The sequence below is a fragment of the Streptomyces olivochromogenes genome, from assembly GCF_021538895.1.
Classification (GTDB): domain Bacteria; phylum Actinomycetota; class Actinomycetes; order Streptomycetales; family Streptomycetaceae; genus Streptomyces; species Streptomyces olivochromogenes_A.
Genome location: NZ_JADDRL010000022.1, coordinates 1 through 56,069 on the forward strand (window position 1 = coordinate 1; position 56,069 = coordinate 56,069).

At 72.6% G+C, this 56,069-nt stretch carries 51 protein-coding genes and 1 pseudogene (1 of these 52 running past the window's edge); 27 read left to right on the top strand and 25 right to left on the bottom strand.

The features are described 5' to 3' along the window. Both IPZ69_RS13690 and IPZ69_RS13695 read left to right on the top strand, forming a co-directional pair. Positions 1–985: ATP-binding protein (locus tag IPZ69_RS13690; protein WP_235454377.1), on the top strand; the 985-nt coding region annotated here is incomplete at its 5' end. A gap of 105 nt (positions 986–1,090) precedes the next feature. Then, positions 1,091–2,047 (top strand): helix-turn-helix domain-containing protein, encoded by a 957-nt coding sequence (locus IPZ69_RS13695; protein ID WP_235454378.1) that lies wholly within the window; start codon positions 1,091–1,093, stop codon positions 2,045–2,047. A gap of 77 nt (positions 2,048–2,124) precedes the next feature. Here the strand turns inward: IPZ69_RS13695 and IPZ69_RS13700 are convergent, their stop codons facing one another. Then, positions 2,125–2,673, bottom strand: a complete 549-nt coding sequence (locus tag IPZ69_RS13700) for a DUF1275 family protein (protein ID WP_308407458.1) — start codon at positions 2,671–2,673, stop codon at positions 2,125–2,127. Continuing rightward, a pseudogene (locus IPZ69_RS13705) lies at positions 2,670–4,067 on the bottom strand (amidohydrolase); the annotation flags it as partial. The pseudogene IPZ69_RS13705 and the gene IPZ69_RS13700, both read right to left, overlap by 4 nt. Before the next feature lie 253 nt (positions 4,068–4,320). Between IPZ69_RS13705 and IPZ69_RS13710 the strand changes: the two are divergent. The 5 genes from IPZ69_RS13710 to IPZ69_RS13730 all read left to right on the top strand — a co-directional run bounded on the left by IPZ69_RS13710 (position 4,321) and on the right by IPZ69_RS13730 (position 7,810). Further along, positions 4,321–5,292, top strand: a complete 972-nt coding sequence (locus IPZ69_RS13710; protein WP_235454379.1) for an alpha/beta hydrolase — start codon at positions 4,321–4,323, stop codon at positions 5,290–5,292. Positions 5,293–5,312: 20 nt separating this feature from the next. Next, on the top strand, positions 5,313–6,032 hold the full coding sequence (locus IPZ69_RS13715; protein WP_235454380.1) for an alpha/beta fold hydrolase: 720 nt from the start codon (positions 5,313–5,315) through the stop codon (positions 6,030–6,032). Between the two features lie 167 nt (positions 6,033–6,199). Then, positions 6,200–6,799 (top strand): sulfite oxidase-like oxidoreductase, encoded by a 600-nt coding sequence (locus IPZ69_RS13720; RefSeq protein WP_235454381.1) that lies wholly within the window; start codon positions 6,200–6,202, stop codon positions 6,797–6,799. A 2-nt stretch (positions 6,800–6,801) separates the two neighbouring features. Then, positions 6,802–7,518 (top strand): ferredoxin reductase, encoded by a 717-nt coding sequence (locus tag IPZ69_RS13725; RefSeq protein ID WP_235454382.1) that lies wholly within the window; start codon positions 6,802–6,804, stop codon positions 7,516–7,518. Positions 7,519–7,537: 19 nt separating this feature from the next. Continuing rightward, positions 7,538–7,810 carry a DUF6510 family protein gene (locus tag IPZ69_RS13730; protein WP_235454383.1) on the top strand — a complete coding sequence of 91 codons (273 nt, stop codon included), beginning with the start codon at positions 7,538–7,540 and terminating at the stop codon, positions 7,808–7,810. Here the strand turns inward: IPZ69_RS13730 and IPZ69_RS13735 are convergent. Continuing rightward, positions 7,807–8,418, bottom strand: a complete 612-nt coding sequence (locus IPZ69_RS13735) for a TetR/AcrR family transcriptional regulator (RefSeq protein ID WP_235454384.1) — start codon at positions 8,416–8,418, stop codon at positions 7,807–7,809. The genes IPZ69_RS13730 and IPZ69_RS13735 overlap by 4 nt on opposite strands. 105 nt (positions 8,419–8,523) lie before the next feature. Between IPZ69_RS13735 and IPZ69_RS13740 the strand changes: the two genes are divergently transcribed. The 4 genes from IPZ69_RS13740 (at position 8,524) to IPZ69_RS13755 (ending at position 12,801) form a co-directional block, all read left to right on the top strand. Then, positions 8,524–9,717 (top strand): M20 family metallopeptidase, encoded by a 1,194-nt coding sequence (locus IPZ69_RS13740; RefSeq protein ID WP_235454385.1) that lies wholly within the window; start codon positions 8,524–8,526, stop codon positions 9,715–9,717. Next, the gene (locus tag IPZ69_RS13745; RefSeq protein WP_235454386.1) at positions 9,714–10,268 is read left to right on the top strand and encodes an amidohydrolase family protein; all 555 of its coding nucleotides are present in this window, start codon (positions 9,714–9,716) and stop codon (positions 10,266–10,268) included. Before IPZ69_RS13740 ends, IPZ69_RS13745 begins: the two co-directional genes overlap by 4 nt. Beyond that, a complete protein-coding gene (locus IPZ69_RS13750; RefSeq protein WP_235454387.1) occupies positions 10,157–11,095 on the top strand; it encodes an amidohydrolase family protein in 939 nt (312 codons plus the stop codon). The genes IPZ69_RS13745 and IPZ69_RS13750 overlap by 112 nt, the downstream gene beginning before the upstream one ends. A 122-nt stretch (positions 11,096–11,217) precedes the next feature. After that, positions 11,218–12,801, top strand: a complete 1,584-nt coding sequence (locus IPZ69_RS13755; protein ID WP_235454388.1) for an FAD-dependent monooxygenase — start codon at positions 11,218–11,220, stop codon at positions 12,799–12,801. Here IPZ69_RS13755 and IPZ69_RS13760 read toward each other — a convergent pair. Next, positions 12,782–14,398, bottom strand: coding sequence for an amidohydrolase (locus IPZ69_RS13760; RefSeq protein ID WP_235454389.1), 1,617 nt, complete (start codon positions 14,396–14,398; stop codon positions 12,782–12,784). The two genes, IPZ69_RS13755 and IPZ69_RS13760, sit on opposite strands and share 20 nt — an antisense overlap. Before the next feature lie 196 nt (positions 14,399–14,594). Between IPZ69_RS13760 and IPZ69_RS13765 the strand changes: the two genes are divergently transcribed. Then, a complete protein-coding gene (locus IPZ69_RS13765; RefSeq protein WP_308407456.1) occupies positions 14,595–15,560 on the top strand; it encodes an Lrp/AsnC family transcriptional regulator in 966 nt (321 codons plus the stop codon). Positions 15,561–15,634: 74 nt separating this feature from the next. Here IPZ69_RS13765 and IPZ69_RS13770 read toward each other — a convergent pair whose 3' ends face one another. Continuing rightward, on the bottom strand, positions 15,635–16,432 hold the full coding sequence (locus IPZ69_RS13770) for a carbon-nitrogen family hydrolase (protein WP_235454391.1): 798 nt from the start codon (positions 16,430–16,432) through the stop codon (positions 15,635–15,637). A 294-nt stretch (positions 16,433–16,726) separates the two neighbouring features. Between IPZ69_RS13770 and IPZ69_RS13775 the strand changes: the two genes are divergently transcribed. Then, positions 16,727–17,767 (top strand): Gfo/Idh/MocA family protein, encoded by a 1,041-nt coding sequence (locus tag IPZ69_RS13775; protein ID WP_235454392.1) that lies wholly within the window; start codon positions 16,727–16,729, stop codon positions 17,765–17,767. A 23-nt stretch (positions 17,768–17,790) separates the two neighbouring features. Here IPZ69_RS13775 and IPZ69_RS13780 read toward each other — a convergent pair whose 3' ends face one another. The 9 genes from IPZ69_RS13780 to IPZ69_RS13820 form a co-directional block, all read right to left on the bottom strand. Beyond that, positions 17,791–19,674 carry an ABC transporter ATP-binding protein gene (locus IPZ69_RS13780; protein WP_235454393.1) on the bottom strand — a complete coding sequence of 628 codons (1,884 nt, stop codon included), beginning with the start codon at positions 19,672–19,674 and terminating at the stop codon, positions 17,791–17,793. Further along, positions 19,671–20,108, bottom strand: a complete 438-nt coding sequence (locus IPZ69_RS13785) for a lasso peptide biosynthesis B2 protein (RefSeq protein ID WP_235454394.1) — start codon at positions 20,106–20,108, stop codon at positions 19,671–19,673. The genes IPZ69_RS13780 and IPZ69_RS13785 overlap by 4 nt, the downstream gene beginning before the upstream one ends. Then, on the bottom strand, positions 20,105–20,359 hold the full coding sequence (locus IPZ69_RS13790; protein WP_235454395.1) for a lasso peptide biosynthesis PqqD family chaperone: 255 nt from the start codon (positions 20,357–20,359) through the stop codon (positions 20,105–20,107). The genes IPZ69_RS13785 and IPZ69_RS13790 overlap by 4 nt, the downstream gene beginning before the upstream one ends. Positions 20,360–20,396: 37 nt before the next feature. Next, positions 20,397–22,247, bottom strand: a complete 1,851-nt coding sequence (locus IPZ69_RS13795) for a lasso peptide isopeptide bond-forming cyclase (RefSeq protein WP_235454396.1) — start codon at positions 22,245–22,247, stop codon at positions 20,397–20,399. A 25-nt stretch (positions 22,248–22,272) separates the two neighbouring features. After that, positions 22,273–22,383, bottom strand: a complete 111-nt coding sequence (locus tag IPZ69_RS13800; RefSeq protein ID WP_106434143.1) for a keywimysin-related RiPP — start codon at positions 22,381–22,383, stop codon at positions 22,273–22,275. 973 nt (positions 22,384–23,356) lie between these two features. Then, positions 23,357–24,880 (bottom strand): acetaldehyde dehydrogenase ExaC, encoded by a 1,524-nt coding sequence (exaC, locus tag IPZ69_RS13805; protein WP_235454397.1) that lies wholly within the window; start codon positions 24,878–24,880, stop codon positions 23,357–23,359. Positions 24,881–24,974: 94 nt separating this feature from the next. After that, entirely contained in the window at positions 24,975–26,243 is a 1,269-nt protein-coding gene (locus IPZ69_RS13810; protein ID WP_235454398.1) for a GAF domain-containing protein, read from the bottom strand. A gap of 125 nt (positions 26,244–26,368) precedes the next feature. Next, positions 26,369–26,968: an N-acetylmuramoyl-L-alanine amidase gene (locus IPZ69_RS13815; protein ID WP_235454399.1), complete on the bottom strand. Its 600-nt coding sequence runs from the start codon at positions 26,966–26,968 to the stop codon at positions 26,369–26,371. A 43-nt stretch (positions 26,969–27,011) separates the two neighbouring features. After that, on the bottom strand, positions 27,012–28,025 hold the full coding sequence (locus IPZ69_RS13820; RefSeq protein WP_235454400.1) for an acetamidase/formamidase family protein: 1,014 nt from the start codon (positions 28,023–28,025) through the stop codon (positions 27,012–27,014). Positions 28,026–28,444: 419 nt separating this feature from the next. On the opposite strand from IPZ69_RS13820, the gene IPZ69_RS13825 reads away from it, so the two are divergent. Continuing rightward, positions 28,445–29,377, top strand: coding sequence for a DUF4232 domain-containing protein (locus tag IPZ69_RS13825; RefSeq protein WP_235454401.1), 933 nt, complete (start codon positions 28,445–28,447; stop codon positions 29,375–29,377). 153 nt (positions 29,378–29,530) lie between these two features. Here IPZ69_RS13825 and IPZ69_RS13830 read toward each other — a convergent pair whose 3' ends face one another. Next, on the bottom strand, positions 29,531–30,022 hold the full coding sequence (locus IPZ69_RS13830; protein ID WP_235454402.1) for an NUDIX hydrolase: 492 nt from the start codon (positions 30,020–30,022) through the stop codon (positions 29,531–29,533). A gap of 93 nt (positions 30,023–30,115) precedes the next feature. Between IPZ69_RS13830 and IPZ69_RS13835 the strand changes: the two genes are divergently transcribed. Further along, positions 30,116–30,955, top strand: coding sequence for an alpha/beta fold hydrolase (locus tag IPZ69_RS13835; protein WP_235454403.1), 840 nt, complete (start codon positions 30,116–30,118; stop codon positions 30,953–30,955). Between the two features lie 27 nt (positions 30,956–30,982). Here IPZ69_RS13835 and IPZ69_RS13840 read toward each other — a convergent pair whose 3' ends face one another. Both IPZ69_RS13840 and xylB read right to left on the bottom strand, forming a co-directional pair. After that, positions 30,983–32,191 carry an ROK family transcriptional regulator gene (locus tag IPZ69_RS13840; protein WP_235454404.1) on the bottom strand — a complete coding sequence of 403 codons (1,209 nt, stop codon included), beginning with the start codon at positions 32,189–32,191 and terminating at the stop codon, positions 30,983–30,985. A gap of 55 nt (positions 32,192–32,246) precedes the next feature. Next, a complete protein-coding gene (xylB, locus tag IPZ69_RS13845; RefSeq protein ID WP_235454405.1) occupies positions 32,247–33,692 on the bottom strand; it encodes a xylulokinase in 1,446 nt (481 codons plus the stop codon). A 201-nt stretch (positions 33,693–33,893) separates the two neighbouring features. Between xylB and xylA the strand changes: the two genes are divergently transcribed. Further along, the gene (xylA, locus tag IPZ69_RS13850) at positions 33,894–35,060 is read left to right on the top strand and encodes a xylose isomerase (RefSeq protein ID WP_235454406.1); all 1,167 of its coding nucleotides are present in this window, start codon (positions 33,894–33,896) and stop codon (positions 35,058–35,060) included. A 154-nt stretch (positions 35,061–35,214) separates the two neighbouring features. Then, positions 35,215–35,655: a hypothetical protein gene (locus IPZ69_RS13855; protein ID WP_235454407.1), complete on the top strand. Its 441-nt coding sequence runs from the start codon at positions 35,215–35,217 to the stop codon at positions 35,653–35,655. A gap of 9 nt (positions 35,656–35,664) precedes the next feature. Here IPZ69_RS13855 and IPZ69_RS13860 read toward each other — a convergent pair whose 3' ends face one another. The 3 genes from IPZ69_RS13860 to IPZ69_RS13870 form a co-directional block, all read right to left on the bottom strand. Then, the gene (locus tag IPZ69_RS13860; protein ID WP_235454408.1) at positions 35,665–37,008 is read right to left on the bottom strand and encodes an esterase-like activity of phytase family protein; all 1,344 of its coding nucleotides are present in this window, start codon (positions 37,006–37,008) and stop codon (positions 35,665–35,667) included. Positions 37,009–37,191: 183 nt separating this feature from the next. Beyond that, a complete protein-coding gene (locus IPZ69_RS13865; RefSeq protein ID WP_235454409.1) occupies positions 37,192–38,493 on the bottom strand; it encodes an SWF or SNF family helicase in 1,302 nt (433 codons plus the stop codon). Continuing rightward, positions 38,490–41,411, bottom strand: coding sequence for a DEAD/DEAH box helicase (locus IPZ69_RS13870; RefSeq protein WP_235454410.1), 2,922 nt, complete (start codon positions 41,409–41,411; stop codon positions 38,490–38,492). The genes IPZ69_RS13865 and IPZ69_RS13870 overlap by 4 nt, the downstream gene beginning before the upstream one ends. A gap of 259 nt (positions 41,412–41,670) precedes the next feature. Here IPZ69_RS13870 and IPZ69_RS13875 point away from each other — a divergent pair, with 259 nt between their 5' ends. Both IPZ69_RS13875 and IPZ69_RS13880 read left to right on the top strand, forming a co-directional pair. Next, positions 41,671–41,853, top strand: coding sequence for a hypothetical protein (locus IPZ69_RS13875; protein ID WP_054228918.1), 183 nt, complete (start codon positions 41,671–41,673; stop codon positions 41,851–41,853). Positions 41,854–42,199: 346 nt separating this feature from the next. After that, entirely contained in the window at positions 42,200–45,616 is a 3,417-nt protein-coding gene (locus tag IPZ69_RS13880) for a hypothetical protein (RefSeq protein WP_235454411.1), read from the top strand. A 21-nt stretch (positions 45,617–45,637) separates the two neighbouring features. Here the strand turns inward: IPZ69_RS13880 and IPZ69_RS13885 are convergent, their stop codons facing one another. From IPZ69_RS13885 to IPZ69_RS13895, 3 genes are all read right to left on the bottom strand, one after another. Next, positions 45,638–46,516: a hypothetical protein gene (locus IPZ69_RS13885; protein WP_235454412.1), complete on the bottom strand. Its 879-nt coding sequence runs from the start codon at positions 46,514–46,516 to the stop codon at positions 45,638–45,640. Positions 46,517–46,658: 142 nt separating this feature from the next. Beyond that, positions 46,659–46,955 (bottom strand): hypothetical protein, encoded by a 297-nt coding sequence (locus IPZ69_RS13890; RefSeq protein WP_235454413.1) that lies wholly within the window; start codon positions 46,953–46,955, stop codon positions 46,659–46,661. Between the two features lie 139 nt (positions 46,956–47,094). Then, entirely contained in the window at positions 47,095–47,628 is a 534-nt protein-coding gene (locus IPZ69_RS13895) for a PadR family transcriptional regulator (protein WP_235454414.1), read from the bottom strand. 126 nt (positions 47,629–47,754) lie between these two features. Here IPZ69_RS13895 and IPZ69_RS13900 point away from each other — a divergent pair, with 126 nt between their 5' ends. Continuing rightward, on the top strand, positions 47,755–48,510 hold the full coding sequence (locus IPZ69_RS13900; RefSeq protein WP_235454415.1) for an alpha/beta fold hydrolase: 756 nt from the start codon (positions 47,755–47,757) through the stop codon (positions 48,508–48,510). Between the two features lie 135 nt (positions 48,511–48,645). Here IPZ69_RS13900 and IPZ69_RS13905 read toward each other — a convergent pair whose 3' ends face one another. Then, complete coding sequence (locus IPZ69_RS13905; RefSeq protein ID WP_235454416.1) at positions 48,646–49,245, bottom strand: class I SAM-dependent methyltransferase; 600 nt, start codon at positions 49,243–49,245, stop codon at positions 48,646–48,648. Between the two features lie 152 nt (positions 49,246–49,397). Here IPZ69_RS13905 and IPZ69_RS13910 point away from each other — a divergent pair, with 152 nt between their 5' ends. From IPZ69_RS13910 to IPZ69_RS13930, 5 genes are all read left to right on the top strand, one after another. Further along, a complete protein-coding gene (locus IPZ69_RS13910) occupies positions 49,398–50,174 on the top strand; it encodes an MHYT domain-containing protein (protein ID WP_235454417.1) in 777 nt (258 codons plus the stop codon). 51 nt (positions 50,175–50,225) lie between these two features. Beyond that, the gene (locus tag IPZ69_RS13915; protein ID WP_235454418.1) at positions 50,226–52,733 is read left to right on the top strand and encodes a sensor histidine kinase; all 2,508 of its coding nucleotides are present in this window, start codon (positions 50,226–50,228) and stop codon (positions 52,731–52,733) included. Beyond that, on the top strand, positions 52,730–53,167 hold the full coding sequence (locus IPZ69_RS13920; protein ID WP_235454419.1) for a roadblock/LC7 domain-containing protein: 438 nt from the start codon (positions 52,730–52,732) through the stop codon (positions 53,165–53,167). Before IPZ69_RS13915 ends, IPZ69_RS13920 begins: the two co-directional genes overlap by 4 nt. Before the next feature lie 22 nt (positions 53,168–53,189). After that, the gene (locus tag IPZ69_RS13925) at positions 53,190–53,603 is read left to right on the top strand and encodes a DUF742 domain-containing protein (protein ID WP_235454420.1); all 414 of its coding nucleotides are present in this window, start codon (positions 53,190–53,192) and stop codon (positions 53,601–53,603) included. Positions 53,604–53,801: 198 nt separating this feature from the next. After that, positions 53,802–54,407, top strand: a complete 606-nt coding sequence (locus tag IPZ69_RS13930) for a GTP-binding protein (protein ID WP_235454421.1) — start codon at positions 53,802–53,804, stop codon at positions 54,405–54,407. 13 nt (positions 54,408–54,420) lie between these two features. On the opposite strand, the gene IPZ69_RS13935 is transcribed toward IPZ69_RS13930, so the two are convergent. Further along, a complete protein-coding gene (locus IPZ69_RS13935) occupies positions 54,421–54,849 on the bottom strand; it encodes a PPOX class F420-dependent oxidoreductase (protein WP_235454422.1) in 429 nt (142 codons plus the stop codon). A 93-nt stretch (positions 54,850–54,942) separates the two neighbouring features. On the opposite strand from IPZ69_RS13935, the gene IPZ69_RS13940 reads away from it, so the two are divergent. Both IPZ69_RS13940 and IPZ69_RS13945 read left to right on the top strand, forming a co-directional pair. After that, positions 54,943–55,356: a roadblock/LC7 domain-containing protein gene (locus IPZ69_RS13940; protein ID WP_235454423.1), complete on the top strand. Its 414-nt coding sequence runs from the start codon at positions 54,943–54,945 to the stop codon at positions 55,354–55,356. A 125-nt stretch (positions 55,357–55,481) separates the two neighbouring features. Then, positions 55,482–56,069, top strand: the 5' portion of a protein-coding gene (locus tag IPZ69_RS13945) for a DUF6397 family protein (protein WP_235454424.1). Its footprint extends 390 nt past the window's final position; the window shows 588 of its 978 coding nt (coding positions 1–588); it begins with the start codon at positions 55,482–55,484; its stop codon lies off the right edge, out of view.

Genomic DNA, 56,069 nt, shown 5'->3' on the forward strand with positions numbered 1-56,069 from the left:
GCCGGACCTCGCTGTCTTCGCGGGTAGACGGGCCGAGCTGGCCGAGCTGACGGAACTGGCCGGGACGGCCGGGACGATCCTGATCACCGGTATGCCGGGCATCGGGAAGACCGCGCTCGCCGTGCGCTGGGCGCATGCGGCCGCCCCGCGCTTCCCGGACGGCCAACTCCACATCGAGCTGCGGGGCTTCGACCCCGAGGGGCGGCCACCGGCGGCGGTGGACGTCCTGCGCTGCGTGCTCGCCGCCCTCGGCGTACCGCCCGACCGCGTGCCGGACGGCCTGGACGCCCGGACGCGGCTGTACCGCACCCTGCTGGCGAAGCGGCGATTCCTGGTCCTCCTCGACGACGCCGCCGACGCCGAGCAGGTACGTCCGCTGCTGCCCGCGTCGCCGGGCTGCCTGGCGCTGGTCACCAGCCGGGTCCGGCTGCCCGAACTCGTCGCCTCCGGGGCCCGTCCGCTGCGCCTGGACCTGCCCTCCACGGCGGACGCCCTCGCCTCGCTGGCCCTCCGGGTGGGTGCAGAGCGCCTGGCCGCCGAGCCGGGGGCCGCCGACGAACTCGTCGCCCGCAGCGGCCGGCTGCCCCTGGCCCTCGCCGTCGTCGCCGCCCGGGCCGTCGCGCGCCCGGACTTCCCCCTCGCGGCCATCGCCACCGAACTGCGCCACCACGCCGACACCCTCGACGCCTTCGCCTCCGCCGCGGGCTGCGCCGACCCCCGCGTCGCCTTCACCGGCTCCTACCGGCGCCTGTCGCCGCGGGCCGCCGATCTGTTCCGGCTGCTGCCCCGGCACCCCGGCCCCGACCTCACGGTGGCGGGGGCCGCGGCCCTCGCCGGCCTGCCACCGGACGAAGTCGGTCCGGCCCTGCGGGAACTCGCCGACGCCCACCTCGTCACCGAGCACCCACCGGGCCACTACACACTGCACGACCTGCTGCGCGTCCTCGCCGCCGAACTCACCGCGCTCCACGAGGCGGCCCCGTAGCCCGGTGTGACGAGCCGCCCTCACTCATCCGTCACTCTTTTTGCACATGCCCCGACCTACGGTCCGATCAAGCGAGACGACGATCTGTCCCGGAGGCGGCGGAACATGTCCATCAGCAGCACGATCGAGGCCTGCGTCGGCGAGGTCGGCGCCCCGCGCGCACCCCAACACCGGGACGAGGCGCGCCGGATGCCCAGAGGCGTCGACATCGTGATCGACGACACCGCGCCCGCGCGACTTCCCTGGGAGAAGCGGCCGTACACGAAGACGGTCATACCGTCCGCCGTCCGACGGCCGGACCGGCTGGTCGCCCGCGACAGCGGCGAGTACCTCTTCGTCGGCCTGCGCGGGGGCGGCGGCGCGCCGTCCGCCGCACAGCCCGCCGAGGTCCGTCTCGCCCCGGGTGACATCTGCTTCTACGACGTGTGCCGCCCCGCGCTGCTGGACTTCCCCGAGCGGGTCCGCCGCAAGGTGTTCCTCGTCCCGCGCGAGCTGCTCGGCCTGTCGGCGCCCGACGTGGAGCACCTCTCGCGGGCCCCGGTCCCGGGGGCGTCCCGGCTCGGCACCCTGCTGTCGCCGTTCCTGTCCGACCTCGCCGACACCGCCTCGGCGGCCCGGCCCCAGGTCGGTGAGATGCTCGCCTGGAACGCGGTGAACCTCCTGGCCACGCTCGCCACCGAGCAGCTGGGCGCGGCCGGGGCGGGGCAGGACGACACCCCGTCGTCGCCGCTGGTGCCCAGGATCCTGGAGTTCATCGAACTGCACCTGACCGACCCGGAGTTGTCTCCCGAGGTCATCGCCCGCGCGCACCACATCTCCCTGCGCTACCTGCACAAGCTGTTCAAGGACGAACGTACGACGGTCGCCCGGTGGATCCAGCGACGGCGCCTGGAGGAGTGCCGCCGCGACCTGGGCTCGCACGCCCGCGACAACACGACCGTCGCGGCCGTGGCCGCCCGCTGGGGCTTCACCAGCGCCACGCACTTCAGCCGAGTCTTCCGGACCGCCTACGGAATGTCCCCGCGCCAGTGGCGAGAGAGCGCCCGGCCCCGTCCCGAGTAACGCCGTACATGCCTAAGTCCCCCTCGGTGAGGGGGACTTCGACGTGTGTGCGAACCCTTGTGAGCCGTTTCGGACCCTCAGGACCGCGGGCGAATCCACGTGGCCTCGGCACCGGAGAGGCGGTGGACGGTCAGGGACGTCACCGCGAGCAGCAGCAGGACCAGGGACAGTACCGCCACCAGGTGCCCATGGAGCAGGAGCTGAGCCCCCACCAGCGCCCCGAGGAACATGGCCAGGACGGACAGGATCCGGCGGCCGGGCCGCGGTGCGGCGCCTCCGGCCGGGGTGGAGTCCGCGGCCAGTCCCGTCAGGGTCAGCGTCAGCACGGTCGTGGTGAGATCCGGGACGCCGAGCCGCCGGGCGACCGCGTTCTGCAGACCCATGGCCAGCCCGAGGAGCACGATCAGCGTGTACTGCACGCCGGTGCCGACCCGGCCGTCGGCCACCGCGGCGACCACCACCGTGACGGCGACCAGAGCCGTCTGCAGGGCGGTCGCCGTCCGCAGCAGATGCCCGCGGTGCGCCGCGTGCCGGGTGCCGAGCCGGCCGCCCGCCAGCGCCCCGAGCAGGAACGCCGCGAGCGAGACGACGGAGGCGAGCGCGGACAGGCCGTCGGCCCCGGCCAGTGCAGCGCGACCCGCGGGTTGTAGGTGGAGACCCGGGTGGCGTCCGTGCCGGCGGCCACCGCCAGTCCGCGCTCCAGCATGGCCCGGATCGGCGGGGCGTCCGCGGCCGCGCCCGGACCGTACCGACGTAGAAACGCCTCGCCCTGGAAGGACAGACGGTTCTGCACGGACAGCGCCCCGCCGAGCGCGGCGATGCGGTCGAGGCTGTCCGCGGAGACGGTCTCCGCGTGGTCGAACAGCCAGCGGTTCCCTGCCGGGAAGAGCCCCTCGGCGGCGAGCTTCTCGAACACCGCGAGATCACGGCGGATGGTCTCGTCGTAGGTGGCGTGCAGCCGGAAGCCCCAGCCGTTCTCCATGAGCAGCCGTACCGCCTTCTCGAACTCCGCCTCGTAATCGGGCGCCAGTTCCGGACGCGGCTGCGTGAAATTCTCGAAGTCGGCCGCGGCCCAGGTGAGATTCTCACCGGCGCCGTTGAGGCGCAGCCAGGCATCGCCGTCCTCGGGGCGGGCCATTTCGATCCACCGGGTGAGGTCGTCGATTTCCTGGCCGGCCGTCTGCGGGAACAAGTGATAGGCGATGCGCAGCGAGAGCTGTCCGGCGCGCGCCAGTTCCACCACGGTGCTGTAGTTCTCCGGGAAATTCTGGAAACCGCCCGCGGCGTCGATCGCCGAGGTCAGTCCGAACCGGTTGAGTTCCCGCAGGAAATGCCGGGTCGAGGTCTTCCTGTCCTCGCCCTCCAGCACCGGCGCCTTGGCCAGGGTCGAGTACAGCACCAGGGCGCTGGGCGCGGCGAGCAGCATGCCCGTGGGTTCCCCGTCCCGGCCCCGGACGATCTGTCCGCCCTTCGGGTCGGGCGTGTCCCTGGTGTATCCGACGGCCTTGAGCGCCGCCCGGTTGAGCACGGCGGACTGGTACAGGTGCAGGACGAACACCGGGGTGTCGGGCGCGGCGGCGTTCAGCTCGGCGACGGTCGGCAGCCGTCGCTCGGCGAACTGCTCGGCCGACCAGCCGCCGACCACCCGTACCCACTGCCCCTTCGGGGTGCGCGCGGCCTGCTCGCGCAGCATCGCCAGGCCCTGCCGCAGGGTGGGCACACCGTCCCAGCGCAGTTCGAGTACGTAGTTGAGGCCGCCCCGGATCACGTGCAGGTGGGCGTCGTTGAGGCCGGGTACCACCCGTCGGCCGAGCGCGTCGACCACCTTCGTGGCTGGGCCGACGAGCGCGGCCACGTCCTTGTCGTCGCCGACCGCCGTGATGACCCCGTCGCGGACGGCGAGAGCGCCGGCCTGCGGGCGCCGCGGGTCCTGGGTGTGGATCCGCGCATTGCGCACGACGAGTTCGGCGGCGTTGTCCGTGGCCCGGGGAACCAGCCCGCCGACGGGCATTGCTGACACGTTTCTGAACCCCTCCCGAATCGAGTGAATCGAGCCCGGGGGAATGCGCCGGGGTCGTTTCGTCATCAACGTAGGCCAGGGCGAAGGGGAGTTCTGTTCCGTCAGCGCACTCCGTACTTCCCCGCAGCGCACTCGAATTCGGTGCACCGTTGGAACATCGACAGTGCACTCATGGACAGTTCGGGCCCGCCCGCCGGATTTAGCGTGGCCGACGCACGACAACGCACACATCGAGCAACAGCAGGAGACGCACATGTCCGACGCCGTCGAGCCGGTCACGCCGGTTCTGGAACCCGCGGCCGCCGCCTTCGCGGAGGCGACCGCCAATCCGCCCTACCTGTTCGACCTGGCCCCGGCGGAAGGGCGCAAGGCCGTCGACGAGGTGCAGTCCGGCGACATCGAGAAGCCGGCCGTCGACGAGGAGTGGATCACCGTGTCCGGCGGCCCGACCGGCAGCGCCCGGGCCCGGATCGTCAAGCCCGCCGGCGCCACCGGCACCCTCCCGGTGATCTTCTACATCCACGGCGCCGGCTGGGTGTTCGGCAACGCCCACACCCACGACCGGCTGGTGCGCGAACTCGCCGTCGGCGCGCACGCCGCCGTCGTCTTCCCCGAGTACGACCTCTCGCCCGAGGCCCGCTACCCGGTCGCCATCGAGCAGAACTACGCGGTCGCCCGCTGGGTCGTCGAGCAGGGCGCGACCAAGGGCCTGGACGGCAGCCGGATGGCCGTGGCGGGTGACTCGGTGGGCGGCAACATGGCCGCCGCGCTGACCCTGATGGCCAAGGAGCGCGGGGACGTCCCCCTCGTGCAGCAGGTGCTGTTCTACCCGGTCACCGACGCCTCCTTCGACACCGGCTCCTACCACCAGTTCGCCGAGGGCTACTTCCTGCGCCGCGACGGCATGCAGTGGTTCTGGGACCAGTACACGACCGACGAGGCCGAGCGCGCCCAGATCACCGCCTCCCCCCTGCGCGCCACCACCGAGCAGCTCACCGGCCTGCCCCCGGCCCTCGTCATCACGGGTGAGGCCGACGTGCTGCGGGACGAGGGCGAGGCGTACGCCAACAAGCTCCGCGAGGCGGGCGTCGCGGTCACCGCCGTGCGCTACCAGGGCATCATCCACGACTTCGTGATGCTCAACGCGCTGCGTGGGACGCACGCCGCCGAAGCCGCCATCGCCCAGGCCGTCGCCACCCTGCGCGCCGCCCTGCACACCGCCTGAGACCGAGGAGACAACGCGAGATGACCACTTCCGTACCCACCGTCGTCCTCGTCCACGGCGCCTTCGCCGATGCGACCAGCTGGTCCGGCGTGATCGCCGAACTGCAGGCCCACGGCATCCCCGTCATAGCCCCGCCCAACCCGCTGCGCGGCCTCGCCGCCGACGCCGCGTACGTCGCCTCCGTGGCCGCCCAGATCGACGGCCCCGTCGTGCTGGTCGGCCACTCCTACGGCGGCGCGCTGATCACCGTCGCCGGCACCACGGAGAACGTCGTCGGGCTGGTCTACGTGGCCGCCTACGTCCCCGAAGAGGGCGAGAGCCTCGGTGAGCTGCAGGGCCGCTTCCCCGACTCCCCGCTGGTCAGCAACCTGAAGCAGTGGACGTACCCCGTCCCGGGCGCCGACCCCGCCGTCGAGGTCACCATCGCCCAGGACGCCTTCCCGTCGGTCTTCGCCGCCGACGTGTCCGAGGACGTCACGAAGGTCCTGGCCGTCGCGCAGCGCCCGCTGGCCGCCGCGGTCTTCGAGGAGAAGGCCGCCGCGGCCGCCTGGAAGACCAAGCCGTCCTGGGCTCTGGTGGCCGACGCCGACCACGCGATCAACCCCGAGGTGCAGCGCTTCGCCGCCGAGCGGGCCGGGGCGACCGTCGTGGAGATCGAGGGCGCCTCGCACGCGGTCGCCGTCTCCCGGCCCCAGGAGGTCGCCGGCCTGATCCGCGACGCGGTCGGCGCGACGAGCTGACCAAACGGCGCGGCCGACCGCGCGGACGCGTGCCCTGCGGAACGCGTCCGCGCGGCGGCCTCGCGCCGGAGCCCGGAGCTCCGAGTGGTGCGGTGCCTTTCGCCGCCCGACACTGAATGCCGAGCCCCCGCACGTGACGGCGGTGTCCGTGCTCAGGAGATGACGCCGTGAATTCCTTCTCACCAGGCTTTCGGGGCCGCGGTCGCCAACTGGCGCAGCGGCTGCCCCCCGGCCAGTACCCGACCGAGCAGTTTCCGGTGCTGTCGGCGGGCCCGACCCCCAAGGTGGCCACGGAGACCTGGGCCTTCACCATCACCACCGAACTCGGTGCCACGCACAGCTGGACCTGGGACCAGATGATGGCCCTGCCGCAGCAGGAGACGGTCAAGGACATCCACTGCGTGACGCGCTGGTCGAAGTTCGACACCGCGTGGCGGGGCGTGTCCCTGGACGCCTTCTTCGAGGACGTCGAGACGGCCGCCGACCACGCCCTCGTCACCAGCTACGGCGGCTACACCACGAACCTCCCGCTGGCGGACCTCCTCGACGGCCGGTCCTGGATCGCCCACACCTACGACGGCTACCCGCTGTCCCCGGAGCACGGCGGCCCCGCCCGCCTGCTGGTGCCCCACCTGTACTTCTGGAAGTCGGCCAAGTGGGTGCGCGAGGTGCGCCTGACCCTGGAGGACGAGCCCGGATTCTGGGAGAGCGTCGGCTACCACAACTACGGCGACCCGTGGCGCGAGCAGCGCAACTGGGGCGACTGACGATGTCCCTCACCTGGCACCGGGCGCGGCTCGTCGAGCGCCGGCCGCAGACCGACACCGCCCGCACCCTGGTCCTCACCGTGCCGGACTGGCCCGGCCACCTGCCCGGCCAGCACGTCGACGTGCGGCTCACCGCCGACGACGGCTACCAGGCCGTACGCAGCTACTCCCTCGCCGCGCCGACCGACGGCTCCCGGATCGAACTCGGCGTCCAGGCGGTGTCCGACGGCGAGGTCTCGCCCTACCTCGCCGACGTCCTCCCCATCGGCGCGGAGGTGGAGATCCGCGGCCCCCTCGGCAACTGGTTCGTCTGGCGCCCCGGGCAGACCGACCCCGTCCTGCTCGTGGCGGGCGGTTCCGGTGTCGTCCCCCTGGCCGCGATGATCCGCGCCCACCGCGAGGCCCACTCGCGCAGCGCCTTCCACCTGCTGTACTCGGTGCGCACCCCGGACGACGTCTGGTACGGCGACAGCCTCACCGACCACGACCACGACCCCGGCCTCGACGTGGACTTCGTGTACACGCGGCAGGCCCCGTCCGGCAGCGACCGCGCACCCGGCCGGGTCACGGACGCCGACCTGACCGGGCCGGTGTCCCGGCTCCTGCCGGCCAGTCCCGCGTACGTCTGCGGCCCCACGGGCTTCGTCGAGACCGTCGGCGACCTGCTGACCGGCCTCGGACGCGACCCGGCGACCATCCGCACCGAACGCTTCGGCTGACCCACCCTGGGAGGAGCCCATGCCCGACACGGCCGCTCACCTGGACGGCAACTGCCTCGCCGGCCCGCTCTCGGAGATCCTCTCGGTGGAACCCACCACCGCGTGGTGGCGCTGCCCCGAGTGCGCCCGCTCCGGCCCGCTCGCCGAGCTGCACGTCTACGGACCCGAGCCCGGCCTGACCGCCCGCTGCCCCGGCTGCGCGTACATCGCCCTGCGGCTGGTCAGGGAGGAGGGCCACATCTGGCTGACGTTGGGCAGCGGGACGGGAGCGTTCCGCTTTCCTGTCGCCTAGCCCGGCCGCGGCGGGGCCAGCGTCGTCGCCAGCGCGCGCGCCGCAGCCGTCGTACGGTCGCGGTCGCCGGTGGCCACCAGGTCCAGCAGCAGCCCGCGGAAGGCGGCGAGCGTGAGGGTGGCCAGGGCGGGAGCGCGCTCCCGGTCGGTGATCCCGGCGGTGACGAGCTGGTCGCCGATGAGGGCGAGCCAGTCGTGGACGATCCCGTCGAGGAACTCCCGGTAGCGCTCCGGCTCGCGCACCGCGTAGCCGTACGCCTCGAAGAAGAAGCGCCAGTAGCCGGTCTGCTCCGGGGCCGACATGGCGTCCCAGACCGCCTCGATCGCGCGGTTCGGCTCGGCGGCGGCCAGCACCGCCGAGTTCACCTCCAGCACGTGCCGGTCGTGCGCGCGGAAGGCCACGAAGATCTCCGCGACGAGCTCTTCCTTGCTGCCGAAGTAGTACAGCAGCGTCCGGTGGCCGATCCCCAGGGCCGCCGCCAGCGGGCGGATCGACAGACCGTCCAGCCCGTTGTCCATCACATAGGCCATGGCGGCGTCGAGCAGCTCGCGCCGGCGCGGTTCCTGCCGGGCGCGCACGGCTTCCGCCCTCTCCTGTCTGTCGTCCATGAGATGCATCATATCGACCGCTTGAACCGATCGGTTCAAAGGCGGATGGTGTGGGGACCCCCGAGAGTGAACCGATCGGTTCAATGAAAGTTCAAAGGAGTCCCCATGGATCCGAAACAGCGCATCGCCGAGCGGCTCGACGCCGCGCACGCCTCCCTCGTGCGCCTCAGCCACGCCCTGTACGAGCACCCCGAACCGGGCTTCGAGGAGCACAGGGCCTCGGCCTGGCTGGGCGACCTGCTCACCGAGGCGGGCTTCACCGTCGAGCGGGGCGTCTGCGACCTGCCCACCGCCTTCGTCGCGAGCTACGGCTCCGGCCCGCTGCAGGTGGCCTTCGACGCGGAGTACGACTGCCTGCCGGGCATCGGGCACGCCTGCGGACACAACGTCATCGCGGCGACCTCGGCCGGAGCCGCCATCGCCGCCGCCGCGGTCGCCGACGAACTCGGACTCACCGTCAAGGTCATCGGCACCCCGGCCCAGGAGCTGGGCGGGGGCAAGATCCTGATGCTGGAGCGCGGAGCCTTCGACGGCGTGCACGCCCTGCTCATGGCCCACCCCGGACCGCTGGACGTGGCGGAGACCGTCACGCTGGCCATGTCCCACTTCGACGTCGAGTACCGCGGGCGCGAGTCCCACGCGTCGATGTTCCCGGAGAACGGGCTCAACGCGCTGGACGCCCTCACCAGCGCCCAGGTCTCGATCGGACTGCTGCGTCAGCAGATGCGCGCGACCGACCGGGTGCACGGCGTCGTACGCCACGGCGGGGACGCCCCCCATGTCATCCCGCACCACGTCAGCGCCGAGTACATGGTCAGGGCCGCCGACATCGACGAACTCCGCGCCCTGGAGGCCAGGGTGCGCGACTGCTTCGAGGCCGGTGCCCTGGCCACCGGCACCTCCCTGGACCTGCGCCCCTACCACCCGCCGTACGCCGAACAGCGCCAGGACGCCGAACTGCTCGCCCTCTACAAGGCGAACGCCATCGCCGTCGGCCGCACCTTCCCCGACCTCGACCCGGCACTGGTCCGACGGGCCGCGGGCGCCAGCGACTTCGGCAACGTCTCCCACGTCATCCCGGCGATACAGCCGAGCCTGGGCCTGGACTCCTTCCCGGCCGTCCCGCACCAGGCCGACTTCGCCGCGCACACCGTCACGCCCGTCGCCGACCGGGCCGTCCGGGAGGGCGCCGCGGCCCTGGCCGGCACGGCGGTCGACGCGGCGCTCGTCCCGGAGCTCCGCGCCCGGCTGACCGCCAACTCCTTCAGCTCCGCCGCGGCACGGGAGGCCGCCCGGTGAACCCGCCCGACTCGCTCACCGGCCCGTTCACCCTGCCGGACGTCACCCTCGTCCAGCCCGCCGAGTCCGCCACCCCGCACCGCGAGCTGCATGTGCGCGGCGACCGCATCGCCACCGCCGACCAGGGCGGGGGCAGGGTCCTGGACCAGTACCGCGGCGCCTACGTCGTACCGGGGCTCGTGGACATGCACACCCACCTGCCCCCGCGCAGCCCGCTCCACCTCACCGAATCCGTCCTGCTGCTCCACATCGCCCACGGAGTCACCACCGTCCGGGACGCGGGCGACGCCGACGGCAGCTCGGGCGCCGCCGCGCGGGACGCGATCGAACGAGGCCACCCCGGACCGCGCCTGTCGACCGCCGGGTCCTTCGTCACCCGCGGCCGGACGCGCTGGCCCAACAGCGTGCAGATGGCGGGCCCGGCCAGGCCGCCGAGATCGTGGCGCGGGCGGCCGACGCCGGGCATCGCTGGATCAAGTCGTACGAGGGTCTCGACACCGCCGACATCGCCGCCCTGGTGTCCGCGGCCGAGCGGCGCGGCCTGGGAGTGATGGGCCATGTGCCGACCTCCCTGCGCCACGAGCAGTCGCTGCTCCCCGATGCCCAGCACCTCTTCGGCGTCGCCGACCCCGGCGACCTCGGCGCGGACACCGTGCTGTGCCGGTCCACCGACTGGCAGGGCGTCACCGACCGGCGCCTGGCGGAGGTCGTCCGGCACAGCCTCGCCCACGGCCTGGCCCACACCCCGACCCTGGTCGCCACCGAGGCCCTGCTCGGCTACCGGGACTACGAGTCGGCCCGGCGCGCCGCGCGGACCGGCGTGCTGCCCCCGCTGTACGCGGACCGGCTCTGGCACCCGCGGCGCGGCTTCCCGGTGTACCGGGGCATCGACGACGAGGCCCGGCTCGACCGCGTCGCGCACAGCCTCCGCCTCAAACTGCGCCTGGTCGGGCTCCTGCACGATGCGGGCGTGACCCTGCACATCGGTACCGACAGCCAGCCGTTCACCGTCCCCGGGCAGGCCCTCCACGCCGAGATGAGGCTGTTCGCGCGGGCCGGCGTCCCCGCCCCGGAGGTGTGGCGCACGGCGACCAGTGGTGCCGGGCGGGTCCTGGGCCCCGGCCTCGGCGAGCCGGCGCTCGGCACGCTCGCCCCAGGCGCGCCCGCCGACCTGCTCCTCTACGACACCGATCCCACCGCGCGGACCGATCCCTCGGAGGGCCTGAAGGCCGTCGTCACACGCGGGCGCCTCTACACCCGCCAGGATCTGGACGCCGCCCTCGACGCCGACCGGCGCCGACTGCGCAGGCCGCTGCCGACGCTGCTGGGGCGGATCGGTTCGGCGCGGGTGCTGAGAACGACCGACTTCTCCTTCTGACCGCGGCAGTCACCTGCGCACATTCGGGTGCACCCACAAGCGCGGACAGTGCGGCCGGCGGCCGGCTTGGGAAGACTGACGTCAGGGCCGGCCCCACGGACGGCCGTACCGAGGAGCTCGTCATGGCCCCAGCACCCGACCCGTCCGTGGCCCAGGCCGAGGCGGACGTGCTGATCGTCGGCGGTGGGCCGGTCGGGCTCACCGCCCGAGCGCTGCTGGAGCGCTGGGGCGTACGCGTCCTGCTGGTCGAGAAGCACCGCGCGTTGTCACCGTTTCCACGGTCCCGGCTGGTCAACGTGCGGTCGATGGAGATCTACCGCCAGCTCGGACTCGCCGCCGGGATCGCGGCCAAGGCGTTCGCGCCGAAGTACGGCCGCATCCGCTTCCGCGACACCCTGTACGACCGTGACTTCGCCACTGCGGCGATGGTCGCGGTCGACGCGCCGGTGCCCGAGAGTCCGGTGATCGGCGTGGTCACCTCGCAGGACCGGCTGGAACCCGCTCTGCTCGCCGCGGCGGACGCGCCCGCGCGGTTCGGCGTCGAACTCGCCGACCTGGCCGAGGACGCCGACGGCGTCGTGGCCCGGCTCGTCGACCACCACAGCGGTGACGAGACCCGCGTCCGTGCCCGGTACGTCCTCGCCGCCGACGGCGCGAACTCCACCGTCCGCCGGCTGCTCGGGATCGACACCGTCGGCCCAGGAGCGCTGGGGGACTTCACCACCGTCGTGTTCGACGCCGACCTCACCGGCTGGTGCGAGCGGCAGCCCGCCGGGATCTACTTCACCGCGCACGGCTCCTTCGCCCCGGTCCATCCCGAGGGAGACTGGGCCTGGTTCGGGCCCACACCCGACGATGCCGCGCACACCGACTGGTCCGCCCTCGTCTCGCGCGCCCTCGGCCCCGGCGCCGACGTACGAGCGAAGGTGGTGCGGGCCCAGCACTGGGTGATGAACGCGTCGGTCGCCGAACGCTTCCGCCAGGGCCGGATCCTGCTGGCCGGCGACGCCGCGCACGCGGTCCCCATCATCGGTGGCCTGGGCATGAACGCAGGCCTCGCCGACGTGCACAACCTGTGCTGGAAACTGGCGGGCGTTCTCCAAGGGTGGGCCGGACCGGGCCTGTTGGAGACCTACGAGGCGGAACGACGCCCCGTCGCCCACCGGACCCTGCACCAAGCGGTGGCCAACACCCACCTCATGGTCCAGGTGCTGAACCGGCGCCACGAGCAGTTGCGGAACGGCGAGGCCGCACCGGCCCGGGTCGAACTGCCCTGGTCGGAGCGGTACTTCGCCCAACTCGGCCTCGTGCTCGGCGTCACCTACCGCTCCGCCGCCGTCCTCACCGGCCACACCACCCCGCCCGAGCCGTCCGGCGACGGCACGGACTACGTCCCCAGCGCGGAACCCGGACATCGCATGCCCCACCTCTGGCTCACCCGCGACCGCTCCACACTCGACGCCCTCGGCGAATGGTTCACCCTGCTCACCCCGGACCCCGTCCACTGGGGCCAACACACCACCGTGGGACGGCCCTTGCGCATCGAGCCCCTCCCCGCCGAGCACACCGACCTCTGCGGACTCGGCCCGCGCGGAGCACTGCTCGTCCGCCCCGACGGCCACATCGCCGCCCGCTGGCCCGACCCCCCACCGGCCGACGCCCCTCTCCGGGACGCCCTGGCCGCGCTCACCGGCCGACAGGCGTGACGAGGCGGCCGCCGACGAACGTGTGGGTGGGGTCGAGGTCCCGCAGGAGGTCGCTCGGGCAGTCGGCGGGGTCCCGGTCCCAGACGGTGAGGTCGGCGAAGCGGCCGGGAGTGAGCGTGCCGCGCAGATGTTCCTCGCCGAGCAGGCGGGCGGCCTGGGTGGTGTGCAGGGCGAGGGCTTCGTCGTAGGTGATGGCGTGCTCGGGGCCCTTGACGCCGATGACGGTCTGCCGGGTAGTCATGCCCCAGAGGGACCGCGTGGCGCCGAACTGGCCGACGGGGAAGTCGGATCCGGCGCTGACCTGCGCGTCCTGGTCGAGCCAGCCCCGGGCGGGGAAGAGCGCGGCGACGCGTTCCGGGCCCCAGAAGCCCTCTTCCACCTCGGCGGTGTCGTGCAGCAGCGGCTGCTGGATGGTGACGGGGATACCCAGGGCGACCGCGCGGGCGCGCTGTTCGGGACCGGCCAGGCCGCCGTGCTCCATCACCAGCGTGCCGGCGGGCAGCCCGGGATTGCGGGCGAGGACACGTTCGTAGACGTCGAGGAGGACGCGGACCGCTCGGTCGCCGTAGGCGTGCGTGCCGACCCGCCAGCCGCGCCGCACCACGGCCTCGACCGCCTCGACCAGCGCGTCGGGCTCCCAGATCAACGTCCCGGAGTAGGAGTGGTCACAGGCGTACGGCTCCTCGGTGGCACCGGCCTCCAGCCCGCCGTCCAGGCCGAACTTCACCCCCCACACCCACAGCCCTGGATCCGAGCCGTGGCGCCACTCCTCCATGACGTCGAGCAGGTCCTCCACCTGGGCCGCGCCGGTCATGCCGAGCGCTGAGATCAGGGTCCGCACCCGGGTGTGCAGCGCTCCCGCCTCGCGGGCGGCGAGGAGTACGCGGTAGTCCTCGGGGGTGACCGCGCAGTCCCGTACGGTGCCGATGCCGGTTGCGGCGTACCGGCCGCTGGCCAGGCGCAGTCCGTCGATGCGTCGGCTCCGGTCCTGGGCCGGGACCAGCCGCTCCACCAGGCCCAGGGCGTTGTCGATCAGCCGGCCGTTGAGCCTGCCGTCCGCGTCGCGGCCGATGACACCGCCCGGCGGTACGGGGGTGTCCTCGGTGATGCCCGCCAGGCGCAGCGCGTAGGTGTTGACGACGTCGTTGTGGCCGCCGCGCTTGACCAGGACCGGGTGACGGTCGGTGGCCCGGTCGAGTTCGGCGGCGGTGGGCATCCGCCGCTCGGCCAGGTTGAGTTCCTGCCAGTTGGTGGTGGTGCGGATCCACTCACCCTCCGGCGTGCTCGCGGCCCGTCGCCGGATCAGGTCCAGGAACTCGGCGATGGTGCGGGCCCGGTGGACGGGAACGTCGTGCGCGCCGAACGCGGCGTGGATCAGGTGGGTGTGGGTGTCGTCGAACGCGGGCAGCACCGTGGCGCCGGGCAGGTCGTGGACCGTGGTGCGCGCGCTCACCATGTGGTCGAGACCCTCCGGGTCGGGCGAGACGGCCGCGACGCGGTCGCCGCGCACGGCCAGCGCCCGCTGCGGGGCCTGGCCCGGCACCAGCGTGTGCACCGCGGCGGCCCGGATCAGCAGGTCGGCTCCGTGATCAGTCATGGTCTTCTCCACCACCATCTGGAAGTCGTCGTTCGGAGCGGGGCAGCGGTCGCGGGTGGCCGGGTCCGCGCTCGGCGGACGGCTGGCCCGCCGCGTCCACTGACCGAACCGTTGTACGAGCCGTCGGCCGATTCGCGGATATTCGGCGGCGGTCGGCGCAGGAAGCGTGCCAAGACAGCGGCCTATCATGCAGATCATGCGCCAGGCACTCGATGACACGGAACGCCGGATCGCTGCCGCCCTCCTCGCCTCGCCACGCGCCTCCTGGCGTGACGTGGCCCGCTGCCTCGGTCTGTCCGAGCGCACCGTCGTACGCCGTGCCGCACCGCTGTACGCCGACGGCACCCTGCGCGCGACGATCGTCCGCAACCCGGCGCGCTTCCCGCACCTGATCCCCATCGCCCTGCGCGTCCGCTGCCGCCCCAACAAGATCCGGCAGGTCGCCCACGCACTGGCACGCCGCACCGACACAGTCTGGGTCGACATCCTCGGCGGCGGCGACGAGATCTCCTCGGTCTTCTTCCTCGACGGTCCCGAAGCCCGCAACACCCTGCTGCTGCGCGACCTGCCCGCCACCGACGCCGTGGGCTCCTGGACGGCCCACACCCTGCTGCGCGTCTTCCCCACGGCGTTCCGCTGGACCGCGGGCCTGCTCTCACCGGAGGAACTGGCCGAGCTCGACCCCGCCCCGACACCGCCGACGGCGCCTCCCGCGCCCCTCGGCATCGACACCGCGCTGATCACGGCACTCACCGAGGACGGCCGGGCCACCTACACGGACCTCGCCCGCCGCGCCGACACCACCGCGCTCACCGCCCGCCGACGACTCGACGCACTCGTGCGCGGCCACGTCCTGCGCCTGGCGACCGAGGTCGACCTCGCGCTCCTCGGCGCGCACGCCGAGGCCCTGCTGTGGATCGCCGTGCGACCGGGCGCACTGCGCGAGACCGCACAGACCCTCAGCTTCCACCCGCAGGTCCGGTTCTGCGCCGCCACCACGGGCCCCGCCAACCTCGTCGTCGCCCTCGCCGCGACGGACCTCGACGCCCTGTACACCTTCCTCACCGACGCCGTGGGCCCGCTGGAGGGGATCACCGCGATCGACACCACCCCGCTCCTGGCGACCGTCAAACGCACCGGCCTGATCCGCCACTCCTCATGATCCGAATGATCCGAGGAGAAGGTCCTGCCGGTCCCGGGAACCGCCGACCAGCCGGCCTCGGCGAAGGCGAGACCTCACCGTCTCGCGGGTGCCTCGATGCCGAGGACGCGGTCGCGCAGGACCGGGAGTTCCGAGCGGATCCGGGCGACCTGGGCCATGTCGCAGTCCACGGTCACGGTCTCCTCCGCGGTACGGGCCTCGCCGAGGACGGTTCCCCACGGGTCGACGGCCACGCTGTGGCCGCCCTGCCGCATGCCTCCATGGGTACCCACCGCGCAACAGGCCAGGAGGAAGACCTGTTCCTCCAGGGCCCTCGTGCGCGTGAGCAGCCGCCAGTGGCCGAGACGGGCCGCGGGCCAGGCGGCGGGCACCGCGATCAGCTCCGCGCCCGCGTCGAGCAGACCCCGGAAGAGCTCGGGGAAGCGCAGGTCGTAGCAGACGGCGAGGCCCATCACACCGAAGTCGGTGGGCACGGTGACGATGTCGTGGCCGCCGCCCATCAACGTCGCCTCGCCGGTGTCGAAACCGTACCGGTGGATCTTGCGGTAGCGACCGCGCAGCTCGCCCGCCCGGTCGAAGAGCAGAGCGGTGTTGTACAGAGTCCCGTCCGCGTCCCGCTCCACGATCGACCCGGCATGAAGCCATGCCCCGGCCTCACGGGCAGCGGCGGACATGACCTCGGCAGTGGGGCCGTCGACTCCTTCGGCGTCGTGTTCCCAGCGGTCGTACGACCAGGCACCGGCCGTCCACAGCTCCGGCAGGACCACCAGATCGTCGCCCGCCCGGTCGCGGACCAGTTTCGCCGCCCTGCGCCGACGGTCGTCGGCGGACTCCGACCCGTCCACGGAGAGCTGGATCAGCGAGGCTCGCATGGCTGTCACCTCCAGGACCGTCACTGCACGGTCCAAGGGAATCCCCGTTCCCTACGAGCGTAGGGAGACTCCCGCACATCGCGCGTCCCGGCGGGGAAGGGCCTCGGCCGGCCGGCCGGCGCGCCATGCGGCAGAGACACGTATCAAGATGACGCCGGTCTCGGTGTGCCCCGTACACCCTGCGGCCCGGCGACCGGATGGAGATCTCCTTCCGGAACAAGATCTTCGACATCGACAAGTAGCGGTCCCGGGCCGCCCCGCAGGCGGGGACATGGCGCTGGCACACTGATCGCCATGTCCACGAGCCTCAGGGTCGGGCTGCTCGGAGCAGCCGCCATCGCACCGAGCGCACTGATCCGGCCCGCGCGGCAGGTACCGCGCGTCACCGTGACCGCGGTCGCGGCTCGCGACCGCACACGCGCCGAGAAATTCGCGCGCCGACACGAAGTCCCCGTCGTACACGGCAGTTACGACGCGCTGCTCGCCGACCCACAGGTGGACGCCGTCTACGTGCCCCTGCCGAACGGGCTGCACGCCGAGTGGACGCTGAAGGCTCTCGAAGCCGGTAAACACGTACTGTGCGAGAAGCCCTTCACCTCCAATCGCGCCGAGGCCGAGCACGTCGCGGACGCAGCCGACGCGGCCTTCGCACGCAGCGGCCTGGTGGTGATGGAGGCCTTCCACTACCGTCACCACCCGCTCGCCGCGCGGATGCGGCAGCTCGTGGACAGCGGCGAACTCGGCACGCTGCGCCACGTGGAGGCCGACGTGTGCTTCCCGCTGCCTCGTTTCGGCGACATCCGCTACGACTACGCACTGGCGGGCGGCGCGACGATGGACGCCGGCTGCTACGCGGTGCACGTCACCCGGCTGCTCGCCGGCGGCGATCCGGCGGTGACGGCGGCACGGATGCGGACACTGCGCAAGGACCCCCGCATCGACCGCGCGATGTCTGCTGAACTCGCGTTCCCGGAAGGGGTGACCGGACGCGTCCGCGCGTCCATGTGGTCGCGCCGCGTGCTGTCGATCCGCGCCCGCGCGGTCGGTACGGACGGCGAACTGGACGTGACCAACTTCGTGATGCCCCAGCTCTACCACCGCTTGACGATCCGCACGCCGCGGGAAGCGGGAGGCCGCGTGGTACGGCGCGAACACGTGCCCCGAACCCCGTCGAGCTACGCCTGCCAACTGTCGGCATTCGCCGCGGCGATCCTGGACGGCGCCCCGGTCCTCACCTCGGCCAGGGACGCCGTGGCGACGATGACCGTCCTCGACGAGATCTACCGCGCCTGCGACCTGCCACTCCGCGGCGCGACCCGGGACCGAGGGAACTGACGGACACGGCGTAACGGAACGCTTCAACCGTCCGTCCGCCCTCGCTTGCCGATCCCCGGCTCCCCGCCCGCCCGGAGCATCTGGCTCGCGGCCAGCTCGCGATAGAGCGCACTGCTGACCAGTAACTCCTCGTGGCGTCCGCCGACGGCCGTGCGGCCGTCCTGGAGCACCACGATGTGGTCGGCGTGCTGCACGGTGGACAGACGGTGGGCGATGACCAGCAGGGCGCACTCCTGGGCGACATCCTTCATGACGGTGGTGAGCGCCGATTCGTTGATCGCGTCGAGGTGGGAGGTGGGCTCGTCCAGCAGGAGCAGCGAGGGGCGGGCCAGCAACGCGCGGGCGAGGGCGACGCGTTGACGTTCGCCGCCGGAGAGGTTGCTGCCACGTTCACCGATGACAGCGGCCAGGCCCCCGGGCAACCGGTCGACGACCTCTTCGAGCCGGGCCAGTTCGACGACGCGCCGGATCTCCGTCTCCGTGGCTTCGGGCACGGCGTAGGTGATGTTGTCGCGCAAGGTGCCGTGGACGACATGGGTGTTCTGGTCGACCACGGCGATGCCTCGACGGCAGGCGCCACGGGTGAGTTCGGTCGCGGGCCGCCCATCGAAGAGCAAGGTGCCCGCATCCGGCTCGTAGAACCTCGCCACCAGGGCGAACACCGTGCTCTTGCCGGCGCCGGACCGGCCCACCAGGGCCACGTGTCCGCGATGCGGGACAGCGAACGAAACACCGCGGAGGACCGGCCGCTCCGGGACGTAGCCGAAGTGGACGTCGCGCAGCGCGAGGACGGGTTGTCCGCGGGTGCCGGACGGCCCGGTCGGCCGCAGTGCGGGTGTGCGGTCCTTCGGGATCTGGGGTGCGGTGGGCTCCACGGGAAGGCGGAGAGCCTCGTCGATGCGCTGGTAGGCGCCCATCCCGCGTTGGACGAGGCCCACGGCGCGGAAGACGGAGGACAGCGGCAGGACGAGGTACGAGGCGTACAGCAGGAACGCGACGAGGTCACCGAGGGAGCCGGCACGACCGCCTACACGCAGGCCGCCGACGACCAGGACGATGAGGAATGAGCCTTGGACGGCGAGTTCGACGGCGGAACTCATCACGGAGGCGAGCTTCGCGGTGCGCACCCCCGCGCCGTAGGCCGCATCCACACGGGTGCCGATGCCGGCCGCCTCCCGCTCCTCGGCGCGGTGCACGCGGACCATCGGCAGGGCGCCCAGGGCGCGTTCCATATCGGCGGCGACGGCACCGACCGAGCCCTGCATGTGTTCGGACGCGTTCCTGATGCCCGTGAGCAGCGAAGCGACCACCACGGCCGCCGCTGCCACAGTCATGGCGACCAGGAGCAGAAGCAGAAGGTCCAGCCACGCCATGAGGGCGATCGCCCCGGCGGCGACCAGACTTCCCGTCACGAGATCGACCAGGGCCTGCGAGACGACCTCCCGCAGCAAAGTGGTGTCGGCCGTCACCCTGGAGATGAGGTCGCCGCCCCGGTGGCGGTCGTATTCCCTCATCTCCAGCCGTAGCAGCCGACCCACCAGCCCGTGGCGGAGTTGCCGTACGACGCCTTCGCCCATCCGTTCCAGAAGGAAGCGTCCTGCGGCCCCCGTCGCCGCCTCGACGACGAAGAGCGTGCCCAGGAGTACCAGCAGCGGCCAGATCACCTGTCCGCGGCCGCTCGCGTCCACGACCTGCTTGGCGACGAGCGGCTGGGCCAGTCCCAGGGCGGAGCCCACGAGGGTCAGTACGCTGGCGACGGCGATGGCGCTCCGATGCCCGGCGGTGAGCCGGTACATCGTGGCCACCGCCGCCAGGGTGGACTTGTCGGCTCCGGCTCCGGCTCCGGCTTCGGCTTCGGCTTCGGCGACCGCGGCCCGGCCGCCGTGCGGGACCGTCGCTCCGGTCATCGGTCACTAGGCCGTGGCAGCGGGTCGACGGCCACCAGCCGGGCGAAGTAGCCCTGCGGGACTCCCTCGCCGACGGGACGGCCTTCAGCCTCGATCCAGGCGTGCGCGGTGAAGGGCGGGGTGACCCGTACACCGGTGCACCAGGTCGGCCAAGTTCCGCCGAGTCGGCACAGCAGTGCCGCTCCCAGGGAGCGCGGCAGGCACCCCTTCGGTCCGGCGCAGCGCAGGCTGGCGGCGCACATGGCGTCGCGTGCGTTCTGGGCCTGCGCGGTGCTCGCGGGCGCGGCGCCGCGCCGCAGGACGCCGAGCACGGCGCGGATGTGGCGGGGCGGCAGCAGGGCGAAGGCGACGGCGGGGAGCAGGACGAGGCGGGCGGCGAGGCGTCGGGCCAGGGGCACATCGGTGGGCCGCTCCAGCGCGCTGGGCGTCGTCATGAGGCGAGCCCCGAGTCGCGCAGCTCCCGTACGAGCGTCTCGACGTCCTGAAGGGCCTGCGCCTGGTCGATGTCGAACTCCTGGACCAGGGCGGCGGCCGCGTCCGCCTCCTCGCCGCCGTCCAGCAGCGTCCGCACCGCCAAGGTGGCCGTCGGGTTCAACTCCCAATAGGCACCGGCCTGTTCGTCCAGCAGTACCGTGCCGTAGTCGGTCTCGGCCGTGGAGACGTTGGCGCCGAACCGCAGGGGCATGTGAGGGCCTTTCTGACGTGTTTGACAGGGGACGCGGTCAGGGTTGTGGGACACGGGTCCGGCCGTGGGCACGTCCGCGCAGCCACACCTCCGCGGCGATCGTGGAGTAGAGGATGGCGTCGGAGAGCCCTGGGGAGGCCGGCCGCCGGGCGAGCCGACGCAGCTCGGCGCCGTCCACCAGGCCCAGCTCCGCCAGCCGTGAGTCCTCCCACAGGGCCAGCAGGTCGGCGCGGTGTTCACGCAGTCCATTGGAGGCGTCCATGGAGGCCGTGGCCTTGTTACTGCGCCGCAGGCACTCCTCGGGCACGATCCCGCGCATCGCGGCGCTCAGGACGGGCTTGTACCGCCAGGGCGTGACACGCTCGCTCGGGCGTACGGCGAGAAACGCCTCGATGACGCGGTCGTCGAGGAAGGGAGAGGCCATCGGCAGGCCGACGCGGGCCGCCATCCGGTCCCACTGCCGGATGATGCGGGTGCACGAGCGGATCTGCTCCAGGTCGGTGTGGAGTCCACGGTCCGGATGCAGTGGAGAGGCCGTCGCCGCAGCATCGAGCAGTGCCCGGTGGGCCATCCGCTCGGCCTCGGGAGTCACCCAGTCGAACAGGCGCGGGGCCATGCTCCAGCCGAGACCCGTTGCGACGGACGGGGGCAACGGGCCACGTAGGTCACCGGCGGCGTCGGCGAGCCACTTCCCGTACGGCCGGAAGTCGGCGAGAGCGCGGAGTGTGCCGCCGAGCGGCCATTGCCACAGCGCCCGGAACCCGCGCAACTGGCCCAGGGCGAAAAGCGGTCGGGTGCGCAGCAGCCGGTGGTAGTACGCCTCGGAGCACCATGCCACGTGGTCGCCGCCGATGCCGGTCAGATGCAACCGGCTGCCGCGTGCGGCGAGTCCGGGCAGGTGGTGCAGGACGCGGGAGCGGTCCATGACGCCGATGGTGGGTTCGTCGAGGAGGTCGTCGATGCCGAGCAGGTCCTCGTAGACCAGTGGCGAGGCGTCGGCGTCCCAGACCACGTGCTCGACGTCCGGCAGGTACCCCATCGCCCGCTCGGCCCAGGTCAGGTCGGTGTCCGCCGGATCCCGTCCCGGCCACGTGCTGGCCACCACGCGGGCGGGGGAGCGGTCGGCCAGGAAGCAGATGGAGGTGGAGTCCAGGCCCCCGGACAGGTCGCAGCTCAGCACGCCGCCCTGACGGGTACGCGCGCCGACGGCCTCCTCCAGTGCCGTCCGGATCAGGGGCGCCGCTTCGGCAAGCGGCAGGACCGGCTCCGGCGGCGTCCACCACCGAGTGTGCCGTACGGTGCGTCCGTCCGCGGCGACGACCAAGGCGGCCTGCGGAGGAACGGCGGTGACCGCACGCCACATTGATGTCTCGAACAGCGGGTACGGGGCGGGCCACAGCAGCCTGACGGCCAGTTCCTCCACGTCGGGGTCCAGCCCCAGGACGGTGGCCAGCGTGTCGGCGCGGGTCGCGGCCACTCGCACGCCGTCGATCTCCGCGTGGAAGACGAGTCGCAGTCCGGAGGCGGTGCCCTGCACCCTGATCTGTCCGTCGAGGGCGCCGACGAGGTGGAAACTGCCCGGGAGGGATCGGGACAGTGCGTCGAGTTCCGCGAGATCACGCAACCGTGCGGCCCGGCGTCGCAGTTCGTCGGCGTCGATCGGGCAGCAGCCGACGACGGCGAGGGAGGCGCCGCCGGCGCGCGCCGTGACGACCTCGTCGTCGTGCCAGTGGCCGACCAGCCAGGGCCGGCCCGACGCATGCGCGAGGGTCCGGCTTCCGGGGCGGGCGAAGGAGCGGGCCGCGGCGGCCGCGTCCGCACGGTCCGTGAAGACCGTGAAGTGCGCGTCGCCGGGGCCCGTCCCCGCACTCTCGTGCAGTTCAGTCATGACGTCGGTCGATGACCGGCGATCGTCAGTTCTTGCTCAGGATCAGCCGGTCGTTGCCGTGGCGCCCCAGGAGCCCCGTCTCCTTCCGGAACGTACCGAGCCGGACGAGCGTCGGCGCTTCATAGGCCTTCTTCATGACTACTCCTCACGTGCAGGTTTGCCACCCATCTCCTGACCGACGGCCCACGGGACTGGCCGATGTGCTGTCGGTCGGCCCAGGGCTCATCGGGAACCCGGGCCAGGAAACGGGCGCAGCAATAGCTAGCTGCTGAGTGTGAGATCAAGGCAAGAGGCCTCGCGAAGCTCGGATAATATGCAGAATTCGAACCCCCTGGGTTGTGCACCCGCTCTCGTTTTGGTCGTTGCCGGCGCGGCATTGTCGTGTGACCGGGGTGCACACATGCTCGAATGAGCGTTTTGACGTGCGTTTCGGCAGTTGCTCGCCGCACCTGCCAGGTCGCGTCCGACGGCCGCCACAGGTGGGCGCCGCCGGGGCGCGCGCCATGCCCTCGACGTGCTCCCCTTCGCGTCGCTCCACGCCGAACCGTTCACCAGAGATCTCACCGGCGGACCGCGTGCAGGCGACTGGTTCGGGTTTCCGCATCCACGATTCCCCGGCTCGGCAGAGAATCTTGGGCCGGTAAAGCACCCGAACCACAGGTCGGAGCTGAGATGCCGGGGAGAACATCCAGGCTGGGGCGTGGTTCGATTCGCCGATCGGATGTGCGCCGAGGAGGGCGCCTGACGGGCATCTGCCCTCTTCAGACGCCCTTTGCCGCGCCGGGAGGAAGCCCGGGTGGCGCGCCCGCTGCACGACCACCACGGCCGACGTCGCGCGGAACTGCGCGATCGACGACGACCTGCTCGCTGACAACCTGCGCCTGCCCGACGGGCGTATGGAACCCTGCTTCTGCGGCCTGTCCGAGGGCCCGCACGGTTCGGCGAGGTCGAGGCGCGGGCCCTGCGGCGGCAGACCGCCGAAGCCGCCGCATGAGCCGGCGCAGCCGTCGACTACGCCTGCCGCCGTCCCTCGCGCCGGACCTCGGCGCTGCGCGGGAGCCGGGCCGCCCGGTGGTTGATCCTCGTGCCGGGCGGCCGTGTTGTTCGTTCTAGAAGAAGCCGAGCTTCTTGGGGGAGTAGCTACAAAGAATGTTCTTCGTCTGCTGGTAGTGCTCCAGCATCATCTTGTGCGTCTCGCGGCCGATACCGGACTGCTTGTAGCCGCCGAACGCCGCGTGCGCGGGGTACGCGTGGTAGCAGTTGGTCCAGACGCGGCCCGCCTGGATGGCCCGGCCCGCGCGGTACGCGGTGTTGATGTCCCGGGTCCACACGCCGGCGCCGAGGCCGTACAGCGTGTCGTTGGCGATCTTGATGGCGTCGTCGAAGTCGTCGAAGGAGGCCACCGAGACGACCGGGCCGAAGATCTCCTCCTGGAAGATCCGCATGCGGTTGTCGCCCTCGAAGATGGTCGGCTGGACGTAGTAGCCGCCCTTCAGCTCGCCGTCGTGCTCGATACGTTCACCACCCGTGAGGATCTTGGCGCCCTCCTGGCGGCCGACGTCGAAGTAGGAGAGGATCTTCTCCAGCTGGTCGTTGGAGGCCTGGGCGCCGATCATCGTGTCGGTGTCGAGGGGGTGCCCCGGCTTGATCAGACGGGTGCGGGCGACCGCCGCTTCGAGGAACTCGGCGTAGTTGCCGCGCTGGACCAGGGCCCGGGACGGGCAGGTGCAGACCTCGCCCTGGTTGAGCGCGAACATCGTGAAGCCTTCGAGCGCCTTGTCGCGGAAGTCGTCGTCGTGCGCCCAGACGTCGTCGAAGAAGATGTTGGGCGACTTGCCGCCGAGCTCCAGCGTGACCGGCTTGATGTTCTCCGAGGCGTACTGCATGATCAGCCGCCCGGTCGTGGTCTCACCGGTGAACGCGACCTTCGCCACCCGGGGGCTGGACGCGAGCGGCTTGCCCGCCTCCACGCCGAAGCCGTTGACGATGTTCACCACGCCCGGCGGCAGCAGGTCCGCGATCAGGCTCATCCAGTAGTGGATCGACGCCGGGGTCTGCTCGGCCGGCTTGATGACGACCGCGTTGCCCGCGGCGAGGGCGGGCGCCAGCTTCCATGTCGCCATCAGGATGGGGAAGTTCCACGGGATGATCTGGGCCACGACACCGAGCGGCTCGTGGAAGTGGTACGCCACCGTGTCGTCGTCGACCTCGCCGAGCGACCCCTCCTGCGCGCGGATCGCCCCGGCGAAGTACCGGAAGTGGTCGATCGCCAGCGGGATGTCGGCCGCCAGGGTCTCGCGCACCGGCTTGCCGTTCTCCCAGCTCTCCGCGACCGCCAGGGGTTCGAGGTAGGCCTCCATCCGGTCAGCGATCTTCAGGAGGATGTCGGAGCGCTCGGTCACCGACGTCCGGCCCCAGCCGGGAGCTGCCGCGTGCGCCGCGTCGAGCGCCCGCTCCACGTCCTCCGCGGTACCCCGCGCGACCTCGGTGAACGGCTGCCCGTTCACCGGCGACGGGTTCTCGAAGTACTGCCCGCGGGCCGGCGGCACGTACTCGCCGCCGATGAAGTGGTCGTAACGCGCCTGGTAGGAGACGATCGCGCCCTCGGTGCCGGGCGCCGCGTAACGGGTCATGCTGGTCTGCCTCCTTCAGCGGGCTGCCCGCCGTTGGGCAGCTCCCGCCGGGGAGGGTAGGAAGGCGGACGTTGCAACCACGTTGCGCCGCGGGTCAGCGAGGCGTCCGGCGCGCGGGCGCCGCCAGCTCCGCTTCCAGCGCCGCCAGGTGCGCTCCTACCGGCGCCGTCGGCCGCACCGCCGCGAGGGCCCGCCACACCTGCAGATCGTCCTCGCCCCAGCGCGCGTGCGCCCAGTCCGCCAGCAGGTCGGGATCGCGACAGGCGATCAGGGCCGCACGCAGCCCGTCGGCGAGGAGCTGCCTGAGCCGCACCACCGCCGGTGCCTGCGAGCCGGGCAGCAGCGGACCGGTGTACGCCGCCGACGCCGCGGAGATCGCACCCGCCTCCAGACGCCGCTCCACGACGGCGACGTCGGACTCGACCGGGGCCGTCAGCCGGTACGGCCTTGACGCGAGCAGCCCCGGCCCGAGGATCCTGCGCAGCCTGGCCAGCTCGGCGCGCAGGGTCACCGGCGTCACCGACTCGTCCTCGTACAGCGCGCACAGCAGCTCGTCGCCGGTCAGACCCTCCGGGTGACGGGCCAGCAGCACCAGGAGCTCGCTGTGCCGGCGGCTGAGCCTGACCGTCCGCCCGTCCAGCAGGAGCAGGGCCTCGTCCCGGCCCAGTGCGGTCAGGGCGGGCGTGCCGACGGCGGGCGGCGGCGGGGCGAGCAGCGCCAGCTGCGACTCCGCCGCGCGCGCCACGGCCTGGACGAAGCCCAGGCTGTGCGGGTGTGCGAGTCCGTCGCCACCGGTGATGTCGACGGCGCCGAGCACCCGGCCGGTGCGTGGATCGTGCACCGGCGCGGCCGCACACGTCCACGGCTGCACCCGGCGGATGAAGTGCTCCGCCGCGAAGACCTGCACCGGCCGGTCGACGGCCACCGCCGTGCCGGGCGCGTTCGTCCCGACCGAGGTCTCCGCCCAGCGCGCGCCCGGCACGAAGTTCATCCGGTCCGCCTTCCGCCGGGTCGACGGATGGCCCTCGACCCACAGCAGCCTGCCGTGCGCGTCGCACACGGCGAGCAGATGCTCGCCGTCGGCGGCGAACGAGCCCAGCAGCTCCCGGAACAGCGGCATCACCCGGGCCAGCGGATGCTCCGCGCGGTAGGCGCCGAGATCCCCGTCCGCGAGCTCCACGCTCGCGGTGCAGTCCGGCCCCACGCCCGCCCGCGCGGAACGCCGCCACGAGTCCGCCACCACCGACCGCACCGGACGCGGCACGACACCGGCGGTGGTGAACGTCTCGTGTGCTCGGCGCAGCGCACGGACGCGCTCGGCAGGGTCGGCCCCCGGCTCCAGGGCCACCCACGGATCGGTCAACACGGCCTCCCCGGAAGACGATGTGGCTGGGGACATCGTCACTCGGGGTGTTCGCGCCGACAACCGTTTCGACCGGCCTCGCCCGAACGACGGACACCGCACCGGCCACGGGCGCCGGTTTCCGGTCAGGCGAAGTTGACCAGTCTGATGTAGCGGACCCAGTCCCAGTGCGGCCCCGGATCGGTGTGATCGGTCCCGGGCACCTGGTAGTGCCCGATGATGTGCTGGCGGTCCTTGGGAATGCCGTACGCGGAGCAGATCGCCGCGGTCAGCTTCGCGGACTCCTCGTACAGGGCGTCGGTGAAGTAGTCGGGCTGATCCACCCACCCCTCGTGTTCGATGCCGATGCTGCGGGTGTTGTAGTCCCAGTTCCCGGCGTGCCAGGCGATGTCCCGCTCCCGGACGCACTGCGCGACGTGCCCGTCGGCGGAACGGACCACATAGTGCGCCGACACCTGCTTCTTGGGGTTCTGGAAGATCGAGAGCGTGTCCGGGTACGACTCCTGCGTGACGTGGATGACCACCCGGTCGATCGTGTGGGAGTCGGGACGGCTGGAGGCGGTGTAGTTGGAGCCGCTCGCCGCCTGCCACTCGGCGAGTGGGTAGTCGACGGCCTCGGGCTCTGCTCCGGCGCGCGCGTCGGGGAGCAGCGCGTACGGAATGGTGGCGAGGGCGGCGCCCTTGAGGAGCCGTCGCCTGCTGGGAAGCGGTCGTGCCCGGTCCATGTCGGTGTGCCTTTCGGTGTGGGGGTGAAGCCTCGGAGTTCGGTCAGCGCCGGAGTGCCTCGGCCGTCTCACGCAGCCGGGCGTGCAGCCCGCGGTATGCCTCGCGGCGGGGCAGCCATTCCTTGCGGATCTTGGCCACGCACGTGTAGTGGGTGTCGCACACGTTGGCCAACGGCGATTCCACCGCCTGGGTTGCGAACTGGTACGCGTCCAGCTCAGCGAACCCGTAGTCGCGCACCAGCCAGCGCACCAGGTCCAGCTGGGATATCCGGAAGGCGTCCTCCAGCGGGCGTGCCGAGCCGGTCGAGACGATGTGCGTGTCCGACTCCAGACGGGGCCAGGGTGTGGCGACCCCCTTGAGGAGGTCGACGATCACCACCGTGTTCATCGCGCACTCGACCGCGACCCCGCACGTCTCGCCCTCGCCCTGCCGGGCGTGTCCGTCACCGAGACTGAGCAGCGCCCCCTCGACGTTCACCCCGAGGTAGCAGGTGACACTGGCCCGCATCTCGGGCGTGTCCATGTTGCCGCCGTGTGCGTCGGGCACCAGCGCCGAGCGCACCTCCAGGTTGGCCGGCGCCACGCCCACGGTGCCGTGCATGGGGTCCAGGGGCAGCTCGATCTCGATGTCGCTCTCGTGCGCCCGGAACAGTGCTGTGCGCCGGATCCGGTCCAGCTGCCAGATCCACACCGTTTCCGGCAACGGCGGCTGCAGTGTCGCCGTCGTGTGCGTCGAGGTGAGCGCGCCGAACAGGGGGACGGTGGTCGACGCGGCCCAGTCGCGGGCCGGTTCGATCGACACGAAGTGCACGGCGACCGTGTCGCCCGGCTCCGCGCCCTCGATGTGGAAGGGCCCGGTCTGCGGATTGAGGAACGGGAACTCGCAGACCTCGGACACGAGATCCTTCTCGGATCGCACCCGGCCGCCGAAGCAGTCCTCCGTGTACAGGTCGAGGACCGTGCCGGGCGCGATCCGTGCCACGGGCGGCACACCGCCGAACGTCCAGGCGAACTCACCGGGTTCGGGACGCACGGTCAGGATGTGGGGTGTGGTCATGCTGCACATCTCCTTTCTGCGAGGTGGGAGGGGAGGAGAGGGGAAGGGAGGAAGAGGGGTGACGCCAGGGGGGCAGGCGAATTGCTCGGGGTGATGTCGCATCAGCACGGGACGCCGTGGACAGGCTTGCCGCAGGCGCGATCCATACGGACAGGGGCGGGCTGTCGTCCTCGGCAATGCCTCCGTCACGGCGACCGGCGGCTGCGCCTCGCGTGAATCACGGTACGGCGCTCGCCGGTTGGGCAGAAGCGCGTGGCGTGGTTCGGTGGACGGCGCCGGATCTGTGGACAACTCGGCCACCCGATCGGGTGAACTCGGCGAGCACGCAGGCGACTTGAGTTTCCGCTGTAACGTTCCTGTGACCGGAGGAGTGGCCTCCGTCATAGCTCCCCGTGATCACGTCCTGGTCGACTCGGCGGATGCGTGCCACCCCTCTCGGCCTGTCAGCCGCCGTCGCCGGCCTCCTACTTCTCACCGCCTGCGGCGATCAGCGGCCGGGCTCGTCTCACCGGTCCGACAGCCCTGGCTGTGGCCCCACCCTGTCCTCGCAGGCCACCGGGTCCCAGTCGGCCTCCGGCGCCGCGTCCCAGAAGTCCGACGACGCCGCCTCCCGGCAGCCCTCCGGCGAAGAGACGGGAGGCGTCAGCATCACGGATCCGGGCGGCGGGTCCCGCGGCTGTGCCGTCTTCCGGGTCACCAACCGCGAGGCGGAGCCGTTCACTTACACCATCACCTTCAAGCTCCGCTCCGGCTCCGGTGCGGCCCCGGAACTCAGGACCCGGATCGTGCCGTCCGTCCAACCCGGCCGGACCGTGACGGGCACCGTCGACTTCAGCTCGGACCTGCCGGAGGCGTCGGCGTGGTCGGGCGTCGAGATCATGAAGGTGAGGAGCGTCCCCGTCGACGAGGCACCGGTCGAAGGTGGGCCCTGCCCGTCCTCGGGGGTGCGTCTGTACGCCGACCAGGGCGATGCCGCGATGGGCCTGCGGGTGGTGACACTCCATCTGGAGAACTGCGGCACGCGCACATACCGGCTCGACGGCTACCCTCGCGTCAGCCCCCTGGGCGAGGATCACAAAGTCATCGACGCCGTCCGGGTGCTGCGCGACGGTTCCTCCGTCGCCATGAGCACCGGAGCCGACGGCCCGCCCCGGCCGCTGGCCCTGAAGCCCGGCGACCGCGCGTACGCCGGTCTCGTCTGGCGCAACACCGTCCTCTCCGGCACCCCCGTGAACGCCCCGTACGTCAGGGTGTGGGCCAAACCGGGCGCCCATCCGGTGATGGTGACGCCGGAACTCGACCTGGGGACCACGGCCAAGCTCGCCGTCGGTCCGTGGAAGAAGGGCGCGTAGACGTCGAGGAGCGGCAGACGAACGCAGCGGACGGGCACACGGACACGGACGACGGGCACACCGACGCGGAGGAAGGACAGGCGGACCCGGAGGAAGGACAGGCGGACCCGGAGGAGGGGCGGGCAGACGCGGTGGAGGGGCGGGCAACCGGCATCACTGCGGCACCCCTTCCCGTAGATACGCGAAGCTTCCGGACAGGGCGGCCGAGTGCAGCGCGGTGAGCGTGGGCAGGGTCGCGGCGAGCGTCGTGTCGGCCAACTCGTCCAGTGAGAACAGCCCGTGCCGGTCGTGCTCGTCGCTGAGCCGGACGAGGGTGTCCCCGGCGAGGGTGCCGCCGTAGAAGAAGCAGTCCAGGACCGGCCCGGTGCCGAGGACGTCGGCCCGGTGATCGATGCCGATCAGCGTCGGGTCCGGAGCGAGTTCGACGCCGGTCTCCTCCAGCATCTCCCTCCGCGCCGCCGTCCAGGGGTCCTCACCGTGGTCGAGCATGCCGCCGGGCAGCCACCAGCTCCCGGCCAACGGCTGCCCGGTTCCGTACCGCAGGAGCAGCATGCGGTCCCGGTCGTCGAGTACCAGCACGCACGATGCGAGGAGGGCCTGGGGCTGACTCTTGATCCATTCCTCACGGGGCACCCAGTCCGCCACGCACGCCTCCCTGCTCGTAGGGGGATCTCGTCCAGACCCGCTCTGCCGACAATCCGGTTGTCCCGCCCCGCGCCTGCTGTCAGGGTCGGGCCCATGCCCACCTACTCCGCGCACGACGGAACCGAGTTGGCCTACCACGTCCTCGGCGACGGACCTCCGCTGATCTGTCTGCCGGGCGGGCCCATGCAGGCCTCCGCGTACCTCGGTGATCTGGGCGGGTTGTCCGCGCACCGGAAGTTGATCCTGCCAGACCTCCGGGGGACCGGCGACTCCGCCGTGCCGGAGGACACCGGTTCGTACCGCTGCGACCGACTCGTCGAGGACGTGGAGGCACTGCGCGCACATCTGGGCCTCCACGCACTGGATCTGCTGGGGCATTCGGCGGGCGCGAATCTCGCTGTGCGCTACCTGGAGCGCCACCGGGACCGGGTGGGCAGGCTCCTCCTGATCACGCCGAGCGTCATGGCCGTAGGGATCACGGTCACGGGAGCCCTGCGGCGTGAAACGGCGCTGCTGCGCCGGGACGAGCCCTGGTTCCCCGCGGCGTTCGCGGCGCTGGAGGCCATCGTCGCCGGCCGCGCGACCGCCGACTCGGGGCGCGCCGTCGCGCCCTTCTTCTACGGGCGTTGGGACGCGACTGCGCGCGACCATCGGGCGGCGGAGGGCGAGCAGCGCAACGACGAGGCCGCGGCCGTCTTCGGCACCGAGGGTGCTTTCGATTCCGACCTCACCCGTTCGGAACTCGCCGCGTTCGGGCAGCCCGTGCTGCTGCTCGCCGGAGAATACGACCTCAACTCCCCACCACCCGCGATGGCCGAGTTCGCCGGTCTGTTCCCCGACGCCCGGTACGTCGTACAGCCGCGCGCCGGCCACTTCCCCTGGCTCGACGATCCCGGGCGCTTCGTCACGACGACGATGACGTTCCTCGGTTGACGGGGCGCCCGCCCCGTCGGTCCGTCCTCAGGCCGGTCCGGCCACGACCGCAGGATCGTCGAGGACCCCCCGCACCACCGAGTGCGCCGCACCCAGCAGCGGGCCCTGGGGACCCAGCCGCGACACCGACACCGGACAGGCGGGTCCGGCCGTCCGGCTTTCCAACTCGCTCTCCAGAGAAGGCAGGAGCCAGGGCGCGAGGCCGGCCAGCGCGCCGCCCAGCACGACCGACTCCGGATCCAGCAGGTTGACCGCCCCGGTCAGAGCTATGCCGAGTGCCGTACCGGCGTCGCGCAGCGCCCGCCGTACGGCCTCGTCGCCCTCGACGGCCCGCCGCGCGAGCAGCCCGACCAGATCCTCGCCCGGCGCCAGTCCGGCCGCCCGCAGGACCGCTTCCTCGCCGGCGTACTGCTCCAGACACCCGCGTCCGCCGCACGGACACTCGGGACCGTCCGGGTGGACGGGCACGTGGCCCAGCTCGCCGGCGAAGCCCCGCGTGCCGCGCAACAGGTGCCCGTCGACGACGACGGCGGCGCCGATGCCGATCTCGGCCGACACGTGCAGGAAGTCGCGGGGCGTGCCGTCGCCGAGCCAGAGTTCGGCCAGGGCGCCGAAGTTGGCCTCGTTGTCCACGGTCAGCGGGAGGCCCGTGGACAGCAGGGCACCGAGGTCCGTGTCGTGCCAGTCGAGGTTGGGGGCGTGCACGACCGTACGGCCGTCGCGCGCCACCAGGCCAGGCACGGCGACCGCGAGTCCGGTCGGCCACAGCCCCTCCCGTTCCGCCTCGGCCACCACCCGGCGGACCAAGGAGGTGAGTTCCTCGACCACCGGCTGCGGGGTGCGGCCCCGGTTCGCGCCGTGCCGCACGGCACGCGCGCGTATCTCGCCGCGCAGGTCGACCGCGCACACCGCGAGATGGTCGACGCCGACCTCCGCCCCGAGCCCGGCCGGACCGTGCCCGCTGACGGCCAGCGCCGACCCGGGTCGGCCCACCCGGCCGGGCCGCTCGGGGCCGAGCTCCTCCAGCAGCCCCGAGCGGATCAGTTCGTCCACGAGGGTCGACACCGCGGCACGCGTCAGGCCGATGTGGGAAGCGACTGCGGCACGCGAGAGCGGACCCTCGGCGCTGACGGTGTGCATCACCCGGGCGAGGTTGCGGCGGCGCATGCCCTGCTGGGTGTCGGGCAGGGCGCGGCCGGAACCGGCCGGGCGGGACTCGTGCAGCGGTGCGGTCATGCCTCCGTCAGTCCTCGGTCGGCGTCACGTACGGGCCTTCGGCGCGGGGTGTCGGTCATCGGGTGTCCGTCCCCCGCTCCAGCAGTGGGGCCGCGTCGGAGAGTACCCCGGAGATCCGGGCCAGCGCGGCCTCGTCGCGCTCGACCGCGTCCAGCACCGGCCCTGCGCCCGTGTTCCAGCGGCGGGCGACCGCGGCCGGGTCCTCGCCGGTCAGCAGCCCGGCGGCCTGTGCCGCGGCGCCGAGCGCGACCAGCTCCTTGGCCTCGGGCACCTGCACCGGCCGCCCCGACAGTCGTCGCACGGTCTGCTGCCAGGCGGTGCCGCGCGCCCCGCCGCCGATCAGCAGCAGCGGGGTGCTCCGGTCCGCGTCCTCGTCGAGCACCAGGTCCAGGGCGCCGAGCAGTGAGTGGACGGCGCCGTCGTAGGCGGCCTGCAGCAGCTGTCCGGGAGTGGTGTCGTGGCGCAGCCCGTGCAGCAGCCCGGAGGCGTGCGGCAGGTTCGGGGTGCGCTCGCCGTCCAGGTACGGCAGGAGGACGGCGGAGCCGCCGGGCTCGACGGCCTCGCGGTTCAGGCCCAGCAGGGCCGCGACGCGGTCGACCGCCTGGGTGCAGTTGAGGGTGCAGGCCAGCGGCAGCCAGTCGCCGTGCGCGTCGGCGAAGCCCGCGACCGTGCCGGTCGGGTCGGCGGGGCGGCGCTTGGAGACGGCGTACACGGTGCCCGACGTGCCCAGGCTGAGCACCGGGGTGCCGGGGCGCAGCCCGAGGCCCAGCGCGGCCGCGGCGTTGTCGCCGGTGCCCGGTGCGACCAGGGTGCCTTTGGAGAACGGCAGGTCGTGGCTGTCGCGCACGGTCCCGGCCACCTCGCCCGGCCGTGCGACCCGGGGCAGCAGCGCCGGGTCGAGGCCCACGTGCCGGAGGACCTCCTCGTCGTACGACTCCGTCGCGGACGCCCACCAGCCCGTGCCCGACGCGTCGCCCCGGTCGGTCGTGCCCTGGCCGGTCAGGCGCTCGGTGAGGTAGTCGTGGGGCAGCCGTACGGCCGCGGTGGCGCGGGCCGCGTCCGGCTCGTGCTCAGCGAGCCAGGCCCACTTCGTGACCGTGAAGGAGGCGCCGGGCACGCTGCCGGTGCGCTCCGCCCAGGCCTTCGGGCCGCCCAGCTCCTCGACCAGACGGCGGGCCTGGGGCGCCGAGCGCACGTCGTTCCACAGCAGCGCGGGGCGTACCGGCTCGCCCTGCGCGTCCAGGGTGACCAGTCCGTGCTGCTGGCCGCCGATCGACACGGCGGCCGCCTCGTGCGCCGCGTCACCGCACTGGCTCAGCGCCTCGCACAGGGCGTCCCACCACTGGCGCGGATCGCTCTCCCGGCCGGCCCCGGAGGAGACCGTGTGCGGCGCCTGGCCGCTCGCCACGACCTCTCCGGTGGACGCGTCGACGATCAGCGCCTTGGTGGACTGGGTGGACGAGTCCACGCCGACGACGAGCGGACCCTCGGCTGCTGACATCGGGCACTCCCTTTTCCGCGGCTCGCGCGATCAGATGCGATCTGACCTGGTGTTTTCCGGTGCGCCCAGGCAGTGGCCACCCGGACGTCACCCCTACGAGGACATCTTGTCCCTTCCCAGGTACGCGAGCGCATACTAATTTGTAAATCGCCATGACGAAATAGTCGGGGCACGCGACCGGAGCAAGCGAGGAGCCGCCGCATGAGTTACCAGCCCACCCCCGAGGACAGGTTCACCTTCGGTCTGTGGACCGTCGGCTGGCAGGGGAGGGACCCGTTCGGCGACGCCACCCGCCGCGCCCTCGACCCGGTCGAGACGGTGCGGCGCCTGGCGGAACTCGGCGCCTACGGTGTGACCTTCCACGACGACGACCTGATCCCCTTCGGCTCCTCGGACACCGAGCGCGAGTCCCACGTCAAGCGCTTCCGTCAGGCCCTGGACGCGACCGGCATGAGCGTGCCGATGGCCACCACCAACCTCTTCACCCATCCGGTCTTCAAGGACGGCGCGTTCACCGCCAACGACCGCGACGTGCGCCGCTACGCCCTGCGCAAGACGATCCGCAACATCGACCTGGCGGCCGAGCTGGGTGCTAAGACGTACGTCGCCTGGGGTGGCCGTGAGGGCGCCGAGTCCGGCGCCGCCAAGGACGTGCGTGTCGCTCTCGACCGCATGAAGGAGGCGTTCGACCTCCTCGGCGAGTACGTCACCGCCCAGGGCTACGACCTGCGCTTCGCCATCGAGCCCAAGCCGAACGAGCCGCGGGGCGACATCCTGCTGCCCACCGTCGGCCACGCGCTGGCGTTCATCGAGCGTCTGGAGCGGCCCGAGCTGTACGGCGTGAACCCCGAGGTCGGCCACGAGCAGATGGCCGGGCTCAACTTCCCGCACGGCATCGCCCAGGCCCTGTGGGCGGGCAAGCTCTTCCACATCGACCTCAACGGCCAGTCCGGCATCAAGTACGACCAGGACCTCCGCTTCGGCGCCGGCGACCTGCGCGCCGCCTTCTGGCTCGTCGACCTCCTGGAGAGCGCCGGTTACGACGGCCCGCGCCACTTCGACTTCAAGCCGCCGCGGACCGAGGACCTGGACGGTGTGTGGGCGTCGGCGGCGGGATGCATGCGCAACTACCTCATCCTGAAGGAGCGCGCCGCCGCCTTCCGTGCCGACCCGGAGGTCCAGGAGGCGCTGCGTGCCTCGCGGCTGGACCAGCTCGCCAGGCCGACCGCCGCCGACGGACTCCAGGCGCTGCTCGCCGACCGCACGGCCTTCGAGGACTTCGACGCGGAGGCGACCGCCGCGCGCGGGATGGCCTTCGAGCGGCTCGATCAGCTGGCCATGGATCACCTGCTGGGTGCGCGGGGCTGACCGCGAGGCACGGTGATCGATTGACCGGACTTCGGTGATCGGTTGACCGGCCCTCGCACGGAACGCTCCGGAATCATGCGATCCGGAGCATGAGTCGGTATCAACTTCGGTGCGGAGGTCGCCACCTGCCCGCCAGGGGGCGAGGCTGGACGGCATGGTCACGCCGCCCGTACCGCCTCGCCCGCCCGGACCTCCGGCCGACGCCCCGCCCCCGGGCGGCGGCTTCGGACCGCCGTACGGAGGATCCGGAAACTACGGCCCGCCCACCTCGGTCGACTGGACGGCGACGCAGCCTCACGAGCCGAGAAGGCCCCGGGGCCCGCTGTTCGCCGTGCTGGCCGTGCTCGCGGTCGCGGGAGCCGTCCTCACGGTGGTGCTGATGTCCTCCGGGCACCACGACTCACCGGACGAGAAGCCGCCCGCGCAAGGCAGCACGAGCGCGAGCGGCTCTCCGAGGCCGTCCCTCGGCCTTCCCACCGAGCTGCCCAGCGGGCTGCCGTCGAAGCTGCCGAGCGGGTGGGAGTCCCTGCTGCCCACCGAGGCGCCGAGCGACCTCGAATCGCTCATCCCCTCCCTGGTGGGCGAACTGCCCTGACCGCGCCGCCTAGATGCAGTCGGGCAGCCGCACGTACGTCACGGTTGTCTCGATGCCGCTGTCCACCAGCCGGCCCTGGGCGTCGAAGGCGCCCGTGCCGTCCGTCATCCCGAAGTCGTTGTCGTTGATCAGGGCGAGCGTGTCGTGGTCCACACGCGCGACGCCCTCGATCTTCCCCGGCACGCCGCTCACCTTGCCCAGGTCCACGACGAGACGCTTGGCGAGCACCGGGACGCCCGCGGCCGCCGGGTCGGGCAGCTGCTCCAGGGACGGGGACGTCGTGTCGTCGTCCCAGGGGCCGCCGAGGATGTCCGACCCGTGTCCCAGCTTCACCAGCTGCAGCCGGGCCGCCTTGTCGGTGCGCTCCTCGACCAGCAGCCGATTACCTCCCACGGCCACCACGGACGAGATCTTGAGCTCGGAGGTGTCGTCCTCGCTCGGGTCGACGACGTTCACCGGGTCGAACCGGTAGGCGTACTCGGCGGTGACCGCCTGCTTCCTCGGTGAGAACCGCAGCAGTCGGGTCGTGAGCGACGTGTCCCCGGCGTCCCCGTTCGGCAGGGAGAGCGGGCTCTGCACGGCCATCACCAGGTCACCGCCCGGCAGCTGGGCCAGCCCCTCGAACCCACGGTTGATCTTCCGGTGCAGCAGGACGGACGGCAGCGCCTCCACCACCGGGTAGTCGGCTCCGGTGAGGTTCAGTCCCTTGGGCACGTAACGGGTGAGGACCTTCCCGCGCGCGGAGACGTGGATCAGCGACGGGCCGTACTCGTCCACGAGCCAGAACGTCCCGTCCGCGGCCCGCACGATGCCCTCGGTGTCCAGGCCGTTCGGGTTGTACGACAGCGGCGTCTTCGCGTCGTAGCTGTACGGCGCCTCGTCGCGGCCCTGCTGGTTGGACAGCCCGGTGACGCCCTTGCCTGACGAGGTGGTCAGCGGAATCGCGTCGATCACCTCCACGCGGTCCCCGGAGACCCGGATCTTCACGATCGCCGGGTCGAAGCCCGGCACCGGGAACGTGCGGCGCTTCTTGCCGTCCACCTTGATCTGGCCGTTGGGGCCCCGGTCGGTGATCGTCCAGAACTCGCCCTTGCGGCCGGCCGGGTAGATGTCGCTGCCGATGCCGCCCAGGTCCACGCCGCGGTCGTTGTCGACACTGCCCGGCAGAAGGGCGTTGCTGAACGTGCCCAGCGGTATGTCCCCGAGCGTCGCCGTGCGGGTGACGTGCGCGGCTTCGTCGGCCGGTGCCGCCGAGGCCGCACCGGCCGCCACGAGAGCGACCGCCAGGGCCAGCGGCAGCCCCGTCGCGAGGGAACGGTGGACTCGGCTCCGACCGGTGGGGTGCGGGGACATTCGGGCCTCCTTGGGCACAAGTGCGTTGGCAGCGGCCAGATTTGGGCCCTCGAAGGAACGATGTGCGACCGACGGGTGAACGCGGGGCGTCGTCCACTCGTCGGTCGTGGAAGGGCTACCGTGACGAGCCCTTGGTGTCGGGTGACGAGTCGTCGAGTCGCCAAGTCCGGGGATGACGCAACGTCAATTGCACTCGAGTGACGCGCCGTCCAGCGTGAGCCCGGCAGTCGCCAGCGCCGTCGCCGGATCCCGTGCGGGGCCTCCCGCGGGCAACCAGTGGCCGGATTCGTCGATGTACGGCCACCAATGGCCCCCGCGTCCCAGGCGCAGTTGGATCCCCGCTCCCTGGAGCGTCCACCTGTTGCCCGTCGCCCGCAGCGTCGGTCGTTCGTCCTCGTCCCAGGCGGTCGCGAGGGCGGCACGCGCGCGTGCGAGTGCTTCGCCGGTCACCTGCCACTCCTCGTCGAGCGCGGCCAACGCGTCCGCGCCACCGTGGTGCCAGGCGCGTACGGCCGTCGCCAACCCCTCACGGCCGCGTCCCGACCCCGTGGCGAGCCGGTCGTGGACGGCCCTCTCAGGGCCGCCCGCGGCCAGCCGTACGGCGTCCTGAGCGGCCGTCAACTCCAGCTCGGCCGGCCCCGGCTCCGGACCGGCGCTGAGCGCGTCCGCGAGCAGCCGGTGGGCTTCCGCGGCGGTCTGCGCGGCGAGGTACTCCAGGGCCGCCGGGTCGACGCCGGGCGCCGGTGGGGTCTCGGCGTCCAGACCGGGTGGTGTGCCGGGCGCGTCGGGGAGACCCGGCAGGGAGGGCGGCGAAGGCAGGATGTCCACGGCCGCCCAGGCCTCCGCGGCGTCCACGCCTTCCGGCTCGACGATCGCCGGATCGGCGGCCTGATCGGGCGCCTGAAGAGGCGTGGTGCCCCGCGCGTGGAGCGCGTCGAGGAAGGCGCGTTCGCCCCGGCCCCGGAGCAGCAGAAGGACGAACGGGTCCTCGTCCAGCAGGCGCGCCACCTGATGGCACAGCGCCACGGTGTGCCCACAGTGGTCCCAGGCCCCGCAGTCGCACTCCGGCTCCAGGTCACCGAGACCCGGCAGGAGTTCGATGCCGGCCGCCGCCGCGTCCTCGACCAGATGCGGGGGCAGCTCACGGTCGAGCAGTGCCGCGAGGTGTCCGGCGCGCTCGACGGCCACGTCCACGAACCGGGACCACTGCTCCTGCGGCAGCTCGGCCAGCAGGACGTCCGCCCGGTGCGCCGTACGCCCCTTCTCCCGCACGACAGCCGTGATCCGGCCCGGGCGCACCGAGACCGCGCCCACGGCTCCCGCCCGCGCGAGCCTGCGTCCCGTCTTCACCTGTTCGCCGTCCAGCGCCGTGTCCTCCAGCGCCCGCAGCCAGGCGCGGCCCCACCACGTCTGCGCGAAACCCCGCCCGCGCGCGGGCGGCAGCGCGGCGAACGTGCGCTCCCTGTCGTCCTCGTACCGGTTCATCGGGCCTCCCCGCGCAGCTCCACCAGATCGGCCAGGTCCGCGTCGGTCAGTTCCGTGAGCGCCGCCTCGCCGGAGCCGAGTACCGCGTCGGCCAGCTCCTGCTTGCGGCCCAGCAGTGCGGCGATGCGGTCCTCGACGGTGCCCTCGGCGATCAGCCGGTGCACCTGTACGGGCCGGGTCTGGCCGATGCGGTACGCGCGGTCCGTGGCCTGTGCCTCCACGGCGGGGTTCCACCAGCGGTCGTAGTGCACCACATGCTCGGCCCTGGTGAGGTTCAGGCCCGTGCCCGCTGCCTTCAACGAGAGCAGGAAGACGGGCACTTCACCGTCCTGGAACCGCCGCACGAGCTCCTCCCGCTCGGCGACGGGAGTGCCACCGTGCAGCAGCTGCGAGGGCACCCCGCGGGCCGTCAGATGCCGTTCCAGGAGGCGGGCCATGCGCACGTACTGCGTGAAGACCAGCACGCCCGCCCCCTCGGAGAGGATCGTGTCGAGCAGCTCGTCCAGCAGTTCCAGTTTGCCCGAACGTCCGGTGATCCTCGGGCCGTCCTCCTTGAGGAACTGCGCCGGATGGTTGCAGATCTGCTTCAGGCCGGTCAGCAGCTTCACGATCAGGCCCCGTCGTGCCATGCCGTCGGCGGCGGAGATCGCCTCCAGCGTCTCGCGCACCAACGCCTCGTACAGGCCGGCCTGTTCATGGGTCAGTGACACGGGGCGATCGGTCTCGGTCTTCGGCGGCAGTTCGGGGGCGATGCCCGGGTCCGACTTACGCCGGCGCAGCAGGAACGGCCCCACGAGGCGGGCCAGCCGCCGCGCCGCGTCCGGATCCCGGCCGCCCTCGACCGCCTGCGCGTACCGGGTGCGGAAGGTGCCCAGGCGGCCCAGCAGCCCGGGGGTTGTCCAATCGAGGATCGCCCACAGCTCCGAGAGGTTGTTCTCCACCGGCGTGCCGGTGAGCGCCACACGCGCGCGTGCCTCGATCGACCGCAGCGCCCGGGCCGTCGCCGAGTACGGGTTCTTCACGTGCTGGGCCTCGTCCGCGACGGCCATGCCCCAGGGCACCTGGCCGAGCCGCGGGGCGTCCAGGCGCATCGTGCCGTACGTCGTCAGGGCGAACTCCCCGTCCGCCAGTGAGTCCAGGCCGCGTCCGGCGCCGTGGTAGCGACGCACCGGCGTGCCGGGCGCGAACTTCTCGATCTCACGCTGCCAGTTGCCGAGGAGGGAGGCCGGACAGACGACGAGCGTGGGACCGGCGGCCGTGGGGTCCGTCTGCCGGTGCAGATGCAGCGCGATCAGTGTCACGGTCTTGCCGAGGCCCATGTCGTCCGCCAGACAGCAGCCCAGGCCGAGGGAGGTCATCCGGGCCAGCCAGTCGAGGCCCCGCCGCTGGTAGTCGCGCAGCGTGGCGTCGAGCGTGGCGGGCGGTTCCACCGCCTCCTGCGCCTGCGGGTCCGTGAGCCGCTCCCGCAGATCCGCGAGCCAGCCCGAGGCCTTGACGTCGACGCGGTGGCCGTCGATCTCCGCGGAGCCCGTCAGCGCGGCGCCCAGCGCCTCGACCGAAGTGAGCCGGCGGTCCTGCCGCGCGCGGGCAACGCGCGCCTCCTGGGGGTCGAGCAGGACCCAGCGGTCGCGCAGCCTCACCAGGGGACGCCTGGCCTCCGTGAGGCGGTCCAGCTCCGCACGCGAGAGTTCCTCCCCGCCCAGCGTGAACCGCCAGGTGAAACCGAGCAGGGCAGCGGCCGACATGAACGACGGGGTGGGCGCGGGATGGCCGTCCCGTCCCGGGCCTTCCTGTGGTGGTCCGACGACCGCGTGGGTGGACAGCCCGCGCGACAGCTCCTTCGGCCAGTGCACGTCCATGCCCGCCGCGGCGAGGGCCCGGGCGCCCGTCCCGAGCAGTTCGGCCACCTCTTCGTCGGCGAGTTCGACGGACCGCGGCACCTCCGCCGAGAGCAGGGGCGTCAATGGCGGCCAGACGCGCGCCGCACGGCGCAGCGCCAGCAGCACGTCCATCCGCGCGCGGGGGCCGAAGGCGGAGCCCGAGGGACTGGATCCGGCCCACACCTCGGCCGCGTCCGCGACGACGGCGAGCCCGCTCGTGTGGTGCACCTGGAGCACGGCCCGGAAACGGAGGGGGACGTCGTCGATCACGCCGTTCACGCCGTCCACCGCGTCTTCGAGACCGGGCACCTCGACGCGCAGCGACAGCCGAACGCCCGCGTCGTGGCCGGCGGCGACGTCGTCGGCCCACGCCCGCTGCCCGGGCAGGTGCTGCGGCTCCGGCGCCGCGTAGGCCGGTCCGCCCGTCACCAGGGGCGCGGCGGGGGAGCGGGGGAGCGCGTCGGCGACGGCGTCGAGGAAGGCGCGCAGCAGTCGCTCCGGCTCCGGCATCCGAGGCGGCCCGTCGGCATGGGCCACCGCTTCGGTGTCGGCCGTCGCGGCGGCGTCGGTCACCGGGACCGCGTGGGCCTCGGGCGGCATGGCGGCGGCGAGTTCGCGGACGAGTTCGGCGTCCCGGGCGGACAGCGGGCCCACCCGCCATGCGTCGTGATCACCCGGGGACAGGCCGGGCAGCAGCAGGCCACGGGCCAGGAAGTGCAGAGCCAGCACGGCCGCCGTGCCCCAGAACGAGGTGGCCCGATGCGGGTCCGGGACCGCACGCGCGCGCGTGAGGAACGGCAGGGCCGTGCGCACCGGCAGCAGGACCGCGGGCACGCGCACCCGCTCGACGCCGTCCTCGCCCGGCAGCAGGACGGTCAGCTCGTCGAGGGCTGCCGACGCGGCGGCAGGCGGGGCCGTGCCATCGGGTCGCCAGAAGGCGACGCGCCCGCCGCGAGCGGGGTCGGCCGGTAGGAACACAGTGCAGCAGTGGGCCAGTTCGGACAACTCGGAGGGTGGTGCCGTGGAGATCCTCTGCACAGCTCTGCCGTACTCCTCAAATTTGACTACTGGGTCCGGAGTCGCCGACGGTACAGCACGTGGACGGACGGCCTCGAATGACTAGGCTGTGACCTGAGCCACTTCACCGAGTGTTCGAATGTGTACTGCGGGCGTCGGCCTCAGGGGCGAGTAAGGGTCGCGCCTCAGGGACGTCTCAGGGTTGCGGTCCGGAACCGCGGGAAGCGCGGGCCCGTTTTCAGATCAGAGAGCGGCAGTGGCCGCGAAGGAGGCGACGCACATGTCGAAGAACGCGAAGATCGCCGCAGGGGGTGTGGCGGTCGGACTCATCCTGCTGATATGGCTGCCCTGGTGGGTGTCGTTCCTGATCGTGGTAGGGGTTCCGGCGGCGGCGTACCTCACGCTGGACCCCTCGCAGCGGCGCAGGCTGCGTCGCGTCACGCGCAAGGAACTCGGCCGCTGAGGCGCCACCGCCCCGATGTGTCCGCGCCGAGCGCGCAGGGGTCGACCACATCGCCGCCCACGGGCCTGCCGACGGTACGGCCCGGGGGCGGCGGGGCGTCCCGCTCCTCGAGGTGAGAACAGCATGAGGTCGGAACACAGGGCCGCCGTGCGGTCAGGGAGAGTCGTGCCGGCGCCCGGGCACTCAACCTCCTGCGCGACGACATCCCTGGCCCGCTGCAGCGCGACGACGTCCCCGCCCAGACTTCCCGCGCGGCACAAATCGTTTGCGCCGAAGATCTCCGGAGCGCCACCATGACCGCCATGACGTATGGAAAGGAGGCCCAGCGACTCCACGGTGAGCGCTGATGGCCCGACACGAGGCGTCCCGGACGCCGTCCCGACAGCCCCAGACCCCGCCGGCGCCGTTGACGCCCGCCTGGCTGAGGGCCCACTTCGATCCCCTGCCGTTCCCGGCGCGCATGGGCGCCCTGGCACGTTACGCCCGCACCCTCACCCCGCACGCGTACCAGACGCTCCACCACGCCCTCGACACCGGTGAACCCGACGAGCGGCACACCGCCCTGTTCCTGGCCGTCGTACGCCGTGACCTGGACCGGGTTGCCGCGGCGCTGGCCGACCCCCTGCTGGGACGCCGTGCCCGCTCGGCCGCCCTCCGACTGCCCGTTCCCGAACAGGCCCTGGAACGCCTGGCCCTGAGTGATATCAGGGCCACCCGCCACGAGACCTTCCGGCTTCTCCGGCTCAGCCGCCGCCACGCGCTCGCCGCCCGGCTGCTGCCCCAGGTGTACGAACGGCACGGCGCGCGCGACGTGGGCGCGCTACTGCCCGCCTGCCCCGCTGAGACGGCACAGGCCTGGCTGCCCCGCGTCGATCCGCCCCCGGGGACGCTCAACACCCTGGCCCGTACCGCACCTCACGCCGTGGCCGAGTATCTGGCGGCACGTCACGAGGGAAGTTCACAGCAGGAGGGGGGCCGCTTCGTCCGCCGGCATCGCGCGGTCGCATCGGTCGCCGCACGGCGCGACCCCGGAGCGGCGCTCGTCCTTCTGGAACGGGCCCCGTCGCTCCTCACCCCGGCCGGGGTCCTCTCGGCGCTGCGCCGCCCCGGCGAGGCGCTGGCCGTCCTGCGGACGGTGCGGGCCGCCGACGACGGGCGGCCGACGGAACACTCCGTTCCGGCGGGGCCGTTGCCGCCGTCCGTGCGCACCGCGCTGCTCGAACTGCCCGTCCAGGACCTGTCGTTCCTCGCCGAGCGCTGCCCGGCCGCCGGCAGCCGCGACCGCGGGCCGGAACGCCGCGAGGTGTACCCCGACGGTCTGCTGGACCTCTTGCCGCCCACGGAGCGACGGCGCGTCGTCGACAGCCGTGTCGTGGGCGGTCGGCGGCTGCGGAGCGCGCCGCTCACCACGCTCGCCGCACTCGCCCCGTCCGATCGTGTGGACCTCGTCGTCCCGTGGCTGGCGAAGCACAAGGGCAGCCCCTGGACCAGGGCCCGGCTGGCCGCAGCCCTGCCCCTGGCCGACGGCGAGCCCGTGCTGCGGGAACTCGTGGCGAACCACCGCTCCCACCACAGAGCCGTGGCCTGGCCCGCCTTGCTGGCGTGCGCGGAACTGGAGGGCAGCCCGGACGAGTTCGCCCGGATCGCGGTCGACTGTGAACGGGCCTGGCACGACCAGGACGAGGTCCGCCTCGGAGCGCTCCGGCAACTCGCCGGCGCGGCACCGCGGCTGCTCGTCGCCCTGCCCGACCGGGTGCTGCGCGACGCCGCGCTCACCACGCTCCAGTCCCGCGACAGTACGCGCGCCTCTCTGGCCGCCGTCGAACGGCTGCTGCGCCGCGTGGTCGAACACGCCGCACGGGCCGGCCGCCCGGACCGCGCCGCGTTCGCCGCCGGACTGCTCGGCGAAGTCGTCCTGACGGCACGGCCCGCGCGCCCGGTGACCGCCCTGAGCGTGGACGGGACAGCGGCGGCCACCATCTGGGCGGCCGTCTCCGAGACGGCACGGAACCGACCGGACGTGACCACGGCACTCGCCGAACTCCTCGTCCCCCACCTCACCGACCTGCCCGACCTGGACACCCGGACCCGCGAGGTCGCGCTGACGGGCGACGACCCGGACCTCGCCGCCCGGGCCGCGGCGGCCTGGGTCCGGCCGCCACACGTGCGGGAGGGGCGCTGCGCGGAACTGCTGGCCCTGGACGCCACGTTCGCGACCGTGCCCCTCGTCCTGGCGACCGTCGTGGCCCGCCGCACGGACCTCCTGGACCTGGTGCGCAGTGCCGTGCGCGAGGGGTTCACCGGGCGGGTACGGCCCCGTGCCGTCCCCTGGGCGCCCAAGGTGCACCCCGGTCGCACCGGGCGCTGGCTGCCCCGGCAGCGGGACGACTGGTCCGCGCACCACGCGCGCGTGGCCATGGACGAGACGGCCTCGCTGCGGGCCCGCGCGGACGCGGCGGCGCTGCTGCGGGATCCGGCACGGCTGACGGCACTCGCCGACGAGGCCCCGCAGCCGGTGGCCGCCGCGGCGCTCGTCGCGCTCGGTGAGGTCGCCGACCGGCCGGGCGCCACCGGTCAGGCGGAAGTGCGTGACTTCCTGCTGCGGCACGCTGCGGCCGGCGGCGTGCGCGGACGGGCCGCGCTGACGACGCTGCGACGGCTCCTGGAGCGGGTGCCCGACCGCGACGCCGTCGCCCTGCTGGCGCCCGTGGCGGCGGCCACCGACCTGTCCGTGGGTGCCCGCAAGGAAGCCGCCCGCGCGCTCGGCGCCCTGCACGACGCCGACGCCGACAACGCCTTCGAGGCGCTCGTCGCGGCCTGGGACGCTCCGGGCCAGCACCCCGACGTCCGCGCCGTCCTGGCCCGTGCGCTGCTTCCCGCGATCGACCGCCCGGGCATCGCGGACCGGCTGTTCGCGGCAGCGGACGAACCCGCCGTACGGGACGCGGTCGTGCACGCGCGCGTGCGGGTGGTGCCCGACACGAAGGGCGAGCCGTACACGGCGTTCCTCGTGCGGCTCGTGCGGGAGGGCGGCGAGGACGCGGCTGTCGCCGCCGTCCGGGCCCTGCCGATCTGGCTGACTCCCGAGGCCACCGACGCGACCGCGGTGATCGCCGAGGCGCTGGTGGACCCGGACAGGTCCCGCCGCGTGTGGGAGGCGGCGGCCGGTCAACTGGCCTGGTTCCCGCCGGGAGCCGGCGCCGAGAACGCCGCCCGGGCCGCCTTCGAGGCACTGGCGGAGCGTGCCCGCGCACAGGACCCCCAAGTCCGCGTCGCCGCCCTGCGGCGGCTCCACGCATGCTCCGGCGTCGTGCAGCCCGGCGCCGCCGTCGGAAGGGGGCCGCACCTCCTGGACGCGCTGGCCGACACGCTGGCTGCCGTCGGGCTGAAGGCCGACGCCGCGCAACTCACCTGGGAGGCCGCGCTGGACGCCGTACGGCGCGGCCGGCACGAAGAGCACCGGTGGGAGCGACTGGCGCGCCTGTGCGAGGCGGGGCCGGGGCGCATGCCGGGGACGGCCGCCTACGCGCCCCTGGATCTCCGTCGGGCACGCGAGCGAACGGCCCTGCTCGCCGCCGCGCGGAGCCTGCGTGCCCGCGCGACGCCCGTGTCCGGGCTACTGGCGCTGGCGCTCGTCAGGGCCGGCGGCAGAGGCACGGACTGGGCGACACCATGGCGGGACGAACTCGATGCCCTCCGTGCGCACGACGACCCGGACACCGCCATGGAAGCCCTGCTCGTCGACCCCGCCGCACACGGGTGAGGGAGTTCGGCCCGCGCGGGCTCAGCTGGGTCGTACGGCCAGCTTGTCGAGCGCATCCAGGAGGCCGGGGAGCTCCGGACCCCGGCCCACCGGCAGGACCTCGCCGGGCTCGTCGTCGAGCAGCACGAACGCGATGTCGTCGGTGCGGGCGACCATGGACCAGCCGGGACCGTCGGCGCGCAGCGTCCGGGCGTCGCCCGGGGCGAACGACGAGCGGACCCGGCCGAGTGGCGGCGGCGTGTCCACGTAGGCGCGGGCTTCCGCGAGGACGCGCCGGATTCCCTGGTGGCCCGTCGGAGCGCCTTGCACGCCGTCCTTGCCGTCCTCGCGGTCCGCGGAGCCCTGCTCGCCCTCCGCAGAGGCCTCCGCCTCCTTCGCAAGGGCACCCGCCGTCGAGAACTCGCCGTCGTCGATCTGCTCGCGCCAGACGGCCCACTGCTGTGCGATCTCGTCGGCGCCCAGGCGCCGCTGGGCCGGGCCCCAGGAGCTGGTGTCCGGCGGGGCCAGCGGGGGACCCTCCGCCACATCGGGGCCGGGATCGTGCGGCTCGGGCACGCCCGGGGCCGCCACGGCGACCGCGAGGGGCCAGCCCGGCAGGGCGGCGACAACCGTGCGCTCGTCCGGCGACAGGTCGTACTCCATGCCGCAGTCCCAGGAAGCGATCGCAACCGCGACCAGCGAGACGTCGTCGATGACCACCGTCCAGCGCGCCCCGTCGCCGTCCTGCCCGAGCACCAGACCGTACCCGTCGGCACGCGGCGCGAGGTCCAGCGCGGCGCAGGCCTCCGGATAGTCGTCGCCCAGCACGCTCGGGAACTGCGCCGGCGTCAGCAGCACTGCCGTGAGCACGTACAGCGCATCGTCCGCGGTGGCGACGACCTCCTCGTCCGTCTCGGCCATCCCAGCCTCCCCAATGGTTCGTCCAACGGCGCGCACCCTAGTGCGAGCGGAAGCCCCTTGTCACGACTCGCACGACACCCGGAGCTGCAGTTTTCCGCCTGGACGGGGGCGAATCGCCCCGATCCGACGACGTCCGGGCGGGTCAGGCGACGGGAAGCCCGAGGAGGTCACGCGCCACCGTGCGCGGCGACTCGTCGCGCTCCCGGGCCAGGGCGATGACGGCCCGGCAGGCCAGCTCGCTCACCCCGAACGACAGTGCCTCCGGTGACACCCAGCCCGAGGCCTCGTCCATCCGGTCCTGGTCGTCCTCGGCGCGGGCCGAGACATAGTCCGACGCGGCTTCGAACAAGTTGTGTGCCCGCTTCTCGCTGCCGCCGGCCGCCTCCGCGCGCGTGGACGTGCGAAATCGGGCGATGTATGTGCGAACCCTGTCGAACACGGGAACCACCTTCTCTCTGTGTGGCTTCGGCGCCGTTCGTTCATCTGTCCCCATTCAACGTAGAGTTGGAGTTGTGGCGACAGAAGGGGGACGCCGCGGTGAACCGGTTCGGGCGGCTCGAACGGAACCGGTGGACGTGTCAGTGGGAGCTGTCGTCCAGTGAGTCGATCGTCCGGCGCAGCCAGGTGAGCTCGGCCCGGCTCGTCGCGCGTGCGATGGTGAGGATGCCGCGCCGGAACGGGTCGTCCAGCTCCTCGGCGCTCAGCGGCCGGTCGCCCTCGTAGAAGAAGCTCGCCGGCTCCTCCAGGAACGCCAGTCTGCGCCGCAGCACCGCCACCTGGAGCGTGGGGTCGTCCAGGTGCCTGAGGAAGGCGAGCACCGTGAACCAGCGGTTCTCGTCGGTGATGTCGCGCTGCGCCGGTTCGGCCAGCCGACGCCGCAGCACGCGCCGGCCGTCGTCGGTGAGCGTCAGCACGTGACGCGGCGCGGCCACCGCACCGGGCTCGGTGGTCCGGGCCAGCAGATCCGCCTTTTCGAGCCGCTTGATCGCGGGATACAGCGTGCTCTCGGCGACGGGGCGTACGTGCCCGGTCAGCGCCGCGATGTGTTTGCGCAGCACGTAGCCGTGCAGCGGGGCGTCGTACAGGAAACCGAGGATGGCGAGCTCCAGCATGGCCGCATTCTCCCGCAAGCCCGCTGTACATCGACGCGTGGATACTTCGCTTTATCAATACCTCAGTTCCGAGGTATCTTCCTCGCGTGCCCGATCGCGGCACCGGCGACACCGAGGAGGAACGCGATGCAGCAGGCCGAGTTCGACGGTGAGGGAAGCCGGATCCGGTGGACGGAGACGCCCGGCGAGGAACCCGCGCGCGTGTTCGTCCACGGACTGGGGTCGATGTCGACCGTGTACCACGCCCACATCGCGGCCCACCCCGAACTCGCGGGCCGCCGAAGCCTGTTCGTTGACCTGCCAGGACACGGCATCAGCGACCGGCCCGCACATTTCGGCTACACACTGGAGGACCACGCCGACGCCCTCGCGGCGGCCCTGGACGCGGCGAGGCTGACCGGCGCCGAACTGGTCGCGCACAGCATGGGTGGCTCGGTCGCCATCGTGCTCGCCCACCGGCGGCCCGACCTCGTCTCCCGGCTGGTCCTCACCGAGGCCAACCTCGACGCCTTCCCGCCGCAATCCGCGGCGAGCCGCGAAATCGCCTCCTACGAGGCGGACGAGTTCCTGGCATTCGGCCACGCACGCGTGCTGGAGCGTGTCGGCCCGCTGTGGGCGGCGACCATGCGACTGGCCGACCCGCGTGCGCTGCACCGCACCAGCCGGGGGCTCGTGCGCGGCTCGGACCCCGCCATGCGCACGCTCCTGGAAGGGCTGCCGATCGACCGCGTGTATCTGCAGGGCGAGCTCAGCGGTGAACTGGCGGGCAAGGAGGGCCTGGAGGAGGCCGGGGTGCGTGTGGTGACGGTGCCCGGCGCCGGGCACAACGTCATGTTCGACCAGCCGGACGCCTTTGTCGCGACGGTGGCCGGACAGGGGTGAGGGGCCGCCCGCGCGCACGGCCGGGTGGCGGTACGTCGGCACGTACGCCCGCCTACGCGAGGGTCCGCCGGCGCGGACCCCGGCCTGCGGGGAGGTCCCGCGGCACAGGCCCGCGACCGTGGCCGGAGGCCGTCGTCAGTCCTCGCGAACGGCCAGCGCGAGGAAGCGGGAGTCCTCGTCCACGTACGACGTCATACGCCATCCGGAACCGGCCAGCAGCGGACGGAGGTTGCCCTCGGCGCGCAGGTCGTCCGGGGTGATCTGCCGGCCCTGGCGCGCCGCCAGCGCCGCCCGGCCGATCGGATGGAACAGCGCCAGTGTGCCGCCGGGCCGTACCACGCGCGCCAACTCCCGCAGGTTCTCTGAGGGACGCGGCAGATGCGCGATGAGGCCCGCGCCGAACACGGCGTCGAAGGACTCCGACCGCAGGGGCAGGGCGGCCACGTCGGCGAGCAGCAGCCGCCCGTCCCGGTCCCTCCCGGCCCGTACCGCGGCCCGCAGCATCTCCGGTGTCAGATCCACCCCGACGACCACGCCCGCGGGCCCCACGGCCGCGCGCAACGGCGGCAGGGCCCGGCCCGTGCCGCAGCCCGCGTCGAGCACGCGGTCCCCGGGGCGCAGCCCGAGGTCGGCCACGGCTGCCGCGTAGGCGGGACCGTCGTCGGGGAACCGCCTGTCCCAGTCGGCCGCCCGGGCGCCGAAGAACTCTTGGACGTGCGTGTGGTCGTCGCTCATGCTCCGCATGATCCCTCACCGGCACGGGGGCTGCCGTTGCGCGCACGTTCGAGCGGGACGCGATCGTTCCAGCGCATCTCCGCGTCACATTGCAACACCTTTCGAAATGCGCCCCCTGCGTGCGCCCCTGCTCCGGCTAGCGTCCCGGGGCCATGGGACACCTGGACCATGCCGCCTTCGGCTGGCTGACCCCCGTACTGTCGTACGCGATGGCCTGTACAGGCGCCGCGCTGGGTCTGCGCTGCACCGTCCGCGCGCTCGGCACCACCGGCCGGTCGCGCCGCAACTGGCTCGTCACCGCGGCCTCCGCGATCGGCACCGGCATCTGGACCATGCACTTCGTGGCCATGCTCGGCTTCAGCGTCAGCGGCACCGACATCCGCTACGACGTACCGCTGACCGTCCTCAGCCTCCTCGTCGCCATGGTCGTCGTCTGCGCCGGCGTCTTCGTCGTCGGCTACAGCCGTGACCGCACCCGAGCACTCTTCCTCGGCGGCCTCACCACCGGGCTGGGTGTGGCGAGCATGCACTACCTCGGCATGGCCGCGGTACGCCTGCACGGCGACGTCCGCTACGACCCGATGCTCGTCGGGCTCTCCGTCCTCATCGCGGTCGTCGCGGCGACGGCGGCCCTGTGGGCGGGGCTGAACATCAAGTCACCCGTCGCGGTCACCGTCGCCTCGCTCGTCATGGGAGCGGCCGTCAGCAGCATGCACTACACCGGAATGTTCGCGGTGAGCGTGCGCGTCACGCCCTCCGCTTCGGTCCTGCCCGGGGCCACGGCGATGCAGTTCATCTTCCCCCTCGCCGTCGGCCTCGGGTCCTACCTCTTCCTCACCTCGGCCTTCGTCGCCCTCTCGCCGACAGCAGGAGAGCGCGAGGCGACCGCCTCGGCCCAACGGCCGGTCGAGAGCGCCACCGCCCGCTAGCCGGGGCCCGGCAGAGCGCGCCGCCCCGAACCACTACCGAGCGAGGAGGCCATGCGTACACCCCGGAGGACCCCCACGGCCGGCGCGAAGACGCCGTCCCCACCGCCCGTGCGCGGCCGTCGCGCGCACGCCGGACCACCCGCCGACGAGCCCGCGGACGAACCCGTGGGCCCGGCGGCCGACCTCGCGCCTGCGCGCGCGGGACGATGGCGGACCCGGCCCCGGACGGTGCGGGCCAAGGTCGTCTGCCTGCTGATGGTGCCCGTCGTCTCCCTGCTCGCCCTGTGGGCGTACGCCACCGTCAGCACCGCACAGGACGTCTCCCGGCTGCGGCAGTCCCAGCGCGTCGACGCCGAACTACGGGCACCCGTCTCCGTTGCCGTCTCCGCCCTGCAGGCCGAGCGGGCCGCCGCGGTGCGTCACGCGACCGACCCGGCCGCCGGACAGAGCGACGACCTCAGGACGCTCGCCGCGCGCACCGACCGTGCCGTGGCACGGCTGCGGCTCGGGGACGACCACACCGTCGCCGACAGTGGGGACCTACCGCGTGGCGTCGCCGCGCGGCTGGAGATCTTCGTCGCCGACGCCGAGCACCTGCGGACGCTGCGCACGGCGGTGCTCGACCGCCGGACCGGCTGGGCCCAGGTGTACGGGCAGTACACCCGGACCATCGCCTCGGGTTTCGGCGTGGACGGCGCCCTCACCGGTGTCCAGGCCGACGACGTCGGTTCCGGCGCGCGCGTGCTGCTGGAGTTCTCCCGCGCGCGTGAGGCCCTGGCCCAGGAGGACGTGCTGCTCACCAGCGCTCGCCTCGCCGGGGGCCTCCAGGGCGCACGGCTGCGGCAGTTCACGGGCGCCGTCGAGACACGCCGCACGCTCACCGAGGCCGCTGTCGCTGATCTGCCCGGCGCCCAGCGCGCCGCCTGGCAGCGCCTCGCCGACGGCAGCGCCTACACCTCCGCCGCCGCCGTCGAGGACAGGGTCCTCGCCAGTGCCCCGGGCGCCCGCGCGATCGCCGCCGCTCCGCAAGCCACCTGGGATCCGGCCCACGCGCGCGTGCAGGACGGCATGCGGGGCATCGAGACCGGCGCCGGCCGTGCCGTCGCGGGCCGTGCCGAACCGTTCACCCGGGGTCTGCTCACCCCGGCCGGGGCCGCGGTCCTCTTCGGACTCGCCGCCGTGGCCGCCTCGCTCGTCATCTCCGTACGCATCGGACGCGCCCTCGTGGTCGAGTTGGTCACCTTGCGCAACAGCGCCCTGGAGATCGCCGGCCGCAAACTTCCCGAGGCCATGCGGAGGCTGCGCGCGGGCGAGGAGATCGACATCCGCGCCGAGACACCCCCCGGACCGCCCGCCGAGGACGAGACAGGACAGGTCGCCGAGGCCCTCGGCACCGTGCACCGCGCGGCCCTGCGCGCCGCCGTGGAGCGTGCCGAACTCGCCAGCGGCATCTCCGGGGTGTTCGTGAACCTCGCCCGCCGTAGCCAGGTCCTGGTCCACCGCCAGCTCAGCCTGCTGGACAGCATGGAGCGCCGCTCCGAGGACCCCAACGAACTGAGCGACCTCTTCCGGCTCGACCACCTGACGACCCGTATGCGACGCCACGCCGAGAGCCTGATCATCCTGTCCGGGGCCGCACCCGGACGAGCCTGGCGCATTCCGGTGTCCCTCACCAACGTGGTGCGCGCGGCCGTCTCCGAAGTCGAGGACTACGCGCGCGTGGAGGTGCGCCGACTCCCGGAGGCGTCCGTCATCGGCGCGGCCGTCGCCGACCTCACCCATCTGCTCGCCGAGATCGTGGAGAACGCCGCCCAGTTCTCCCCGCCCCACACGCGCGTGCGGATCACCGGCGAGCCCGTCGGCAACGGTTACGCCCTGGAGGTCGAGGACCGGGGCCTGGGCATGGGGGCGGAGACGCTCGCCGAGGCGAACCGGCGCATCGAGCAGTCCGAGGCACTCGACCTGTTCGACAGCGACCGCCTCGGTCTCTTCGTGGTCAGCAGGCTCGCCGCGCGCCACGGCATCAAGGTGCACCTGCGCACCTCACCCTACGGCGGCACCACCGCCGTGGTCCTGATGCCCACCGCGCTGCTGCACAACGGGGTGGCGGAACGTTCCCCTCGCTCGTCGGCGGACGCCGAACCGGCGGCGGAACGCGAGTACGCGCGCGTGCCGGGCGCCCACGCCCGCGTGCCCGGAGACAGGCCCGCCCTCGCGGCGACCGCACAGCCATCGGCAGACGCCCCGCCCGACACCCTGCCCCCAGGAGTCACCACCTTGCGGCCGCACCGCCCGTCGAACGACTCCGAAGCTTCCGAAGACCTCCCGCGCCGGGTACGCCAGGCGAACCTCGCCCCCCAACTGCGCGAGCAGCGCCGCGAGGAGCGGGACCGCCCACCTGCCTCCGGCGGCGACGATCCGCGTACTCCCGAACTCGTACGGGACCGCATGGCGGCCTACCGCGACGGCTGGGCGCGCGGCGGCGGACGGCAGCCCGGCCGCGCAGTCGCCCCGGACACCGAATCGGGCAGTCACAGCAGCGAAGGAGACTATGCATGATCCACGACCCGGGCATGCGGGCCGCCCAGCGATCTCGTGAACTCGACTGGTTGCTGGACGACCTGGTGGCACGCGTGAGCGACGTGCGGCACGCCGTGGTGCTCTCCAACGACGGCCTCGCGGTCGGCGCTTCCACCGGCCTCAAACGCGAGGACGCCGAGCATCTGGCCGCCGTCGCCTCCGGCTTCCACAGCCTGGCCAAGGGCGCGGGCCGGCACTTCGGAGCCGGAGGCGTGCGTCAGACCATGGTGGAGATGGACGACGGCTTCCTCTTCGTGGCGGCCGCCGGGGACGGCTCCTGCCTGACGCTTCTCACCGCCGTGACCGCCGACATCGGACTCGTCGCGTACGAGATGGCACGGCTGGTCAAGCGTGTCGGCGAGCACCTCCGCACGGCGCCGCGCGTCGGTGCTCGCCCACCTGTCGTGGGCTGAGCCGAGAGAGCGGTCGGCACGGATGATCGAGGACAGGGCCGGCGCCCCGAGCGACCAGGGCAGCCAGTGGTACGACATAGAGGCGGGGCCCCTGGTCCGCCCGTACGCGATGACGGGCGGCCGCACCAGACCGGGCCCCACCGGGGTGCGATTCGACCTGATCGCGCTCGTCGCTCTCGACCCAGGCGCCCCCGTCGTCGACGACGACACCGCGCTCGGACCCGAGCACCGCACGCTCATCGACCTGTGCCGCACGGAAACGCAGTCCGTCGCCGAACTCGCGGCGGACGCCGACCTTCCCGTCGGAGTGGTCCGGGTGCTCCTCGGCGACCTCCTGGAGCTGGGCTGCGTCACGGTCAGCAGTCCAGTGCCTCCGGCGCAGCTGCCCGACGAGCGCATTCTGCGCGAGGTCATCGAGGGATTGCGGGCGCTGTAGACGAGGGTTCAGAACCAACCGGACGAGCACGGCACACGGTCGCACACCTTTCCGGTAGCAACCGGACTCCAGTCGGTCACATCGCGTGGATATCGGGTCAATCACCCGGAAGGGGGAGGGAATTGTCATGATGCTGACTTCGCACCCCGACGTGCTCCCGGACGTCGACCGTACCCGGCACTCCCGAGAGAAGTGATCATGGTATCCGAGCACTCCGTTGCCGCGGATGGCGATCCGTCCGCCCTGGCGCTGAAGATTTTGGTCGCCGGCGGATTCGGCGTGGGCAAGACCACGCTGGTGGGCGCGGTCAGCGAGATCCGCCCTCTGCGCACCGAGGAGCTGCTCAGCGAGGCGGGTCAACTGGTCGATGACACCGACGGCGTGGACCAGAAGGTGACCACGACCGTCGCCATGGACTTCGGCCGTATCACGATCCGCTCCGGCCTCTCCCTCTACCTCTTCGGCACACCCGGCCAGGACCGGTTCTGGTTCCTGTGGGACGAACTGTCGCAAGGGGCCCTCGGCGCCGTGGTTCTGGCCGACACCCGGCGGTTGGAGGACTGCTTCCCGGCGGTGGACTACTTCGAACACCGGCGCATACCGTTCGTCGTGGCCGTCAACTGCTTTGCCGGTGCCCGCGCGTACAGCGCCCACGAGGTGTGCCGAGCCCTCGACCTCGACCCGGGAACGCCGGTGGTCCTGTGCGACGCCCGCGACCGGGCCTCGGGCAAGGAGGTGCTGATCCGTCTCGTCGAGTACGCCGGACGGATGCACACCGCCCGGCTCCTCGACTCCGTGAGCTGACCGGCGGCGGCTCTCAGCCCGTCAGATCCGTCAGCGCCACCACATTGTCGATGGCGACCCGGACCAGGAGTTCGCCCGGAACGCCGTTGCGGGCACCGAACGCCTCGGCGTGCTCCTCGCCCATGTACCGTGCGGCGATCCGGGTCGCCCAGTGGCGAAGTTCGCCGAGATCCTCGGACAGGCGGGCCCGGCCGTTCAGGACCACGAAGTGGAAGGGCGGTGTGTCGTCGTCCACGCACAGGGCGACCCGCTCGTCGCGGGCCAGATTGCGCCCTTTCACCGTCTCCTTTCCGGTGTTGAAGACCACCTCGTCCCCGTCCAGCAGAAACCAGACCGGCGCCACGTGCGGGCTCCCGTCGGCGCGTACGGTCGACAACTTGCCGGTGCGAGTGCCGTGCGAGACGAACTCCCGCCATTGCTCATCGGTCATCTTCTGTGCCATGGCCCCATCCTCCTTGCCCGGACGGCGGTCGTGGGGAAGGCTGGCGGACAGATCCTCCGGCCAGGGAGGCGACATCACACGGGGAGCGGGAGCATGGCGCAGAACCAGGGACTCGGCTGGTTGCTCGACGACCTGACCGGGCGCGTGGAACACGTACGGCACGCGCTGGTCCTGTCGAACGACGGGCTGGTGACGGGTTCGAGCACGGGCCTGCGCCGTGAGGACGCGGAGCATCTCGCCGCCGTCGCCTCCGGACTCCACAGCCTGGCCAAGGGTTCGGGACGCCACTTCAGCGCGGGCAGGGTGCGCCAGACGATGATCGAGTACGACGACGCGGTCCTGTTCGTCACCGCGGCCGGCACCGGCAGCTGTCTGTGCGTGCTCAGCGGCGCGGAAGCCGACATAGGCCAGATCGCCTACGAGATGACCCTGCTGGTCAACCGGGTCGGCGAGCACCTCGGCGTCGACGCCCGGCACCCCGAGCGTACTTCCCCGGCAGACCTCTGACCTGCTGGTTTGTCTTTGCCCGTGGAGTTATCCACAGGCTCGCCACGCGATGCGCCGGACCGGCTACGGTTTTTTCACGGCGAGCGCACACGGCGCGAGCCACCCACTCCACGGGGGAGATGACCATGTCGGGCACCACCATCACGCAACCCCGCCCCCACACCTGCGCGCCCAGCCGCGCCGCACGTGAACTGGAACTCAAGCGGGGAGAGTTCGACCTCGCCGTGCACCTCGGCCGGATCCGCACCGTGCCCGACGAGGGAGGGGGAGGGGGCCGCAGGATCGAGCACGCCGAGATCGACCGGCTGCGTGCACAGGACGGCTTCCCCGAAGTGCTCCGCGACGGTGTCCGGGCCGTCGGCACCACCGAGGGCGCGAAGATCATGAACGTGCCCGTCACCCGGTTCACCCGGCTCGCGCGCCTGGGGCTGGTCGTGCCGGTGAAGTACTACCTGAATCGCTACCGCGCCGTGGTGTGGCTCTATCTCGCCCAGGAACTGGAGGAGTTCGCGAACGACGAGAAGAACTCCTTTCTGCTGACGGGACGTACGCCCGAGGTGCTGCGGGCCCAACTGACGGCGGGCGTGGATCTGCGAGCCCGCAACTGGCGCGGACGGCATCTGGGATTTCTGCTGCGTCTGGCCGAGGAACCGTGGCACCGGGCGGGGGCCGTGGCGGCCTTTCTCGACCCCGCTCATGTCGCGGACGTGGTG

Coding starts and splice junctions, on each gene's coding strand:
- IPZ69_RS13695 (WP_235454378.1), top strand. CDS start 1,091: ATGTCCATCAGCAGCACGATCGAGGCCTGCGTCGGCGAGGTCGGCGCC.
- IPZ69_RS13710 (WP_235454379.1), top strand. CDS start 4,321: ATGTCCGACGCCGTCGAGCCGGTCACGCCGGTTCTGGAACCCGCGGCC.
- IPZ69_RS13715 (WP_235454380.1), top strand. CDS start 5,313: ATGACCACTTCCGTACCCACCGTCGTCCTCGTCCACGGCGCCTTCGCC.
- IPZ69_RS13725 (WP_235454382.1), top strand. CDS start 6,802: ATGTCCCTCACCTGGCACCGGGCGCGGCTCGTCGAGCGCCGGCCGCAG.
- IPZ69_RS13730 (WP_235454383.1), top strand. CDS start 7,538: ATGCCCGACACGGCCGCTCACCTGGACGGCAACTGCCTCGCCGGCCCG.
- IPZ69_RS13735 (WP_235454384.1), bottom strand. CDS start 8,418: ATGGACGACAGACAGGAGAGGGCGGAAGCCGTGCGCGCCCGGCAGGAA.
- IPZ69_RS13740 (WP_235454385.1), top strand. CDS start 8,524: ATGGATCCGAAACAGCGCATCGCCGAGCGGCTCGACGCCGCGCACGCC.
- IPZ69_RS13755 (WP_235454388.1), top strand. CDS start 11,218: ATGGCCCCAGCACCCGACCCGTCCGTGGCCCAGGCCGAGGCGGACGTG.
- IPZ69_RS13760 (WP_235454389.1), bottom strand. CDS start 14,398: ATGACTGATCACGGAGCCGACCTGCTGATCCGGGCCGCCGCGGTGCAC.
- IPZ69_RS13765 (WP_308407456.1), top strand. CDS start 14,595: ATGCGCCAGGCACTCGATGACACGGAACGCCGGATCGCTGCCGCCCTC.
- IPZ69_RS13770 (WP_235454391.1), bottom strand. CDS start 16,432: ATGCGAGCCTCGCTGATCCAGCTCTCCGTGGACGGGTCGGAGTCCGCC.
- IPZ69_RS13775 (WP_235454392.1), top strand. CDS start 16,727: ATGTCCACGAGCCTCAGGGTCGGGCTGCTCGGAGCAGCCGCCATCGCA.
- IPZ69_RS13780 (WP_235454393.1), bottom strand. CDS start 19,674: ATGACCGGAGCGACGGTCCCGCACGGCGGCCGGGCCGCGGTCGCCGAA.
- IPZ69_RS13785 (WP_235454394.1), bottom strand. CDS start 20,108: ATGACGACGCCCAGCGCGCTGGAGCGGCCCACCGATGTGCCCCTGGCC.
- IPZ69_RS13790 (WP_235454395.1), bottom strand. CDS start 20,359: ATGCCCCTGCGGTTCGGCGCCAACGTCTCCACGGCCGAGACCGACTAC.
- IPZ69_RS13795 (WP_235454396.1), bottom strand. CDS start 22,247: ATGACTGAACTGCACGAGAGTGCGGGGACGGGCCCCGGCGACGCGCAC.
- IPZ69_RS13800 (WP_106434143.1), bottom strand. CDS start 22,383: ATGAAGAAGGCCTATGAAGCGCCGACGCTCGTCCGGCTCGGTACGTTC.
- exaC (WP_235454397.1), bottom strand. CDS start 24,880: ATGACCCGTTACGCGGCGCCCGGCACCGAGGGCGCGATCGTCTCCTAC.
- IPZ69_RS13815 (WP_235454399.1), bottom strand. CDS start 26,968: ATGGACCGGGCACGACCGCTTCCCAGCAGGCGACGGCTCCTCAAGGGC.
- IPZ69_RS13820 (WP_235454400.1), bottom strand. CDS start 28,025: ATGACCACACCCCACATCCTGACCGTGCGTCCCGAACCCGGTGAGTTC.
- IPZ69_RS13825 (WP_235454401.1), top strand. CDS start 28,445: ATGCGTGCCACCCCTCTCGGCCTGTCAGCCGCCGTCGCCGGCCTCCTA.
- IPZ69_RS13835 (WP_235454403.1), top strand. CDS start 30,116: ATGCCCACCTACTCCGCGCACGACGGAACCGAGTTGGCCTACCACGTC.
- IPZ69_RS13840 (WP_235454404.1), bottom strand. CDS start 32,191: ATGACCGCACCGCTGCACGAGTCCCGCCCGGCCGGTTCCGGCCGCGCC.
- xylB (WP_235454405.1), bottom strand. CDS start 33,692: ATGTCAGCAGCCGAGGGTCCGCTCGTCGTCGGCGTGGACTCGTCCACC.
- xylA (WP_235454406.1), top strand. CDS start 33,894: ATGAGTTACCAGCCCACCCCCGAGGACAGGTTCACCTTCGGTCTGTGG.
- IPZ69_RS13855 (WP_235454407.1), top strand. CDS start 35,215: ATGGTCACGCCGCCCGTACCGCCTCGCCCGCCCGGACCTCCGGCCGAC.
- IPZ69_RS13860 (WP_235454408.1), bottom strand. CDS start 37,008: ATGTCCCCGCACCCCACCGGTCGGAGCCGAGTCCACCGTTCCCTCGCG.
- IPZ69_RS13865 (WP_235454409.1), bottom strand. CDS start 38,493: ATGAACCGGTACGAGGACGACAGGGAGCGCACGTTCGCCGCGCTGCCG.
- IPZ69_RS13875 (WP_054228918.1), top strand. CDS start 41,671: ATGTCGAAGAACGCGAAGATCGCCGCAGGGGGTGTGGCGGTCGGACTC.
- IPZ69_RS13880 (WP_235454411.1), top strand. CDS start 42,200: ATGGCCCGACACGAGGCGTCCCGGACGCCGTCCCGACAGCCCCAGACC.
- IPZ69_RS13885 (WP_235454412.1), bottom strand. CDS start 46,516: ATGGCCGAGACGGACGAGGAGGTCGTCGCCACCGCGGACGATGCGCTG.
- IPZ69_RS13895 (WP_235454414.1), bottom strand. CDS start 47,628: ATGCTGGAGCTCGCCATCCTCGGTTTCCTGTACGACGCCCCGCTGCAC.
- IPZ69_RS13900 (WP_235454415.1), top strand. CDS start 47,755: ATGCAGCAGGCCGAGTTCGACGGTGAGGGAAGCCGGATCCGGTGGACG.
- IPZ69_RS13905 (WP_235454416.1), bottom strand. CDS start 49,245: ATGAGCGACGACCACACGCACGTCCAAGAGTTCTTCGGCGCCCGGGCG.
- IPZ69_RS13910 (WP_235454417.1), top strand. CDS start 49,398: ATGGGACACCTGGACCATGCCGCCTTCGGCTGGCTGACCCCCGTACTG.
- IPZ69_RS13915 (WP_235454418.1), top strand. CDS start 50,226: ATGCGTACACCCCGGAGGACCCCCACGGCCGGCGCGAAGACGCCGTCC.
- IPZ69_RS13920 (WP_235454419.1), top strand. CDS start 52,730: ATGATCCACGACCCGGGCATGCGGGCCGCCCAGCGATCTCGTGAACTC.
- IPZ69_RS13925 (WP_235454420.1), top strand. CDS start 53,190: ATGATCGAGGACAGGGCCGGCGCCCCGAGCGACCAGGGCAGCCAGTGG.
- IPZ69_RS13930 (WP_235454421.1), top strand. CDS start 53,802: ATGGTATCCGAGCACTCCGTTGCCGCGGATGGCGATCCGTCCGCCCTG.
- IPZ69_RS13935 (WP_235454422.1), bottom strand. CDS start 54,849: ATGGCACAGAAGATGACCGATGAGCAATGGCGGGAGTTCGTCTCGCAC.
- IPZ69_RS13940 (WP_235454423.1), top strand. CDS start 54,943: ATGGCGCAGAACCAGGGACTCGGCTGGTTGCTCGACGACCTGACCGGG.